This window comes from Streptomyces sp. NPDC048442 (genome assembly GCF_040651475.1).
Lineage (GTDB): Bacteria > Actinomycetota > Actinomycetes > Streptomycetales > Streptomycetaceae > Streptomyces.
In genome coordinates this window covers 57672-115342 of the sequence record NZ_JBEZKB010000021.1, presented here as the reverse complement: position 1 = coordinate 115342, position 57671 = coordinate 57672, and the positions used below count along the sequence as shown (strand labels likewise).

32 protein-coding genes (2 of these 32 cut by a window edge) are annotated in these 57671 nt (G+C 72.3%); 7 read left to right on the top strand and 25 right to left on the bottom strand.

The window, feature by feature from the left end; all coding sequences use genetic code 11:
• On the bottom strand, positions 1–1392 hold the 5' portion of the coding sequence (locus AB0D18_RS27780) for a class I adenylate-forming enzyme family protein (RefSeq protein ID WP_362424132.1). The gene continues 213 nt to the left of window position 1, outside the view; 1392 of the gene's 1605 nt are visible here — the first part of the coding sequence; it begins with the start codon at positions 1390–1392; its stop codon lies off the left edge, out of view.
• A gap of 163 nt (positions 1393–1555) precedes the next feature.
• Here AB0D18_RS27780 and AB0D18_RS27775 point away from each other — a divergent pair, with 163 nt between their 5' ends.
• Positions 1556–2209 (top strand): DUF5701 family protein, encoded by a 654-nt coding sequence (locus AB0D18_RS27775; protein ID WP_362424129.1) that lies wholly within the window; start codon positions 1556–1558, stop codon positions 2207–2209.
• Between the two features lie 27 nt (positions 2210–2236).
• Here AB0D18_RS27775 and AB0D18_RS27770 read toward each other — a convergent pair whose 3' ends face one another.
• From AB0D18_RS27770 to pqqA, 7 genes are all read right to left on the bottom strand, one after another.
• Complete coding sequence (locus AB0D18_RS27770; protein ID WP_362424126.1) at positions 2237–3526, bottom strand: SGNH/GDSL hydrolase family protein; 1290 nt, start codon at positions 3524–3526, stop codon at positions 2237–2239.
• A 259-nt stretch (positions 3527–3785) separates the two neighbouring features.
• A complete protein-coding gene (locus AB0D18_RS27765) occupies positions 3786–4850 on the bottom strand; it encodes a transcriptional regulator (protein ID WP_362424123.1) in 1065 nt (354 codons plus the stop codon).
• Positions 4851–5040: 190 nt separating this feature from the next.
• Positions 5041–5937, bottom strand: a complete 897-nt coding sequence (pqqB, locus tag AB0D18_RS27760; RefSeq protein ID WP_362424121.1) for a pyrroloquinoline quinone biosynthesis protein PqqB — start codon at positions 5935–5937, stop codon at positions 5041–5043.
• Positions 5934–7058 carry a pyrroloquinoline quinone biosynthesis protein PqqE gene (gene pqqE, locus AB0D18_RS27755; protein ID WP_362424118.1) on the bottom strand — a complete coding sequence of 375 codons (1125 nt, stop codon included), beginning with the start codon at positions 7056–7058 and terminating at the stop codon, positions 5934–5936. The genes pqqB and pqqE overlap by 4 nt, the downstream gene beginning before the upstream one ends.
• Positions 7051–7323 (bottom strand): pyrroloquinoline quinone biosynthesis peptide chaperone PqqD, encoded by a 273-nt coding sequence (gene pqqD / locus AB0D18_RS27750; RefSeq protein WP_362424115.1) that lies wholly within the window; start codon positions 7321–7323, stop codon positions 7051–7053. Before pqqD ends, pqqE begins: the two co-directional genes overlap by 8 nt.
• Positions 7320–8042, bottom strand: coding sequence for a pyrroloquinoline-quinone synthase PqqC (gene pqqC, locus AB0D18_RS27745; RefSeq protein WP_362424112.1), 723 nt, complete (start codon positions 8040–8042; stop codon positions 7320–7322). The genes pqqD and pqqC overlap by 4 nt, the downstream gene beginning before the upstream one ends.
• A gap of 32 nt (positions 8043–8074) precedes the next feature.
• The gene (gene pqqA, locus AB0D18_RS27740) at positions 8075–8182 is read right to left on the bottom strand and encodes a pyrroloquinoline quinone precursor peptide PqqA (protein ID WP_362424109.1); all 108 of its coding nucleotides are present in this window, start codon (positions 8180–8182) and stop codon (positions 8075–8077) included.
• Between the two features lie 449 nt (positions 8183–8631).
• Here pqqA and abc-f point away from each other — a divergent pair, with 449 nt between their 5' ends.
• Positions 8632–10269: a ribosomal protection-like ABC-F family protein gene (gene abc-f, locus AB0D18_RS27735; protein WP_362424106.1), complete on the top strand. Its 1638-nt coding sequence runs from the start codon at positions 8632–8634 to the stop codon at positions 10267–10269.
• Positions 10262–11950 carry an ABC-F family ATP-binding cassette domain-containing protein gene (locus AB0D18_RS27730; protein WP_362424103.1) on the top strand — a complete coding sequence of 563 codons (1689 nt, stop codon included), beginning with the start codon at positions 10262–10264 and terminating at the stop codon, positions 11948–11950. The genes abc-f and AB0D18_RS27730 overlap by 8 nt, the downstream gene beginning before the upstream one ends.
• Before the next feature lie 57 nt (positions 11951–12007).
• Here AB0D18_RS27730 and AB0D18_RS27725 read toward each other — a convergent pair whose 3' ends face one another.
• The 8 genes from AB0D18_RS27725 to AB0D18_RS27690 all read right to left on the bottom strand — a co-directional run bounded on the left by AB0D18_RS27725 (position 12008) and on the right by AB0D18_RS27690 (position 36363).
• A complete protein-coding gene (locus AB0D18_RS27725) occupies positions 12008–12562 on the bottom strand; it encodes a hydrolase (RefSeq protein ID WP_362424100.1) in 555 nt (184 codons plus the stop codon).
• 46 nt (positions 12563–12608) lie between these two features.
• Positions 12609–15452, bottom strand: a complete 2844-nt coding sequence (locus tag AB0D18_RS27720) for an alpha/beta fold hydrolase (RefSeq protein ID WP_362424098.1) — start codon at positions 15450–15452, stop codon at positions 12609–12611.
• Between the two features lie 39 nt (positions 15453–15491).
• Positions 15492–22616 carry an SDR family NAD(P)-dependent oxidoreductase gene (locus tag AB0D18_RS27715; protein WP_362424096.1) on the bottom strand — a complete coding sequence of 2375 codons (7125 nt, stop codon included), beginning with the start codon at positions 22614–22616 and terminating at the stop codon, positions 15492–15494.
• A gap of 53 nt (positions 22617–22669) precedes the next feature.
• Complete coding sequence (locus AB0D18_RS27710; RefSeq protein WP_362424093.1) at positions 22670–23986, bottom strand: FAD-dependent oxidoreductase; 1317 nt, start codon at positions 23984–23986, stop codon at positions 22670–22672.
• Positions 23986–24867, bottom strand: a complete 882-nt coding sequence (locus AB0D18_RS27705; protein WP_362424090.1) for an ACP S-malonyltransferase — start codon at positions 24865–24867, stop codon at positions 23986–23988. The genes AB0D18_RS27710 and AB0D18_RS27705 overlap by 1 nt, the downstream gene beginning before the upstream one ends.
• A gap of 11 nt (positions 24868–24878) precedes the next feature.
• Positions 24879–30440, bottom strand: a complete 5562-nt coding sequence (locus AB0D18_RS27700) for a beta-ketoacyl synthase N-terminal-like domain-containing protein (RefSeq protein WP_362424307.1) — start codon at positions 30438–30440, stop codon at positions 24879–24881.
• Positions 30441–30559: 119 nt separating this feature from the next.
• Complete coding sequence (locus AB0D18_RS27695; RefSeq protein ID WP_362424087.1) at positions 30560–31468, bottom strand: polyketide synthase dehydratase domain-containing protein; 909 nt, start codon at positions 31466–31468, stop codon at positions 30560–30562.
• Positions 31465–36363 carry a beta-ketoacyl synthase N-terminal-like domain-containing protein gene (locus tag AB0D18_RS27690; protein ID WP_362424084.1) on the bottom strand — a complete coding sequence of 1633 codons (4899 nt, stop codon included), beginning with the start codon at positions 36361–36363 and terminating at the stop codon, positions 31465–31467. Before AB0D18_RS27690 ends, AB0D18_RS27695 begins: the two co-directional genes overlap by 4 nt.
• 294 nt (positions 36364–36657) lie before the next feature.
• On the opposite strand from AB0D18_RS27690, the gene AB0D18_RS27685 reads away from it, so the two are divergent.
• Complete coding sequence (locus AB0D18_RS27685) at positions 36658–38154, top strand: SDR family NAD(P)-dependent oxidoreductase (protein ID WP_362424081.1); 1497 nt, start codon at positions 36658–36660, stop codon at positions 38152–38154.
• A gap of 42 nt (positions 38155–38196) precedes the next feature.
• On the opposite strand, the gene AB0D18_RS27680 is transcribed toward AB0D18_RS27685, so the two are convergent.
• Positions 38197–39471, bottom strand: coding sequence for an MFS transporter (locus AB0D18_RS27680; RefSeq protein WP_362424078.1), 1275 nt, complete (start codon positions 39469–39471; stop codon positions 38197–38199).
• Between the two features lie 335 nt (positions 39472–39806).
• Here AB0D18_RS27680 and AB0D18_RS27675 point away from each other — a divergent pair, with 335 nt between their 5' ends.
• From AB0D18_RS27675 to AB0D18_RS27665, 3 genes are all read left to right on the top strand, one after another.
• Entirely contained in the window at positions 39807–40106 is a 300-nt protein-coding gene (locus AB0D18_RS27675; RefSeq protein WP_362424075.1) for an acyl carrier protein, read from the top strand.
• Entirely contained in the window at positions 40103–41722 is a 1620-nt protein-coding gene (locus tag AB0D18_RS27670) for an HAD-IIIC family phosphatase (protein ID WP_362424072.1), read from the top strand. Before AB0D18_RS27675 ends, AB0D18_RS27670 begins: the two co-directional genes overlap by 4 nt.
• A 153-nt stretch (positions 41723–41875) precedes the next feature.
• Complete coding sequence (locus AB0D18_RS27665) at positions 41876–43510, top strand: PQQ-binding-like beta-propeller repeat protein (RefSeq protein WP_362424070.1); 1635 nt, start codon at positions 41876–41878, stop codon at positions 43508–43510.
• 65 nt (positions 43511–43575) lie between these two features.
• Here AB0D18_RS27665 and AB0D18_RS27660 read toward each other — a convergent pair whose 3' ends face one another.
• From AB0D18_RS27660 to AB0D18_RS27625, 8 genes are all read right to left on the bottom strand, one after another.
• Positions 43576–44367 carry an alpha/beta fold hydrolase gene (locus AB0D18_RS27660; RefSeq protein ID WP_362424068.1) on the bottom strand — a complete coding sequence of 264 codons (792 nt, stop codon included), beginning with the start codon at positions 44365–44367 and terminating at the stop codon, positions 43576–43578.
• On the bottom strand, positions 44364–45581 hold the full coding sequence (locus AB0D18_RS27655; RefSeq protein ID WP_362424065.1) for a cytochrome P450: 1218 nt from the start codon (positions 45579–45581) through the stop codon (positions 44364–44366). The genes AB0D18_RS27660 and AB0D18_RS27655 overlap by 4 nt, the downstream gene beginning before the upstream one ends.
• A 31-nt stretch (positions 45582–45612) precedes the next feature.
• Positions 45613–46848 carry a class I SAM-dependent methyltransferase gene (locus tag AB0D18_RS27650; protein WP_362424063.1) on the bottom strand — a complete coding sequence of 412 codons (1236 nt, stop codon included), beginning with the start codon at positions 46846–46848 and terminating at the stop codon, positions 45613–45615.
• Positions 46849–46863: 15 nt separating this feature from the next.
• On the bottom strand, positions 46864–47688 hold the full coding sequence (locus AB0D18_RS27645) for a methyltransferase domain-containing protein (protein ID WP_362424060.1): 825 nt from the start codon (positions 47686–47688) through the stop codon (positions 46864–46866).
• 112 nt (positions 47689–47800) lie between these two features.
• Positions 47801–50215: a glycoside hydrolase family 3 C-terminal domain-containing protein gene (locus AB0D18_RS27640; protein ID WP_362424057.1), complete on the bottom strand. Its 2415-nt coding sequence runs from the start codon at positions 50213–50215 to the stop codon at positions 47801–47803.
• A gap of 219 nt (positions 50216–50434) precedes the next feature.
• Positions 50435–51709: an activator-dependent family glycosyltransferase gene (locus tag AB0D18_RS27635; protein ID WP_362424054.1), complete on the bottom strand. Its 1275-nt coding sequence runs from the start codon at positions 51707–51709 to the stop codon at positions 50435–50437.
• Positions 51710–51718: 9 nt separating this feature from the next.
• Positions 51719–52888, bottom strand: coding sequence for a cytochrome P450 (locus tag AB0D18_RS27630; protein WP_362424051.1), 1170 nt, complete (start codon positions 52886–52888; stop codon positions 51719–51721).
• Positions 52885–57671, bottom strand: the final stretch of a protein-coding gene (locus tag AB0D18_RS27625) for an SDR family NAD(P)-dependent oxidoreductase (RefSeq protein WP_362424048.1). Its footprint extends 5908 nt past the window's final position; 4787 of the gene's 10695 nt are visible here — the last part of the coding sequence; the start codon falls outside the window, past its right edge; it ends in the stop codon at positions 52885–52887. Before AB0D18_RS27625 ends, AB0D18_RS27630 begins: the two co-directional genes overlap by 4 nt.

Here is a 57671-nt window from a genome sequence, read left to right as displayed (position 1 = left end):
CTCGCGCAGCACAATGCCGGCCCAGGCGAGGGCGCCGTGCACGTCGTCGGGCCGGTCGGCGACGATGCAGTCGGCGACCCTCGGGTCCTCGCGCAGGACGCCCTCGATCCGGCTCGGCGAGACGATTTCGTTGTCGTACGAGAAGAGGTCGTCGACCCGGTCGACCAGGCACAGCTCTCCCTCCTCGTCGAGGTGGCCGACGTCTCCGGTGGAGAACCAGCCGTCCGCGTCGATCCGTTGCGGCCGCCGGTCGCCGAGGTAGCCCGCCATCAGCTGCGGCCCCCTCACCTGCACTTCCCCGGTGGCGCCCGGCCCGACCGGAAGGCGGGAGGCGAGGTCCACCAGGCGGCACTGGGTGCCGGGCAGTGCCTCGCCGACCGTGCCCGGCCGGTGCCGTCCCGGCCGCTGGCAGTGGGTGAGCGGGGAGAGCTCGGTCATGCCGTAGCCCTGGACGACGGGAACGCCCAGCCGTTCGCGCAGCAGGTGCGCCGCCTGCGGCCGCAGTGCGGAGCCGCCGGAGAGCACGGCCGTCAGCCGGGTGCCGCCGGGCGCGGGGCCCGCGGCCGCGAGCCGCGGGTCGGCGGCCAGCCGGTGCAGCCGGGCGGGCAGCCCGTAGTAGTGGGTGGCGCCCGCCCCGGCGGCCGCGGCGAGCGACGCGAACGGGTCGGGGTCCTGGCACAGCACCTGGCAAGCCCCTGCGTACATCGCGGAGTTGAGGTGCATGACGTGGAAGAAGGGCAGGTGGTTGAGGGTGACGGAGGTGCAGTCCAGGCGGTGCGCGACGGCGGTCTGCTTCGCGTTGGCGACCAGGTTGCGGTGGGTGAGCAGGACGCCCTTCGGGGGGCCCGTGGTGCCGGTGGTGAACTGGACGGCCGCGATCGACGCCGGGTCGGCCGGGTGCCCCTCGGGGGCCTGCGGGGCTGATTCCAGGGCGAGTTCCAGGGGTACGGTTCCATCCCGCACCGGCCCGTGCGGCCCGTCGGTGACCACGACCGTGCGCAGCCGGGGCAGTGCGTCGCGCATCGCGGTCAGCACCTTGGCGGTGGTGGCGGGCACGAACGCCACCTCGACCTCCGCGGTGGCCAGGACGTGCCGCAGGCCCTCCTCCGCGGCCATCGGATGGACCAGGACCGCGGTGGCGCCGCTGCGGACCGTGCCGTAGTAGAGGGCGGCGAAGTCCGGGCCGAGGGCGGGGACGACGCCCGTACGCACCCCGCGCCGCCCCTCGTTCTCCTGCTCCAGCCAGGCGGCGACCCGGTCGGCCCGTGCGTCGAGGGCGGCGAAGTCCACCGCGGTGTCCTCGGTGCGCAGGGCGATGCCTTCGCAGTCGCGGACGGCGGCCTCGCGGAGCAAGGCGTCCAGCGGAAGGTCCGGCACGGTGAAGTGGGGCATGGCTCGTGCTCCTCCGGTCGGTCGGTGCGCTGCTGCAGGCGACCGTTCACACGGTCCGCCGGGCCCCTTGAGAAACCGTTGAGAAGGGGTCGAACCGCGCTGCCGCCGGGGCGGATGCCCGGCGGATTAAAATGACCTTGAGTTCCCAGACCCGGAGGTATGCATGACCGCTTTCGACGCCGGCACCGAGTTCGACCGCCAGGTCCAGACCCTTGTCGACCTGGGCTACCCGGGCCTCGCCGGGCTCTCGGAGAGCGCCTTCCGCGACCTGGCCGCGCCCCTGCGCGCACCCGTGGTGGCACGGGCGGAGCACATGGCGGAGCCGGAGGAGGGCCGGGTGCCCTTCGTCCTGGTGGTGCCACGGGCCGTCGTCTCCCTGGAGGACGCAGTTCCGCTGACCACCCTGGCGAGCCCCCGGCGGACCGAACCGGGTGTCATCGAGCGGTTCTTCGCCCCCGGCGAGCTGGAGCGCTTCGTCTCGCTGGAGGAACTCGCCGTCCCCGAGAAGGAGTTGTACGCCGTCTTCGACATCGACCGCGGCGAGGAGTTCTGCGGGACGGTACCGCTGGAGGCGTTCAAGGTGATCGAGGGCCGGGGGCGCAGCGTCCTCACCATCGAGGAGGGCCTGGCCCTGCTCACCCAGTTCCCCGCGGCCCTCGCGAAGAACAAGTGCTGGTCCGTGGCCGGCAGCCGGATCGGCGACCCGCGGGTTCCCGCGTTCTGGATCAGCAAGAACGCGCCGAAGCTGGGCTGGTGCTGGGAGGGCAATCCGCACACCTGGCTGGGCGTCGCCTCGGCGGGGGCCCGCAACGTCTGACCCCCGCCTCGGCCGGCCGGGGTTGGCTCAGTACAGCAGGGGGAGCGGGAAGGCCCCGGCCATCGCGGCCATGCCCGCGTCGTTGGGGTGCAGACCGTCACCGCTGTTGTACGCGGGGAGCAGCCGGCCCGGCCGGTCGGGGTCGCGTACGGCGGCGTCGAAGTCGACGACTCCGTCGAACGCGCCGCACGTGCGGATCCACGTGTTGACGGCCCTGCGCACCGACTCGCGCTGCGGGGTGTGGTAGCCGAGGGTGTCGCCCTCGAAGGGCAGGATCGTCGCCCCGAGGATCCGCAGGCCCCTCTGGTGGGCGCGCTGGATCAACTGCCGGTGTCCTTCGATGAGTTCGGACGCCGAGACCTCCTCGGACGCGGGCGCGGCGAGGCCCGGAGCGCCCAGGTCGTTGACGCCGAGGAGCACGGTGACGGCGCGGGCCCCCGGCTGGCCCAGTACGTCCCGGTCGAACCTCTTGAGTCCGCTCTCGCCGAAGTACGCGGCGTAGGACTCGGCGGGCGAGCCCGGCACCGGGTTCGGATCCCGGAGCAGTCGGTTGCCGCCGATGCCGGCGTTCGCGACGCCGGTGCCGGCCAACCGGGCGTCCCCGCGCAGCCGTTCGGCGAGCAGGTCGGGCCAGCGGTGGTTGGCGCCGACCGCGGTCTGCGTACCGTCGGTGATGGAGTCGCCGAGCGTCACCAGTGCCGAGGTGGCCCGGCCGCTGCCGCTGTCGACGGCCACACCGGACAGGAAGTGCCATGACGTGGTGGTCGCGGTCGGTGCGAGGTCGCTCTTGCCGGTGACATCGCCCTCGGCCACGAAGTTGCGCTGGTAGGCCGACGAGTGGACGGTGTCGGCCGGGGTGCGCCGCGGCAGGTACAGGCTGATCACGAGGTCGCCGCCGGCGGTCGTGGGCAGTGCGACAGGGTCGCTCCAGCGCTGCGTGCCCGGCGGGAGCGTCGTCGACGCGCTGCCGCCGAAGCGCAGTACGCGGTCGCTGCCGGGGTCGACGGCGGTCTCGGGCCCGCCCGCCGCCGGGCGTGCGGCATGCGCCTCGCCCAGCACCAGCGGCTCCGTACCGAACTCGTTGGTGAACCGCACGCGCAGGGTGCCCCCGGCGACGGAGGTGTGCACCTTCTGCCGCAGCGTCTGGTTCTCGTACACCGTGGTGTCGGAGGCGGGCGCGGCGGTGGGCGAGGCCGCCCAGGTGCCGATCGGCGTGCTGGTCGCGGCGCGGGCGGCGGGCGCCGGGGCGAGCACGGAGACGAGGACCGCGAGGGCCGTGAGGGGCGTGCTCAGCAGTGCGGGTATGCGTCTGCGCATGAGGCGTCGTACCTTTCTCGGGTCGGTGGGTGGGACGGGTGGGACGGCCGGAACCCCGGCCGGGTTCGAGGGCCGCACCATGGGGCGCCGACCGTGGCTGTGGCGGGGCTCCGGCGGCACTCAAGAGGTTTGCCCGCGCACGGATCAGGTGTTCAACTGCCGTCACGCGCAGTTGAACAGCTGCCGTCACGCGCAGTTGAACAGCTGCCGTCGCACGCAGTGGAACAGCTGCCGTCGCACGCAGTGGCACAGCTGTCGGTCACGGCTGCTCGCTCTCCCCGACCTCGCGCGCGAACTCCGCCCACATGCCCGCGTACTTCTTCGCGAGGTCGGCCACCAGGTTCGTGCAGTGCGAGGGCACCATGTCGGCCATCAGCAGTAGTTCACGCCGCTCCACGGCGCTGCGCTGCAGCAGCCGCAGGAGCTGCCGTCCGCTCTCCTTGTGCCGCAGCGACGGGTCGCGCAGCAGCTTGTCCATCGGCGAGACGTCGGGCGGGCGGATCGGGCGGAGCGGACTGACCACGCTCACGGCGTCCTGCGGCTTCGTCGTACTCGTCGCGCCTGTCATGCCCGTCATGCCCGTCATGCCCGTCGCGCCGGTGTGCGCCGACGGCTTCTTCGGAGTGCCGCGCTCCGGTACAGGAGGCAGGCCGGAGGCGAGTCGTTTGCGGACGTCGCCGACCGTCGCCGGTGAGATGCCGACGCACCGGGCCACTTCGCGCAGCGAGGCGTGGGGGCGTTCCCTGAGCAGTTCGACGGCCTTGCGGCGGCCCTCCGCGCCGTCCAGCGGCCGGAGTCTGCCGTCCGTGCCCCTGCGGGCCTGCGGCCACGGGCCGGGTCCGGCCGAGGCGGCCCGCAGCGCCGCCACGGTCTTGGCGCCGACTCCCGCGCTGCGCGCCACCGCCCGGTCCGAGAGGTGCGGCCACTGGGCGAGGATGCGCTGCGCGGCGGCCCTGCGGTCCTCCCGGGAGAGCGGGAGGCCGTGCGCCGTGTTGGACCGGACCGCGAGGAGGAACGCCTCCTCGGCCGCGCCGTCGAAGAACCGCACCCCGATGCTCTCGTGGCCGTTCGCGGACGCGGCCATGATGCGGTGCATGCCGTCGATCACCCGCATCGTGGCCCGCTCCACGAGGATCGGCGGCAGCTCCTCGTCGAGCTCCGCGAGCCTGGCCACGTGCTCGGTGTCCTCCCCCCGCAGGCGGGGCGAATAGCCGGGAACGAGCGACGAGATCGGTACGGATTGAATTTCCTGGTCGAGGGTCCCCGCCAATGCCGCCGTGCTGGTCGCCGCCGTGCAGCTCGGGGCGTCAGAATTCTCTTGCATCGGCTCGAAGACAAGTGCACCGGAATCTGGCATGTGACTCACTCAGCTCCCCTCGGAATTCAGGCTCCTGCACGGTACACACGATCACCCTGCGCGGGCGTCGGATCGCATCCAGGTGGAATCCAGAGTTCCCTGAGAAATACTTGAGGAGCGCTCAAGAAGTACTGGAGGACGACATGCGCCCACCGATTCACAGAATGAGTTCGTGCCCGTCCGGAAGAACTTCCGCACCCGCCTTTCGCACCGTCGCACAGGCGTCGGAGAACGGGTCGAGCAGCGGGTTGGTGTTGTTGAGGTGGGTGTAGATGCGGCGCAGGCCCCGGTGGCGGGCGAGGGCGGCGAGGCTGCCGCCGGGTCCTGCCACCGGGAGATGGCCCATCAGGGGCTGTCCGGCGTCCTTTGAGCGTACGGCCGTACCCAGTTCGCCGGCGCTGAAGAAGGTGCCGTCCAGCAGGGCGCAGGTCGCCGACGCCAGCAGGTCGTCGAAGCCGTCCGGCCAGGCGGCCAGGCAGGGTGCGTAGACCAGTACTCCGCCAGTCGCCCGGTCCTCGATGCGGTAGGCGCTCACCCAGGGGGCGTCCGGGGCCGGACCACTGACGTACTTGGGGGCCTTGGCGCTGACCCGGTGCGTGGTGACGGTGAGCCCGCCGGCCAGTGCGAACCCGCCGGGGGCGGTGCTGTCCTGCCAGTCCCACGGCGCGTACCGGTCCAGCAGGCCGCGCAGCGGCAGGTCCGTGGTGAGCGCGTCGCGCACCGGGGGTGCGGCGTACACGGTCAGGTCCGCGCCGCCCCGCAGGACGGTCAGCCCCAGCGCGTGGTCGACCTCGGCGTCGGTGAGCAGCACCCCGCGTACGGGGGTGTCGCGCGGGCCGGGTCCCGGCGCGAGGGCGGGTACGGCGAGGAGCTGGGTGCGGATGTCGGGCGAGGCGTTGAGCAGCCACCAGTCGCGTCCGTTGCCGCTGACGGCGACGGACTCCTGGGTACGGGCGGGCAGTTCGCCGCTCAGGCAGCGGGCGCACAGCGCGCAGGCGCAGTTCCACTGGGGGAAGCCGCCGCCCGCCGCGGTGCCGAGCAGGATCGCCCTCACGACGCCACCCGCTGTCGCGGTACGAACGCCGGCGGGGCGCCCTCGGGGACCTCCGCCAGGGCCGCGTCGACGAGCTTGCGGTGCGGGGAGAGGCCGCAGGCCGGGTCGGTGGCCGCGGCGTCGCCGGTGAGCTGGAACGCCTGGCAGCGGCAGCCGCCGTGGTCGGTGTGGCGCTCGGGGCAGCTGCGGCACGGGTCGCGCATCCAGCCGGTGCCCCGGTAGGCGTTGAACGCCCTGGATTCGTACCAGATCTCCGACAGCGGGCGGCGCAGCACGTTCTCCACCGGGAGGGTGGTGATGACGGACGCCGCGGGGCACGGCAGCACGTCGCCCGCGGGGGTGACGGTGAGCTGGGTGTTGCCCCAGCCGTCCATGCACGGCTTGGGCCGGTCGCCGTAGTAGTCGGCCGCCACGTAGATCAGGTCGGGGCCGCCCGCGTGTTTCGTACGGGCGCGGCGCACGGCCAGATCGGCGGCGGCGAGCTGGCCGGCGGTGGGCAGCAGCGCGGTGCGGTTGCGCAGTCCCCAGCCGTAGTACTGGGTGTTGGCCAGCTCGATCCGGTCGGCGCCCAGCTCGACGGCGAGGTCCGTGATCTGCTCGACGCGGTCGATGTTCCCGCGGTGCAGTACGACGTTGACGCTGAGCGGGAGTCCGGCGGCGGTGACCGCCTCCGCGGCCCTGAGCTTGGCGGTGTGCACCCTGGCTCCGGCGATCTCGTCGCCGAGGCGGGCGTCGGCGTCCTGGAGGGAGAGCTGGACATGGTCGACGCCCCGCCCGGCCAGGTCCCTGGCGCGCTCGGGGGTCAGGCCGACGCCGCTGGTGACCAGGTTGACGTAGGCGCCGAGCTGCCGGGCGTGGCCGACGAGGTCCGGCAGGTCCGGGCGGGCCAGCGGCTCGCCCCCGGAGAAGTGCATCTGTACGACGCCCAGCTCACGGGCCTGGGTGAGGACGTCCGTCCACTGCTCGCGGGTCAGCTCCTCGGAGCGGCGGACGAGTTCGAGGGGGTTGGAGCAGTACGGGCAGTGCAGCGGGCAGCGGTGGGTCAGCTCGATCAGCATCCCCATCGGGGCGCGGACGGCCTCCTCGGCCGCCGGGACCGGGGCGCGGGCCTCGTCAGCCATCGAGGTCCACCACCCGGCGTTCGGCGAGCCGCCGGAGCAGCTCGCAGACGTCCTCGGTGCTGACGCCCTCGTACTCCTCGGCGAGCCGCCGCACGATGCGGCCGACGTCCCGGGTGCCGTCGCAGTGGGTGAGCACCGCCGCCGCGGTGTCGTTGAGGACCACGACGCGTTCGGGCAGCAGGGCCAGTTCGCCGCGGGCCGGGTCGTGGGTCAGCCGGACGCCGGCCCGCAGGCGCGGCACGGTGGGGTCGGGCAGGAGGGTCATGACCGCGGTGCTCCGTTTCCCGTGTGGTAGTCGAGCGAGTCCAGGACCGCGTTGAGCACGCTGCACTTGAAGGCCAGCGCCCGTACACAGGCTTCCTGCTGTGCACGGGTGACGGCGTGCCGTGCCACCAGGTCGAGCAGCGAACGGCCTTCGGGGCCGACCACCTCGATGCGCGCGGTGAAGTACGAGAAGCCCTCCTCCGTGATCCACGGGTGGTGCTCCCTGAGCCGGCCCAGCCGGTGGGCGAGCAGGCCCGGGGAGAACAGCTCGGTCAGTCCCGACGCGGCCGCCTCCAGCCAGGGGCGGCGGCGCGCGAAGTCCACGTAGGCGTCCACGGCGAAGCGCGTGCCCGGAAGGACGAGGCTCTCGTCGAGCACCTCGTCCCTCCGGAGCCCGACCGCTTCGGCCAGCCGCAGCCATTTCTCCGCCCCGCCCGAGGTGGCGTCCGTGCCGTCGTGGTAGACGATCCTGGAGAGCCACTGCCGCCGTACGTCAGGCACCGGGCAGTTGGCCACGATCGAGGCGTCCTTCTGCGGCAGGCACCGCTGGTAGTACCAGCGGTTGGCCGCCCACAGCCGCAGCTCGCCCTTGTCGAGCAGCCCTTCGTGCATCCGCTGGTGGAACGGGTGCCGGTCCCAGTACGACGGCTCCAGCGCGTACAGCGCCTGCTTGAAATCGGCCTCGCTCCAGGGGGCGTCGACCTCGTGCGTCAGGGGCATCGGTATGCCTGCGTCCTTCCCGGGGCGTCGTGTCAGTCGCGGGTGAAGTAGGCGGTGACTTCCATGCCGATGTCGAAGGAAACGAAATCGGGACAGTGCCAGGTCTTCTTGGCGGGGATTTCCTTTTCGGTGGTTCGCATGCCCTGCTCCTTTTCTCGGTACGGCTTCTCGGAAAGGCTCCTCCGAACGGATTCCCGGAACGGCCCTTCCGAATGAGCGAAAGTGAGACTAACGAGGCGCGGGAAGGGACGGCAATGTTCATCCTCGTGTTCAGCTCAAGGATTTGTCTTCCGGCCGGGGAATGTGAACATCCTTGGCAGCGGGAGCAGTTGGCCAGTTGCCCGGTACAACTGGCGGCGATCTCCTCCTCTGATACGCTGCCGCGCGGATGGTGTACTCGAAGGAGAGGTAGCCGTGGTGATCGCGGGTGACGACGACATCACCGGGTGATACCCGGATGTCGACTGCCGCTGATGTGCACGCACCGGGTGTGTGCGGTCGGGCGGCGGTGCCCCCACGTGTGCGAATCCACCATCCCTCCGGGCGTGCTCCGGCGCGCCCGCATCCTTAAATCTGCGAGGCCGCGTACATGTCCGACGCCAGCATCGTCTGCTCGAATCTCTCCTTCTCCTGGCCCGACGGCACCCCGGTGTTCCAGGACCTGTCCTGGAACGTGGGCGACGGCCGCACCGGCCTCGTCGCGCCGAACGGCGCGGGCAAGTCCACCCTGCTGAAGCTGATCGCGGGCGAACTGAGCCCGAACCGCGGGTCGGTGACCGTTCAGGGCCTGCTCGGCTACCTCCCCCAGAGCCTGCCGCTGACCGGCGACCTGACCGTGGCCGAGGTGCTCGGCATCGCCCCCGTCGTCGCGGCCCTGGACGCCATCACGTCGGGGGACGTGAGCGAGGAGCACTTCGCCACGGTCGGCGACGACTGGGACATCGAGGAGCGCAGCCGGGTCCAGCTCGATCGGCTCGGTCTCGGTGACGTTCCGCTGTCCCAGCGGCTGGACGCCCTCAGCGGCGGCCAGGTCGTCTCCCTCGGTCTGGCGACCCAGCTGATCAGGCAGCCCGACGTGCTGCTCCTGGACGAGCCGACCAACAACCTGGACCTGGACGCCCGCCGCAGGCTCTACCAGGTGCTGGAGAACTGGAACGGCTGCCTGCTCGTGGTCAGCCACGACCGGGTCCTGCTCGACCGGATGGACTCCATCGCCGAACTCGACCCGGGAGAGATGCGGTTGTACGGCGGCAACTACTCCGACTACGAGGAGGCGGTGGCCGCCGAGCAGGAGACCGCCGAGAAGAACATCCGTACCGCCGAGCAGCAGGTCAAGCGGGAGAAGCGGGAGATGCAGCAGGCCCGGGAGCGGGCCGCGCGCCGGGCCGGTGTCGGTGCGAAGGCCGCCGCGAAGGGCAGCATCTCCAAGATGGCCGCGGGCACGCTCAAGCGGCGCGCCCAGGAGTCGGCGGCGAAGTCGAACGACACGCACGGACAGCGTCTCGCCGACGCCAGGGCGCGGCTGGACGAGGCGAGCCGGACGCTGCGCGACGACCGCAGGATCGCGCTGGAGCTGCCCGACACCCATGTGCCGTCCGGGCGCACCGTCTTCCTCGGCGAGGGCATCCAGGTCCGCTACGGGGAGCGGAAGCTCTTCGCGGGCGAGGGGGCAGACCTCAGTGTCCGGGGTCCCGAGCGGATCGCGCTGAGCGGCCGCAACGGCGCCGGGAAGTCCACCCTGTTGCGGGTCGTCAGTGGCGAACTCACCGCGCAGAGCGGGGAGTTCAAGCGGGCGGAGGGGCGCATCGCCTATCTCTCGCAGCGGCTGGACACACTGCCGCTGGACCTCACGGTCGCGCAGTGCATGGCCCGGTACGCGCCGCACAAGCCCGAGGCGGACCGGCTGACCCTGCTGGCCCGCTTCCTCTTCCGGGGGGCGGCGGCGCACCTGCCGGTCGGGGCCCTGTCGGGGGGCGAGCGGCTGCGCGCCACCCTGGCCTGTGTGCTGGGCGCCGAACCGGCGCCGCAGCTGCTGCTGCTCGACGAGCCGACCAACAACCTCGACCTCGACAGCGTCGAGCAGCTGGAAGGGGCCCTCAATTCGTACGAGGGCGCGTTCATCGTGGTCAGTCACGACGAGCGGTTCGTCAAGGAGATCGGGGTGAACCGCTGGCTACGGCTGGCCGAGGGCCGTCTGCAGGAGACGGGAGCGCCGGGCGATGAGTGAGGCGGACCCGCAGCCGGCCGGCGGGCAGGACATCCTCTCCGCCGACCAGCGCTCGGCGCACCTCCTCGCCGAGAACCTGCACTGTGTGCTGGGCGACCGGGTGGTGCTGCACGACGTGTCGCTCACGGTCTCCCGGGGCGAACGGGTGGGCCTGATCGGTGAGAACGGCCGGGGGAAGTCCACCCTGCTGCGCATCCTCGCCGGTGACCTCGTGCCGCAGCGCGGCGAGGTGGTGCGCGCGGTGACGGGCCGGGTGGGATTCCTGCCGCAGCAGCCCGGCTTCCCGGCCGGTTCCCGCATCGAGGACGTACTCACCCGGGCGACCGCCCTGATCGGAGAACTGTCCGCACGGATGCGGGCCGCGGAGGAGCGGATGTCGTCGGGCGAGGGTCCGCTCGACGCGGTGCTGGAGGAGTACGGCACTCTCCAGGAGGAGTTCGACCGCCGGGGCGGCTGGGAGCTGGGCGCCCGGATCGGCGAGGTCCTGAACGTCTTCGGCCTGGAGCGTCTCGACCGGGCCCGGCGCACCGACACCCTCTCGGGAGGCGAGCGGGCCCGCCTCGCGCTGGCCGCGCTGGTCCTCGACGAGCCGGCCGCGCTGCTGCTCGACGAGCCCACCAACCACCTCGACGACCGGGCGGTGGACTGGCTCGTCCAGTGGCTCGCCTCGTACCAGGGGCCGTGTCTGATCGCCTCGCACGACCGGGCTCTCCTTGAGGCGGCGGTCACCGCCGTCGTCGACCTGGACGGCCCCCGGGGCGCCGTCATGCGCTACGGCGGCGGCTACCGGGAGTACCTCGCCGAGCAGGCCGCGGCCCGGGAGCGCTGGTGGCAGCAGTACCGGGAGTGGGACAAGGAGCTCGCCGAGGCCGCGCGGCAGGTCCAGAAGGCCCGTACCAGAGGGCGGGTCTTCAGCGGCCGGGCCGACAACGACAAGCTGTCCTACGACGCGGCCGGGAGCGGCGCCGAGCGAGCCGTCGCCCGTACGGGCCGGGCCGCCCAGCTGCATCTGCGAAGGCTCCTCGAAGAGGAGGTGCCACGCCCGCCGGAACCCCTCGACTTCGCGCCCCCGCAGCCGGCGGAGGCGGCCGACGGGGTGCTGTTGCGGGCCACCGGCCTCGCCGTCGGGGAGGTGCTGCGCGGCGCGGACCTGGTGCTGGCCGCCGGCAGCCGGTACGTGATCAGCGCCCCGAACGGCGCGGGCAAGTCGACGCTGCTGGCCGTACTGGTGGGTGAGCGGGAACCGGACTCCGGGACGGTGGAGCGCGCACCGGGTCTGCGCATCGGGCATCTGCCGCAGGACAGCGACTTCGGGGCGGAGCGGCGCACGCTCCTCGACGCGTTCGCCGCGCGCCGCGCGGCCCATGTCGAGGACGCGGCGGCCGAGTTGACCAGGTTCGGCCTGTTCGGCCCGGAGGACTTCGCCACCCCCACGAACCGGCTGTCGGTGGGCCAGTGGCGGCGCCTCGAACTGGCCCTGCTCTTCGCCCGGCGCCCACATCTCCTGCTGCTCGACGAACCCACCAACCACCTCAGCCTGCTGCTGGTCGAACAGCTGCTGGCGGCGGTGGAACGCTTCCCGGGCCCCGTCGTACTGGTCACCCACGACCGCGCCCTGCGCGCACACCACCACGACGCCCTCGTAGAACTCTCCGACGGCCGCCTGATCCGGCCGGCCTGAGTCCTGCGGGCCGCAGGGGGGGCGGAGTTCACGCCCCCTGCGGCCCGCGGGCCCTGCTCAGCGGATGTAGCGGCCGTCCAGGTATTTCTTGGCCAGGCCCAGGTAGCGGGTGTCCTCGGAGTCGCGGATCAGCTCGAAGAAGAGCATCTCCCGGGTGATCAGGTGCACTCCGAGCTGCTGCAGGCGGGCGAGGCCCAGTTCGTGGTCGGCCTTGTTGCGGGCCGAGACGGTGTCCGCGAGTACGAACACCGTCTTGCCCCGCTCCAGCAGGCTCAGCGCCGACTGGAGCACGACCACGTGGGTCTCCGCGCCGGCCAGTACGTACTGCTCCCGGCCGGTGGCCGCCACGTGGTCCGCGACGGACGGCTCGCGCAGGAAGTCGAAGTGCTGCTTCTCCAGCCGGGGTGCGCCCTTGGCCGCCTCGTCGAGCGACACCGAGGGGCTGCCCAGCTTCTTGTGCTCGGTCAGCAGCAGCGGGACGTCGAAGTCCCGTGCCACCTCTGCCACCCAGCAGGTGTTGTGCAGCAGTTGGGTTCCCTCCAGCAGCAGCGGGATCAGCTCCAACTGCATGTCGAAGAGGACGACCGCCGCCTTGTCCTTGCTTACCAGCATCTTCTGCAACCAATCCGTTCGAGTGGGGAGTTTCGCGTGGAGGAGGTCAGTGCCGGGTGGTCCAGAACTCCGTCAGCGTGTCGTTGAAGTCGCGCGCCGCGGTGAGCGGCACGTAGTGCCCGTGCTCCTCGAACTCGCGCACCCGCGCCCCGGGGATCCGGGAGTACTGCGCGACCGCTTCCGCGTCGAGTACGCAGTCCCCGACCCCGCGGACCACCAGGCAGTCCGCGGTGATCTCCGGGAGCCGGTCGACGACGTCGAAGGCCGTCAGGGCCGTGTAGTAGCAGCGCAGGATGTCCATGGAGGACTGTGCGCCGAACTTCTCGGCCAGGTTGCCGCCCCCTCCGAACACCGCTTCCAGCAGGCTCCCGTGGAGGCGCAGTTCCTCGCGCAGGTCGAGGGTGCGCTCGAAGGCGTCCTCGCCGTAGCGGGGTGCGCAGCTGACGAGGGTCAGAGAGCCGACCTGCTCCGGGTGGCGCAGCGCGGTGAGCGTCGAGACGCAGCCGCCCAGGGACCAGCCGACCAGGTCCGCGGGCCCGTCGACGGTGTCCCGCAGGAAGCCGGCCACCTCGTCGGCGAGCGCCTCGAAGGAGAAGCGCTCCTCGTCGAAGGGGACGCCCTGGTGCCCCGGGTACTCGGGCACGTAGACCTTGCGTCCCGCCCGGACCAGGGCCGGGATCTGCTGGTTCCACGCCCGCCGGTCGCAGTTGAGCGGGGGCAGCAGCAGGGTGGGCCGCCCCTCGTCGCCGTACGAGGACCACTGCGTCTGCGGGAGCTGCGGCTGCGGAAGCTGTGTCTGCGGTAGCTGTGTCTGTGGGAGTGCGCGGCGCAGTGGGCCGGGCGCCGGGGGCTCCTCCTTCGGCGTCAGGGGCCGGCCGCCGACGGCGGCGGCGAGGTCTGCCACCGTCTCGTGGCGGAAGAGGTCGTGCGCCTTGATGGGGCTTCCGGCCTTCTGGTACGGGCTCAGCAGCTGGACGGCCGAGAGCGAGTCCAGACCCAGCGAGACGATCTTGGTGTCGGGCACCACCCGGTCCTTCACCCCGTCAAAGCCCAGCAGGTCCGCCAGTTGGGCGCACAGCTGCTCGACGAGAGCGTCGTCCACCACGGGTTCGGGTTCGGGTTCCGGCTGCGGTGGTGGGGCCGGGGCCGCCTGGGTCCGCTGCGGGGCCGGTGTTCCCGCGGGGGCTTCGTCGATCACCCAGTGCCGCCGTTTCTCGAAGGGATAGGAGGGCAGCGCGATCGGTGCCAGGTCGGCGGGTGCGTCGAGCCGCCGGCCGAGGGCGGGGGTGTCCTGGTTGCGCCACAGGACGACCAGCTCGCGCAGGGAGTCCTCGAGCCTGTCGATGTCCGCGCTGCGCGGCGGCGGGCCGCTCTCCTCGTCCGGCGCCGACGCCAACGCGCCCAGCGCGGTGCGGAGTTCGTCCCGGGTGCGGGCCACGACCACCTGCTCGTACGTACGGTGGGAACGGCGCAGCAGCAGTTGGGAGAGGTCCCAGAGCCGGTCCTCGGGCAGCTCGGCGGCCAGCGCCAGGCAGCGCCCGGCCAGCGCCGTGAGGCTGCTGTGCGACTCGGCCGACAGGCAGAACGGCAGTGCCCGCCCCGGGTGGCGGTCCACGTCCGCGGACGGCGGCACGTCCGGGAGCCTGCGCAGGACCACATGGCCGTTGGAGCCGGTGAACCCGAAGGCGCTGACGGCGCACAGCGGCTTGTCCTGCGGCCACGAAAGCGGTTCCTGGCTGACCCTGAACGGCTCGACGTCGAGGTACGAGGCCGTCTCCTCGGTGGCGGCCACCGGGGGGATCGTCGCGTGCCGGAAGGCGAGCAGCGCCTTGATGACGCTCGCCAGGCCCGAGGCGACCAGGGTGTGCCCGATGAGCGGCTTCACGGCGCCGAGGTGGCAGCCGTCGCCGCCGGCCCGGCGGAAGGCTGCCCGCAGGCCCTCCAGTTCGATGGGGTCGCCCAGCGGCGTCCCGGTGCCGTGCGTCTCCAGGTAGGCGATCTGCGAGGCGTCGATGTTCTCGCGCTCGTACAGCCCGGCGATCAGCCGTGCCTGTGCCTGGGAGCTGGGCGCCATCAGACCGTTGGTGGTGCCGTTGTGGTTGGTGCCACTCGCCTGGACTGCCCCGTAGATCCGCAGTCCCCTGGAGCGGGCCTCGTCGTAACGCATGAGGACGAGCGAGGCGGAGCCCTCGGCGGGCACGAATCCGTCGGCGGCGTCGGTGAAGGGCAGCGAGGTGCCCTCGGGGGAGCTCATCCGCGAACGCTGGGCGAAGCGCAGCACCTCCGGGGTGCTGAAGACCGACACGGCGCCGACGATCGCGGCTCGGCACTGGCCGGCCCGGAGGTTGAGCACCGCCTCGTGCAGCGCCGCCAGCGACGAGGAGCAGGCACCGTCCAGGGTGATCGACGGGCCGTTGACGTCGTAGAAGTAGGAGATGCGGCCCGACAGCGTCGAGGGCGCGTTGCCCAGGAAGCTGTGGGTGCTGTAGACGACGTCGCCGCGCTGCGCCACCAGGGAGCGGTAGTCGCCCGGCAGGGCGGCGGCGAACACACCGCAGTCCAGGTCGTGCAGGTCGGCGGCCGTCAGATAGCTGTCGTCGACGGCGTGCTGGACCGTCTGCAACAGGATCCGCTGCTGCGGGTCCATGCACGGCGCCTCGTTCGGCGAGATGCGGAAGAACCGCGCGTCGAAGTCCTGGTGTCCGTCCAGGAAGCCGCCGACGAAGCCGGCGCCGTCCTCCTCCCCCGCCCAGCGGTCGGTGGTGCCCACGGCGCTGCGGCCGAGCCGCAGGCGTTCCCAGTACTCCTCCAGGCCGTCGCTGCCGGCGAACCGGCACGCCATGCCGACCACGACGGGGGTGTCGTCCTCAAGCCGCTCGTCCATGCCCATTCCCGTTTCCCTGGCGCGCCGTTGCCCTGCCGATGCCGGTCACTTGAACCAGAACCGGTTCTGTTCGAACGCGTAGCCCGGCAGATGAAGCCGGCCGTACCGCCCGTCGTCGAACATCGTTTTCCATGCGAATTCCTTCCCCTCCAGATAGCGGGCCCGCAGCTCCTCCAGCGCCGCACGGTGTCCCGGGTCCGACGCGTCCGGCAGCGTCACCGGGTGCGTGGTCAGCTCCTGGGAGCGGCACTTGACCACCTCGCCCGGCCGGGCCTCCCGCAGGCACCGGACCAGCTCCGAGGAGCTGGAGACGATCCAGGCCATGCGGTACTCGAAGTGGTCGCGGCCGGCCGTGAGGGTGTGGGCGAGGTCCGCGAGGTCCGCGTGCTGCCCCTCGGGGCCGCGCAGCCACTCCAGCAGGCTGTCCCTCATCCGCGTGAGCGAGGCGGCGGAGCGGGCGCTGAGCGTGAGGGGCCAGTACGGCCGCGAGGTCCTGGCGGCCGGTGGCGGGGCGGGTGCCTCGGAGAGGACCGCGTGCGCGTTGGACCCGCCGAACCCGAAGGAGCTGACGCCCGCCACCAGCGGGGTGCCCCGCTCCCACCCCTCGTTCTCCAGCAGCAGCCGGAAGGGCGAACCTTCGAGCTCGACGAGCGGGTTGCGCTCCTTGAAGTTGATGTTCGCCGGGAGGCGGCGGTGGCGCAGGCACAGCAGCAGCTTCAGCAGCCCCGCCATTCCCGCGGCCGGCTCCAGGTGGCCCACGTTGCTCTTCACCGCGCCCAGCGTGATGCTGCCCGGCTCGCGGTGCGGGGCCAGCCGCTCGAACGCGGTCCGCAGCGCGCCGATCTCGATGGGGTCGCCCAGGTTCGTACCGGTGCCGTGGGCCTCGATGTGGGAGACCCGGGCGGCCAGTTCCGGTGTGTAGGCCCGGCCCAGCAGGGCGGCCTGGGCCTCGGGGTTGGGGGCGGTCAGGGAGTTCGAGCGGCCGTCGTGGTTCTCGGCCACCGACTCGATCACGGCGAGCACGGCGTCGCCGTCCCGGCGGGCGTCGGCGAGCCGTTTGACCGCCACGCAGCCCACGCCCTCCGCCCGTACGTAACCGTTGGCGTCCTTGTCGAAGGTGGCGCACCGGAAGTCGGGGGAGAGCACCCCCAATTTGCTCGCCGCGTCGCTGGCGGCCGGGTCGACGAGCACGCTCACGGCGCCGACGAGCGCCATCTCGCACTCCCCCGCCGCGAGCGAGAGCACGCCCCGGTTCAGCGCCACGAGGGCGCTGGAGCAGGCGGTGTCGAGGGTCTGGCTCGGGCCGGTGAAGTCGAGCAGGTGGGACACCCGGTTGGCGAGCATGGCGTGCGCGTTGCCCGTCACGCTGTACGGGTGGTCCCGGTCCTCGCTGTCGCGCAGCGCCGTCTGGTACTCGCTGAACTGCACCCCGGCGAAGACGCCCACCTCCCGCAGCGTGCCGGGCGCGTAACCGGCGTCGAGCAGGGCGTTGTAGGCGCTCTGCAGGAAGAGCCGGTGCTGCGGGTCCATCAGCTTCGCCTCGCGGGCGGAGAGCCCGAAGAAGGAGTGGTCGAACGCGTCGAAGGCGTCGATGGTGCCCGCGAAGTACTCCTTGTCGCCGCCCTTCCAGCGGTCGACCGGGCGGATGGCGCTGCCGTTCTCGACGAGCAGCTGCCAGAAGTCCGCCAGGTCGGCGCCGCCGGGCATGATGCCGCTCATCCCGACCACGGCGTACCGGCCGCGGTCGTCGGTGCCGGGCTCTCCGGCGGTGGCCGGCTGCGGCGCCGGTGCCGACGCGAGCGGTGGCTGCGGCTGCGGGTGTGGCTGTGGGTGTGGCTGTGGTGCTCCGGCGGACGGGAGCGGCGGCGCTGCGGCGGCCGGCCGGCCCGCGTCCGTTTCTGCGTCCGCGTCGGGTGCGCCCGCCGCTCCCTGGTCGTGCAGATAGGCGCTCAGCGAACTGATGCTGCTGTACTTGAACAGGGCGTTGGGCGGTGTCTCCACACCGAAGCGGGGGCCCAGTTCGCGGGCCATGTTCTGGAGCATGACCGAGTCGTAGCCGAGGTCGCCCCACCTCCTGTCGAAGGCGACGTCCTGCGCCCGCAGACCGGTCTGGGCGCACACCAGCTCCAGGAGCCTCTCGCCGATGTCCTCCCGCGTCGCGCCGGGGCGGGCGGCCGGGCTTCCGGTGGCGGGCGCGGCGCCCGGCAGCAGCCGCTGCCGCATCTTCGGTACGTCGCCGACGCACGGGACGACCTGGTGGCACGTCTGCGGCAGGCCGTCGATCAGGTCGGCGAACAGCTCCGCGCCGCGCCGCGAGGTGAGCGGCTCCATCCCGAACTGGCCGTGCAGGAAGGCGGCGAGCGCCTGGTACTGCTCGAGCCGCTCGTCCTCGGCGTCCAGCCACAGCGGCCAGTTGACCGACAGGCTGAGGCCGCTGCGCTCGCCGTCCGCCACCCGCCGGGCGCGCTCGGCGGCGAACTCGTCGAGGAAGCGGTTGGCGGCGATGTAGTCGCTCTGCCCGGTGTTGCCCATGACGCTGGAGATGGAGGAGAAGACGCAGAAGAAGTCCAGGGGCAGCCGGGCGGTGTACCGGTCCAGGTTCAGGGTGCCCTGCACCTTCGGGGCGAGCACCGCGTCCGCGTCCCGGACCGATTTGTTCTGCACCAGGGCGTCCTTGACGACGCCCGCGCAGTGGATGACTCCGTCGAGGCCGCCGAAGCGCTCTTGGACCGTGTCGATCAGTTCCCGGGTGTGGGCCGCCGAGGCGATGTCGGCCTGCTCGTAGTGCAGGCCGGGCGACGCGGCGATCCACTGCCGCGCTCCTGCGTCCGGTGCGGAGCGGCCGACGGCGATCACCGTGGCGCCGTACCGCTCGGTGAGGAGTTCGGCGACGGCCCGGCCGACCTTGCCGAGGCCGCCCGTGAGGAGGTACCTCCCCCCGGTGCGCAGCCGGACGCCGTCGCCCCGCTGGACGGGTGCCAGCTCGCGCGTCTGGCGGGCGCCGTCCGACCACCTGACCTCGGTGAGCGGGCGGCGGGCGGCGGCCAGTTCGTCCAGCAGGGGGCCCCAGCCGTCGACGAACACGTCGGCGCCGCAGCGGACCTGGACGGTGCGGACGTGCGGGTTCTCCTCGGCCAGACCGTGCAGGAAGCCGGCCCCCGAGTGCACTGCGGCCGGGTCGTTCTCGTGGGTCACGCCGAGGACGGTGGAGGGGGTGCGGCAGCTCTGGAGAGCCTTGGCGAAGGACAGGTGCGAGGCCACCGTCCCCGCGCGCCTGAGGTCCACCCAGTACAGGTGGTCCAGGCCCAGCCCGTTGGTGAGGTGCTCCACGGCACGCCGTGCGGCGGTGTCGTCGCCCTCGGGCAGTTCGATCCGGTCCGCCGTCACGACCGGCCTGTCACCGGGGCACACCCGGATCAGCCGGGTGTCCTGCGGCGGTTCGGGGACCAGGTGCTCCTGGCCGCGGTCGGTGAGGACCAGGACGTACGGCAGCACAGGGCGCGCCGGGTGTGGTGCCGGGTGCGGCCGCCACGCCGGGGCGAGCAGCAGTTCGGCGGTGTCGGCGGCGTCGGCCGCCTCGCTCGGGGCCGGTGCGGTGCGGGTCGCGGGGGCGGGGGGCCGGTGCGCGTGGTCGAGCGTGTCGGCCACGTACCGCTCGGCGGCGAACGGGTAGAGCGGTGCGTCCACCAGCATGCGGACCGGGAACAGTGCGGTGAAGTCGGGGTTGTCGCCGTCGAGGTAGGCGGACGCTGCTCCGGCCCAGGGGTCACCGGCGGGCGGGGCCGACGGGGCCGCCTGCGTCGCCCGGGAGGTGCTGTCCGCGCGAAGCAGGTCGGCCAACTGCTGGACGCTCTCCACCCAGTAGCCGCGCCTGACCCGGAAGTGCTGCCTGGCGCAGCACAGGGTGTAGCTCAGCCCGTACAGGTACGACGCCGTGTCGGGTGCGTCGCGCAGCGCGTCGATGAGCTGGTCCGCGCGCCGTTGCACGGCTGCCTCGTCGCGCCCGGAGAGCGGGATGAAGCAGCGCGCGAACCCGGGTGCGGGGCGGGCCGGGCGCGGGGCCACGAACTCCTGGATGATCGCGTGCCCGTTGGCGCCGCCTGCGCCGAACGCGCTCAGTCCGGCGAACCGCGTGGGGCCGCTGCCCCTGGGCCACGGACGGGCCTCCTTGACCAGGGCGAACCGTGAGTCGTCGAGGTGCAGGTCGGGGTTTTCGAGTGCGCAGTGGAGGGTGGGGGCCAGGGTCCTGGCGCCGAGCTGTTTGACGACCTTGACGAGCCCGGCCAGTGCCGCTGCGGACTCCAGGTGCCCGATGTTGCTCTTCACGGAGCCCAGGTAGGCGCGGCCCTGCTCGGGCCCTCCGTAGGCGCCGCGCAGTGCGCGCGCCTCGATCGGGTCGCCGAGCCGGGTGCCGGTGCCGTGCGCCTCGACGTAGGTCACCGCGGCCGGTTCGATGTCGGCGCGGGCCAGGGCGGAGGCGATCACCCGTTGCTGGCCCCGTTCGGACGGCACGGTGAAGCCGGCCGTCCGGCCACCCGCGTTCACCGCGGTCGCCCGGATCACGGCGTGCACCCGGTCTCCGTCCCGCAGCGCGTCGGACAGCCGCTTGAGGACCACGGCGGCGGTTCCCTCGCCGGGGACGTAGCCGTCCGCCTCCACGCCGAAGGCCTGGCAGTGGCCGGTGGGGCTGAGGAACTTGCCCTCGGACAGAAGCCGGTACTTCCCCGGGTGCGTCATGAGGTTCACGCCGCCCGCCACGGCGAGCGTGCAGTCCCCGTCCCGGATGCCGCGCACGGCGAGGTGCAGGGCGGTGAGTCCGCCGGAGCACATGGTGTCCAGGGCGATGCTGGGGCCGTGCAGGTCGAAGGCGTAGGAGACCCGGTTGGCGATGGCGGCGAACGAACTGCCGATCACCCGGTCGGGAGCGGTGAGGTCCTGGTAGTGGCCGAACATGGCGGCCACGAAGACGCCCACGTCGCCGGTCGGCCGGGCGAAGTACCCGGAGTCCTCCAGCGCGTGGTAGACGGACTGCAGGAAGCGGCGCTCCTGCGGGTCCATGTACCGCGCCTCGACGGGGGCGATGTGGAAGAAGACGGGGTCGAAGTCCAGGGCCCGGTCGAGGAATCCGCCGTGCCGGCCGTAGGAGGCGCCGGGCTCGTCCGGTGCGAAGGAGTGGTCCTCGCGCCAGTCCCAGCGGTCGCCGGGTATGACCCGTACCGCGTCGTCGCCCCGCAGCAGCGCCTGCCAGAACGCCTCGGTGTCGGCGCCGCCGGGGAACTCCCCGGCCATCCCGACGATGGCGATGTCGTCGGGGCGGTAGGCGTCCTCGGCGGGTGCTTCCTCGGCGGGTGCTTCCTCGGCAGGGGCCTCTTCGGCAACTGCGTGCGCGGTGGTGAACTCCCTTGCTGTGTACGGAGGTTGAGGCCGGGGTTCGGCCGTACGGGCCTTGGGGGGCGGCGCGGCGGGTTCCGGCGCGGCGGGTTCCGGCACAGGTGCCTGACGCTCGCCCGCGAGGAAGGTTTCCAGCTCTGCGGGAAGGTTCTCGACGAGGTGCGCGCCGAGCTCCGCGACCGTCGGGTACTCGAAGAGGACGGCGCGGCTCAGCCGGGACGACCCGGCGATGCCCAGACGGGTCTCGATGTCCCTGCTGACACGGATGCTGCCGACGCTGTCGAGCCCCGCGTCCAGCAGGTTGTCGTCCTCGCGCAGCTGCCGCAGACCGGAGTGCCGGACGATGAGATCCCGCAGCCACTGCCGGGTGCGGGCGAGCAGATCGGCAGCGGGTTCGGCGCCGTGCACGACGGCAGGCGGTTCGGTGTCCCGCACGGCTGAAGGCAGTTCGGCGCCGTCGCCGGAGAGCTTCAACTCACCTTCGTACAGGGCGAGTTGCCGCACACCGCCCGCGAGGGCCGACATCAGTGCGTCGCAGGCCCGCTCGGGGGACATCGCGCGCAGCCCGGAGCCGTCGTCCGGCATCTGCATGCCGTCGGTCTCCCACAGGCCCCAGTTGATGCTGTACCAGCCGGGCCGCTGCCCGGACAGCCGGTCGAGGAACGCGTTGGCCGCTCCGTACGCGCTCTGGCCGACGTTTCCCGTGATGCTCGTCAGCGAGCTGAAGTGCACCACCGTGGCGGGCCGGTGCGGCCCGGTGAGGGCGGCCAGGTTGAGGGCGGTGGCCACCTTCGGCCGCAGTACGTTCTCCAGCCGGTCGGGGGTCAGGTGGTACAGCAGGCAGTCGTCCAGCACTCCGGCGAGGTGGAACACCGCCTTGAGCGGCCCGACCCTGTCGTGGAGGTGGCGCAGCGCGCCGTCGAGCGCCTCGAAGTCGTGGGCCGGGGCGCCGAGGTAGCTGCGCACGCCCGCTTCCTTCAGCGCCGCCTGCGTCCGCGCGTCGGGGGTGCCGCGGCCCAGGACGAACACCTGGGCGCCGCGGCTGCTCAGATACCGGCACAGATGTCGGCCGACGCCGCCGGTGCCGCCGATGACCACCACCGGGTCGCCCTCGCCGAACACCTCGCCCGGCGTGACCTGTTCCAGTGGCTGCGGCACGTGGTCGAGGCGGGCGATCCGGTCGCCGTCGGCCCGCAGCCGGGCTCCCGGGTGGCGGGTGCCGGCCTCGATCCACGTACGCAGCCGCTCCGCGGTGACGCGGTCGCGGCCGTCACCGCCGTTACCGCCGTCACCGCCGCCGTCACCGCCGTTGTCACCGCCGCCCTCGCCGCACTCGATCGCCGTGTGGACGAGCGGGTGCTCCTGGGCGGCCGTCCTGGCCATGCCGTCGAGCAGCGAGGAGAGCACGTCCGTCGTACGGGACAGCGTGACGAGGTGGACACGGCACCCCGACTCGCGCACGGCCTGCAGCAGGGCGAGTCCCGCGCGGGCGAACCGCAGCGCCGTCCCGTACCCGGGGACGCCGCCAAAGGGCCCGTCGCCCCACGCCACCACCAGGGTGGTGCCGTGGGCGACGCGCCCGCGCAGCTCCTGCCCGATCCGCTGCGCACCGTCCGTGGCGGGGTCGGCGTACCAGCACTCGGCGCCGAGGGAACGGGCCGCCGCCGCGATGTCCTCCCGGTCGGTGACCACCACTGTGGTGCCGGGAGCGGCGCCGGCCTGCCCGCCGGACCCGTCCGGTGCGGCGAGCTGTGTGTACCGAGGTGCTAGCGATTCCATGGGTCCATCCCCGTAGAGAAAAGTGAAGACGTCACAGGCCGGAAGGCGGTCGCTCAGACACCCATGAATTCCTTGATGCCGCGGAACTGGGCGAGGGCCGGCGCGTCGTCGGGGAAGGGGTGCGGCACGCCCAGCCGGTCGGCGACGACCATGCCGGAGACGATCGCCCCCTCGTGCCCGGTGACGCTGGTGTCGGTGCCGCAGAACCAGAGATTGTTCACGCCCTGGATCTCGCTGAGCCGCCTCTTGTGGCGCACGTCCGCCGGGCGGAGCTGAGGCAGCTTCCACTTGCGGCGGACGATGACCTGCTCGGGGTCGACGTCCTCCTGCGGGTCGAAGGTGATCAGGAGGGGCGCCTCGACGTCGCGGTAGGGGTACAACACGTTGCAGTTGCGGGTGAGGCTGCCCATCTGTTCCTCGGCGAGAGCGAGTTCGAAGCCCTCGGGCATCCGGAACTGGCAGTAGGCGTCGCGGCCCGCCTCGCTCAGCCAGCTCTCGTCCTGGTGCAGCACGCTCTCGACCGGTACGTAGGCGAAGTCGCCGAGCCGCTCCTGGTAACGGGGGTCGGAGGTGCGCAGCAGTCCGAGCGTCACGTCCGCGTGCGTGGCGAACACGACCTGGTCGAAGTGGTGCTCCTGCCCGCCGACCACCACCGTCGCGCCGGCGTCCGTCGGGACGACGGCCTCGACGGGTGCGTTCAGGTGGACGCGGTCGCCCAGCTCGCTCTCGATCCTGGCCAGGTAGCCGTGGATGCCGCCCTGGGCCTTGCGCCAGTATCCGGGGGCGAAGAAGGAGAGCAGGTTCATGCTGAAGGACAGCGCGACGTACATCAGGTTGTAGTCGAGGGACGGTGCGTGACAGCCCGAGTAGATGCTCAGGATCGGGTTCATCGCCTTGTACTTGAAGCTCCGGGAGTACCCGTTCTTGTCCAGGTACTCGCCGATGCTCATGTCCTTGTACGAGGCGTCGCCCGAGGTCGGCAGCTGGTTCATCTCCTGGTGGAACCGGTCGAACTCCTCGTGCAGTTCCTCGCGGAGCTCTCCGAGGAAGTTGAGGTTGTTCCACGACTGCCGCTCGCCGGGGAAGTCCACGTGCACCGAGGACGGGGCGACGTAGGTGCCGATGCCGAAGTCGGTCAGCAGCCGGAACAGGTTGGGCGAGAGCTTCTCGTTGAAGTGCTCCACGCCCATGTCCATGTGGACGGTGCCCCGGTCGGTGTCGACCGGGTGGCTGTAGGCGTGCCCGCCCAGGTACGCGCCCGCCTCGTAGAGCGTGACGTCGTGCTGCCGGGACAGCTGCCAGGCGGCTACGGTTCCGGCTCCGCCACCGCCGATCACGGCGATCCTGCTGCGTTCTGTTACCACGGTCATCACTTCCTGGACTCGGGCTGCGGCGAGTTGGCGTCGCCGAGGATCTTTGTGCTCAATTTGGTCAGCACCGTGCCGGGACCGATCTCCTGGAAGGTCCGGTGTCCCGTACGGGCCAGATGGGTCACGGTCTGCCGCCACCGCACCGGCTTGACCAGCTGGAAGACCATTTCCTCCAGCAGGTGCTCGGCGCCCAGGGTCCGGCCGCTCGTCGTGGAGACGACGGTCCTGGTGGGCGGCGCGAACTCCCGGTCGCGCAGGAAGCGGGCGAACTCGCGCCTGGCCGGTTCCATCCGCCGGGAGTGGAAGGCCCCGCTGACCGGCAGCCACGCACAGCGGTGGCCGATCTCTTCGAGGCGCGGCACCAGCTCCTCCAGGCTCGACTGCGCCGCGCTGAGGACGACCTGCTCCGGGCTGTTGTAGTTGGCCACCTCGACGTCGAAGCACTCCAGTTCGGCGAGGTGCTGGTCGATGTCGTCCGCCTGCGGTCCCAGGACCGCCACCATCGCTCCGTCCCGCGCCTCCTGCATGAGGGCGCCGCGCCTGGCGACGATCCGCAGCCCTTCGAAGAGGTCGAAGACGCCGGCGGCGAACAGCGCCGGGTACAGCCCCAGGCTGTGGCCCGTCAGGCAGCGCGACGGCTCGTGCCCGTGCTCCTCGGTGTGCGCCAGGTACATCAGGCAGCTGACGAAGTAGATCGCCTGCTGGGTGTAGGCGGTCTGGTTGAGCAGCGCCTGCGGGTCCTTCAGGCACAGCTCGCGCAGCGGGTGGCCGACGGTCTCCTCGGCCCTGTCGCACAGTTGGGGGTAGGCGTCGAACACCTCGTGGCCCATGCCCAGGCGCTGGGAGCCCTGCCCGGGGAACATCACGACGTCGATGGCCATTGCCGCCCCCGTCAGTTCAGTTCGAGGACGGTGAAGGGCGCGGCGGCGGACCCGGTGGCGGCCGACCCGGCGGCGGCCGGCCCGGTGGCCGGGGCGTGCCGGCGGGACGCCGGGACGCTGCCGTCGAGGGCCACGGACACCACTTCCTCCAGGGCCACCAGGACGTCGCCGTGCTCGTCGGTGAAGAAGAAGTCGTAGCTGCGGGTCCGCCGGGAGCTGCCGCCAGGCCGGGCCACGCAGTGGCAGAACACCGCCTCGTCGCGCGGCGCCCGGACCACGGTCAGCCGGCCCAGGTGGTAGGGGACGAACACGGGCCCGCCCGGCTCCTCCTCGGCCGCCAGCAGGATGGACAGCTGCATTCCGCAGTCCAGGAGCGCGGGCGACACGGCGTGGCCCCAGTCGTGGTCCACGTGCAGGAAGGCCCGTACCGCGCCCTGTCCGACCTCGGCCCAGCGCACGCCGCGCAGCGGTGCGCCGTAGTCGTAGCCGGAGCGCCGGAAGGTGTCGTAGATGTCGGGCCCGTACTGCCTGCGCCCGGTGGGGATCTCCGGCGGGCCGGTGACCGCCGTCGGCGCGCACACCTCGGCCGTGCAGTGGACGTCGCCGGTGGCCTTGTCGACGAGCGAGAGTTCGCTGCCGCGCTCGCGGACCTCGACGGCCCCGGGGTCGGTGATCCTCTTCTGCCAGAGCACGTTGCCCAGCGCCCTGCCCCGGGCCCGGTCGGCGAGGAGCGCGAGTGTCCAGGCGGCCGGTGCCATGGTCTCGCCGTCGATCCGGTGGGCGGACACCAGCGAGGAGAGCGAGTGGAAGCCGGACTCCGCGGAGTCGACCCAGTGGCGGTGCCGCAGGAACGGGTAGGCGGGCAGCTCCAGCGGGGTGGTCCTGGGGTAGTAGCTGTCCCAGTCCGGGGAGCCGCCGGACTCGAACAGGTCCGCGACGTCCCTGGCTGTACGGGCGTTCAGCTCCTGCGCCGCCCGCGGCGGCGGCGCCGCCGCGGGTCCGGGGCGGCGCCCCAGGTCCTGGTCGAGGGCGCGGATCAGTTCGTCCTGGTCGCGGCAGACGAGGGCCACCCGGTGCGGGAAGCTGTCGCGGCAGCAGGCGAGCGTGTAGGCGAGGGCGTCCATGTCCACCCGGCGCCCGCCCAGCCACCGGCGCAGCTCGTCCATGGCCGACTGGAGTCCGGCGCCGCTGTGGTGGGAGAGCGGGATGACGTAGCAGTCCCGTGCCCCGGTGGTCCCCGCCCCGGTCTCCGCGTGCTCGGGCACTCCGCGCAGCACCACGTGGGCGTTGGCGCCGCCCGCGCCGAACGAGCTGACGGCGGACACCAGGGGAAGGTCCGCGGGCCAGCTCTCCACCGCGGTGTTGAGCTTGAACGGGGTGGCCGTGAAGTCCAGGTGCGGGTTGGTCCGCTCGGCGTGCAGCGAGGGCACCAGGGTGGTGTGCCGCATCTGGAGCACCGCCTTGAGCACTCCGCTCAGCCCGGCCGCCGACTCCAGGTGGCCGATGTTGGACTTCACCGAGCCGAGCCGGATCCGCTGGATGCCGGCCGCGGCGTACGCCTTGGTGAGGGCCCGCAGTTCGATGGGGTCGCCCAGGGCGGTGCCGGTGCCGTGCGCCTCCAGGTAGCCGACCGCCTCGGGGGAGGTGCCCGCCGCCGCGAGGGCCTTGGTGGCGACCGCGTACTGGGCCTCGGGGTTGGGCGCGGTGTAACCGTTCGCACGGCCACCGGCGTTGACCGCGGAACCGCTGATGACGGCGAGGACGCGGTCCCCGTCGCGCAGGGCCTCCTCGGCGGGCCTGAGCACCAGGCTGATGACGCCCTCGCCGTCCACGAAGCCGTCGGCTCCGGCGCCGAAGGGCCGGCACTCCCCGGTCCGCGACAGCATCTCCAGACCGCACAGCAGCTCGTACTGCCGGGGGTGCGTGATGAGGTTGACGCCGCTGACGACGGCGCGGTCGCACTCCCCCGTACGCAGCGACTGGCAGGCGAGGTGCAGCGCGGTCAGGGAGGCGGAGCAGGCGGTGTCGACGGCCATGCTGGGGCCGTGCCAGTCGAAGTGGTACGAGGCGCGGTTGGCCATCGACCAGAACGTCGAGGTGGGCGGCTGCGCGCCGGGTGAGGTGGGGGTGTGCCAGGCGTACCCGCCGTTCATGACGCCGACGAACACGCCGGTCTCGCTGCCGGCGAGCCTGGAGCGGCTGTAACCGGCGTCCAGGATCGCCAGGTAGGTCTGTTCCAGGACGAGGCGCTCCTGGGGGTCCATGCGTGCCGCGTCGTGCGGGGTGATGCCGAAGAAGGTGTGGTCGAAGGCGTCGATGTCGTCGACGAAGGCGCCGCGTTCGGTGTACGAGAGGGGCTCGGAGCCCTCCGTCAGGCGTACGCCGAAGCGTTCGGCGGGCACGGTGGACGTGCAGTCCAGGCCGGCGAGAAGGTTGTCCCAGAACTCCTTCGCACTGGCTGCCTTGGGCAACCGTGCGGCAATGCCGACGACGGCTATGTCGCCGGGCTCCGGCACAAATTCGCTCGCGGGCGGGGTGACTCGGCGAGAGCGTTCCTGCGGCACGCGCACCTCGGGGACTTCGGCGGCCGGGGCTACGGCGGCAGGAGCGGCAGTGGTGGTGGGGAATGCCTCCGCCACCGTGTCCGCGTACTCCGTGACGAGGAACTCCACCAGCCGCTCCACCGTCGGATACTCGAACCACACCGTCGCAGGCACATAACCCACCCGCTCACGCAACGGCTTCAACAACTCCATGGAAATCAGCGAATCGATCCCCATGTCCCGGAACGGACGGTCGACCTCGACCTCCGACACCTCCAGCCGCATCGTCCCCGCGATCACCTCACGCACGAACTGCTCCACCCGCACCCGTACCTCGGGCACCTCGGGCACCTCGGGCACCTCGGTGGCAGGGGCGGTCTCGGCCACCGGAGCAGCAGCGGCCAAGAACGCCTCCGCCACCGTGTCCGCGTACTCCGTGACGAGGAACTCCACCAACCGCTCCACCGTCGGATACTCGAACCACACCGTCGCAGGCACATAACCCACCCGCTCACGCAACGGCTTCAACAACTCCATCGAGATCAGCGAATCGATCCCCATGTCCCGGAACGGACGGTCGACCTCGACCTCCGACACCTCCAACCGCATCGTCCCCGCGATCACCTCACGCACGAACTGCTCCACCCGCACCCGCACTTCGGGCGCCTCGGGCACTTCCGCGGCTTCGACGGCCGGAGCGGCCAAGGCGGCCGGGGCGGCCTCGTCCGCCGCGCCCGCCAGCGCGACCAGGACCTGCTGCCCGTCGCCGCCGTGGGTGCGCACCGTGCCGAAGCCCGCCTCGTACATGAGGCGCTGCCACTGGTCACTGGCGAGCAGCGGGCTGTGCTCGATGCGGTACGGGTCGTTGCTGAGCCACCAGCCGTCGGTGAGGCCGAAGGTGAGCGTGGCGTAGTCCTGGCGTGCGGTGATCTCGTTGAGGACGAGGATGCCGCCCTCCCGCAGCACCTTGCGCACGTTGCGGAGCGTGCCGGGGACGTTCGACGTCGCGTGCAGGACGTTGGTGGCCACGACGATGTCGAAGGACCCGGTGTACTCCTCGGGCGGGTCCTCGATGTTGCAGATCTCGTACGAGAGGTAGGGGTGGTCGCCGCCGAAGGCGTCGCGGGCCTTGTGCAGGAACGCGTACGACAGGTCGGTGAAGTGGTAGCTCACCTCCCGCGGATCCAGCATCGGCAGCACGAACTTGGTGGTGGAGCCGGTGCCGGCCCCGATCTCCAGGATGCGCAGCGGGCGGCCCGCGGAGCGGCGCTGGTAGTTGGTCACCACCTGTGCGCAGATCCGGTTGAAGTAGTCGGCGATGGGGTTGCTCTGGTAGACGGGCGCGACGAGGTCGAAGGAGCCGTCGGGGAAGAGCACCTCCACCGCGTCGGTGGCGCCGCTCAGGACGTCGGGCAGGTGGTCGAGGCACCGGTCGAGCAGTGCGAGGTGGCCGGTCAACTCCGGGTAGTCACGCAGGAGTTCGGCCCGCGGCAGGGACTGTGCGGACGGCATCGCGGCGATGGCGTCCGTCAGCAGCGTGTACTTGTCGATCGCCGTCGCCGGCAGCGGCACCTGCCGCAGCCGCCACCGGGTGTACGCCTCCAGCCGCTCGGAGAGGTCCCGGTTGCGGGCGACGTCGGCGTCGTCGTTCCGCAGGAGCGGCACCACGTCGTCGAGGACTCCCGGCAGGCCGGCGGGCGATGCCGCGGGGGCGGCGGACTTGTGCGGTGTGATGCCCATGCGCTCCAACGCCTCTTCCGTTCCTTTGACACACGTGATCCGCAGGTCGTCGGCTGCGAGGAACCGCTCGATGACCGCCAGCCCTTCGGCCGGTTCGATCGAGCCGATCCCGAGCCCTTGCATCCGCTCCCGGTACTCCGGCTTCGCGACGACCCCGATCTCGCCCCAGTAGCCCCAGTTGACGACCTTGGCGTCGATCAGCAGGGCCTGGTGGAGGAGGTCCGCGTAGGCGTCCTTGGCCACGCACGCGGCGGCGTAGTTGCCCTGTCCCGCGCTGGCGATGTGGGCCTGGACGGAGGAGAAGAACAGACAGAAGTCGAGGTTGCGGCCGCGCAGCGCGTCCACCAGGTGGTGGGTGCCGTGCAGCTTCGGTCGCAGTACGTCGGCGAGCACCTGCCCGCTCATGGTGGCGAGGGTGGCGTCCTGGAGCACGAGTGCCGAGTGCACGACGCCGTGGATGACCTCATGGGCGTCGAGCGCGCGCCGCAGCGCGGGTCCTTCGGCCAGGTCCACCTGGTGGTAGTGGACGGCGCGGGCGCCCAACTCCCTGAGAGTGTCGGCCTGTGGGGTGAAGTCCTCGGGTGGGCGGCGGCCGATGACGACCACCTCGGCCCCGTACTCGGCGGCCAGGTACTCGGCGAGCAGGCCGCCGAGTCCGCCGGTGCCGCCGAGGACGACATAGGTGCCCCCGGCCCTGAACGCGGAACGGTCCGGCCAGGCCGCGAGGGCCGCCGGTTCCATCGACGCGACGGCGTACTCGTCGCCGCGTACGCAGACGGGCGCGCCCGGCACGGTCGGCAGGGGCCGTTCCAGGGCCTGGTCCAGCGTCGCCGCGGTGAGGTCCGCGAGGCAGAAGCAGCGCACCGTCCAGTCGGGCCGCTCCTTGGCGAGGGCCTGCGCCAGGCCGACGTACACCCCGTCCACGGGATGGGTCGCCGCGGTGAACAGCGGGCTGTGCACCGCCTTGTCGGTGAACACGTCGAGGCGGACGTGCGGCCACCGGTCGAGGGCGTGGACGAGGTCGAGGAAGGCCGTGAGGTCCGCGTCGCGGATCCCGTCGGCCCACGAGGTGCGGCTGACGAACACCAGATGCTCGCCGGGGGCCGGGGCGGCGGCGAGCGAGGCTACCGCCGCGCTGTCGAGGAGTACGACCCTGCTGTGCGGGAAACGCTCCGTCAGTTCCTGGTGGAGGCGGGCCTGTCCGGGTGGCACCAGGAAGGTCCGCGGGCCGCCCCCGGTGGTTCCCACCGCGTCGAGCCGGCCGTGCGTCCACCGGGGTGCGAACACCATCTCGTCCACGGCGGCACGGCGGACCAGCGAGGCATCGGGGCGCGCTGCATCGGACGCGGAATTTCCGCTTCGCCATTCGTTGCGACTCAACAAAATCCCCTATGTCTTGTGACGCGGGTTCAAAGAGCGGGTTTCACACCGAGGTCGACTACCGAGAGAAGCGGTTCGTAATCCTCGTCGTACACCGTGAAATTGGTCCGGAAAGGAGAGAGCTTCTCCGTGAGGACGAATGCGGAATCGGCGGGAAATCGCGCCGGAGCGTGAAAAATCATATGCCCCATGGAGAAAGGCATCAAGCTGTCCCGGTGTTCTCCGATGGATATCGCCATGCCTGACTGGAAGGAGCAGTCGAGGAGGTTCACCATCCCCATCGCAATGCCGTCGTTGTGCGAGAGCCAGGCCAGCGACCGCTGTCCGTACCGCTGCACATACGTGTTGCGGCGGAAGTACGGGCCGTAGTCGATGCCCATGTGCGAGAACGCTTCGTAGAGTTCCCGCCGGGTGAGGTGGGAGGTGGTGTGCGCGCAGATCTCGTCGCGCACCTCCAGGCCCACCGCGGGGGCGCGGTCCTGCTTCTCGAACAGGAGCGTGCCCATGGCGCAGAGCGCGCCGCGGTGGGTGACGGTGTAGTCCGCCTCCTTCGCCCCGGGGGCGGAGCGGAAGGCCACGACGAGGTCGTCCGGCGGTCCCTCGCCGGAGACGGGCCGCAGCCAGGCGGCGTCCCGAATCGCGAACACCGTCGCGCCGCAGTGGAGTTGGGCGGCGCCGCGCACCGCCATCTCCAGGCAGGCGACGCCCGGCAGCACGCGGCGGCCGCCGACCAGGTGCTCCCTCAGATACGTGTGACCGGGGTCGATGTGCGCCCGGAAGGTGCCGGGCTCGCCCGTCGCGAGCAGCCGGAGGGGCTCCACCGCAGCGGCGCGGCCCCTGTCGGTTTCGGCTGTCGTACGGTCCCTGTCGGTTTCGGTCGTCGTACGGTCCCTGTCGGTTTCGGTCGTCGTACGGGCCCTGTCGGTTTCGGTCGTCATGCGGTCCGCCCCTCGTCCGTGAACCAGAGATCCGTCTCGTCGAACGGATAGCCGGGCAGCCGCAGCCGGTGCGGTGTGTGCGGCGCGAACAGCGCCTGCCAGTCGACCGGCTGACCGGCCAGGTACGCCTCGCGGGCCGACTCGGGGGTCGGCGCAGGGGCGTCGCCCGCCCGCTCCCGCGCCGGCGCCCTGACAGGTTCGCCCGCCGTGCGCAGCGCGCGCACCAGCTCCTCGCCGGACGACGGGCACCACGCCAGGCGGTACTCCAGGTGCTCGCGCCGGCACAGGGTGTAAGAGAGGTCGCGCAGGTCCTCGTCCGACAGCGGCCCGCCGCGCTCGACGTGCTCCAGCAGCCGGCCCGTCAGACGGCGCAGCGCCTGCGGGGTACGCGCCGACAGCGGTACGAGGCGGGGGCGGGCGGTGGTGGCACGCCGGGCGGGCGGGGCCGGCGGCGCGGAGAGCACGACGTGCGCGTTGCTGCCGCCGAACCCGAAGGAGCTGATCCCGGCGACGGGTTCGACGTCGTCCCAGGCCACCGTCTTGCCCACCACCTCGAAGGGGGTGTCCTCCAGGGCCAGGCCCGGGTTGGGCTGCTGGAAGTGCAGGTTGGCCGGCAGGGTCCGGTGCTCGAAGGCCTTGATCACCTTGGTCAGCGAGGCGACTCCCGCGGCGGGCTCCAGGTGCCCGATGTGGGACTTCACCGCGCCGAGCCGGACCCGGCGCCCCGCGGGCTCCGGCACCAGCTGCTGCCAGGCCCGCTTCAGTGCGTCGATCTCGATCGCGTCGCCCAGCACCGTTCCGGTCCCGTGGGTCTCGATGTACCCGGTGCGGGCGGCGAGTTCGGGGGTGTAGGCGTCCAGGAGGAGGCGGTACTGGGCGTTGGGGTTCGGGGCGGTGAGCGAGTTGGCGCGGCCGCCGTGGTTCTCCGCCACGCTCTCGATCACCGCGCGGATGTCGTCGCCGTCGGCGAGGGCGTCCGCGAGTCGCTTGACCAGGAAGCTTCCGTACCCCTCGCCGCGTACATAGCCGTTGGCCGAGGCGTCGAAGGCGGCGCACCGGTGGTCGGGCGAGAGGAACCGTGCCGCGTGCAGCCCCTCGTTGATCTGGGAGTCCAGGATCAGGTTCACGCCGCCGACCACGGCCGCGTCGCAGACCCCGGCGCGCAGGTCGCGGCACGCCTTGACGAGCGCCACCAGGGAGCCGGAGCAGGCGGTGTCGAGGACCGTGGAGGGTCCGTGCCAGTCGAACCAGGAGGAGATCCGGTTGGCGACGAGGCTCAGGGAGTGCCCCACCAGGGAGTACGGGATCTGCCCCGCGTCCGCCCTGGCCTGCAGCAGCGCGTAGTCGTTGCCGGTGGCCGCCATGTAGCAGCCGGTGCGCGAGCCGTGCAGGTCGGAGGCGGCGTACCCGGCGTCCTCAAGGGTGTGCCAGACGGACTGCAGCAGCAGCCGCTGGCGCGGGTCCATCCAGCTCGCCTCCCTCGGCGAGATGGAGAAGAACCTGGCGTCGAAGCCCTTGACCCCGGGGAGGAATCCGGCGAACTCGCCGGGCAGCCGGCGCTCGGCACCGGCCGGGCCGACGCAGTCCCTGCCGTCCAGCAGGGTCTGCCAGAACGCGTCGGGGTCCACTCCGCCGGGCAGCACCGCCGAGTGGCCGACGATGGCGAGCCGGCCGTCGGCGGCGGACGGGGCCGCCGCCGGGGGGCGCGGTGCGCCCTCCGGCCGGGCGTCGTGCTGCTTCGCGGGTCCGCCGGTGCGGCCCCCGGCGAGCTGGGCCACGGTCTCGGCGACGGCGCGCAGGGTGTTCATGCGGTAGAAGTCGTGCGCGTGGACGACGACCCCGTACCGGTCGCTGATCCGTGCGGCGAGGACGTTGTAGCCGAGCGAGGTGACGCCCTGGTAGCCCAGCGGCCGGTCGATGTCCGGTTCCGGCAGGCCCAGTTCACCGGCGACGAGCCGCCGCAGCTCGGCGAGCAGGCCGGGCCCGTGGGCCCCGCCGGTGTCCGCGGGGGGCTGCTGCACGCCGGCCGCCGGTGCGGGCGTCTCGTCCTGCGGGTACAGGTCGAGCGCGGACAGCGGCGCCTCGCTGAGCTTCTTGACGTCGGTCTTGCCGTTGGCCGTCAGCGGTATCGCGGTCAGCCGGTGCACGGCCTGCGGCACCATGTAGTACGGCAGGGTCTCCCGGCACCGCGCGAGCACCGCGGCGGCGTCGAAGGGCTCGGTGGCGGGCAGTCGTACGAAGCAGCGCAGGTGCGGCTCGGGCTCGGCCCGTACCACGGCGACCACCGTCGCGTCCGGGGCCTGCGCCGTCACCGCGGCGGCCACCTCGCCGAGTTCGATCCGGTGACCGTTGACCTTGCGCTGGCCGTCCATGCGGGAGACGTACGTGAGGTGCGCCGGGCCGTCGTGGCGGACCAGGTCGCCGGTCCGGTAGGAGGGCGTGCCGTCGGGCAGCGCGCCGAAGGCCGTCGCCGGGGCGTTCAGGTACCCCAGGGCCACGCAGTCACCGGCGATCATCAACTCGCCGCACATGCCGGGGGCCACGGACCGCCCTTCGGCGTCCACCACGTAGTACCGGGTGCCCAGCGCGGGCTCGCCCAGGTGGATGCGGTCGGCGTCGGTGACGCGCTGCCAGCTCGCCCAGATGGTCGCCTCGGTCGGGCCGTACATGTTGTATACGGCGGCGCTCTGGCTCAGCAGGTACTGCGCGAGGTCCCGGTCCAGGGCCTCCCCGCCGCACAGCAGCGTCATGGGCCGGCGGGCCCGCCAGCCGGCGGACTTCAGGATGCGCCAGGTGGAGGGCGTGGCCTGGACGACGCTCGCCCCGCCGGCGTCGATGCGTTCGGCCAGCAGGGTCGCGCTGGTCCTGGCCTCCTCGGGCAGCACGTGGACGGTGCCGCCGCACAGCAGCGGCAGCAGGATCTCCAGGAGCGAGATGTCGAAGCCGATCGGGGTCAGGGCCACGAGGCGGTCGTCCGGGCCCATCCCGGGGTCCTGGCGCACCGAGTCCAGGAAGTTGGCGAGGTTGCCCTCGCTCACCGCGACGCCCTTGGGGGTGCCGGTGGATCCCGAGGTGAACAGCACGTACGCGGTGCGGCCTGCGTCGGCCGGGGCCACCGGCGGGGCGTCCTGCGGTCGCGGAGACGGGGATACGGAGGTGGACGGCGCCCCGTCCACCTCCCGGGCGGGCGCGCCGCCCACCTCCCGGAGGGGTGTGCCGTCCACCTCCTGGAGGGGTGTGCCGGGGAACAGCACGGCCGCCCGGTCCCGGGTCGCCGCGTCCACCAGGACGACGCCGAGAGCGGCGGTCTCGGCCATGTAGGTGAGCCGCCCGTCCGGCAGGTGGGGGTCGAGCGGTACGAACGTACGGCGCAGGGACAGCGCGGTCAGGTACGCGACGGGGATGGCGGCCGACCGCTCCAGGAAGACGCCGACGGGCCGCGCGCCGCCGTCGGCGCCGGCTCCATCGTCGGTGGGCAGTGCGTCACCCAGCCGCTGTGCGGCGCCCAGCAGTTCGCCGTAGGTGAGCGAGCGGTGGTCGTCCACGACGGCCACCCGGTCCGGGTCCGCCGCCGCGGCCTCCCTCAGCGCCTCGCCCAGGCTCCGGTGGTCCGTGGCGGTGCGCACGGCGCCCTCGGCAGCCGGTTCCAGCGGGCGCGAGAGGTCGCACTGCGCGAGCGGGCGGTGCGGGTCGGCGATCACGAACTCGGCCATCCGCCCGAAGTTGGTGGCCAGCGCCGACAGGGCCTCGGGCGAGAGCACCCGGGTGGAGGAGTCGAAGGAGAGGTGGATGCCCTGCTCGTCGGAGCTGAAGTTGACGCTCAGTTCGCTCGAACTGCCGGTGTCGGGCTTGCGGATCCAGGAGGTGTCCACGCCCGCCAGCTCCGGCAGCGCGGTCGGCAGCATCGCGGCGGAGGAGTTCACCACCAGGTTGAGCGCGCTGCCGCCGCGGCCCGCCGCGAGGCCCTGTTCGGCCGCGGCGAGGGCGAGCAGGTCGGACGTACCGAAGCCCTGGTGGTCGCGGAGTTCCTCGCGCTGGGTGCGCACCTGCTCCAGCACCGACAGCGCGGAGGGGTCCGCCGAGAGGTCCAGCCACAGAGGCAGCAGGTTGGTGTGGCAGCCGTAGGGGGCCCCGTACTCCCGGGTGTCCACGGTGTGCGCGACCACGACGGCGGGGTCGTCGTCGCCGTAGGCGTGTACGAGGCAGCCGGTGACGCCGACCACGAACTGCAGCAGGCTCAGCTCGTGGTGGCGCAGGAACCGGTGCAGGGACTCGGCCGGTGCGCCGGTGATCGTCTCAGCGACCTTGATGCGGCGGCCGGCCCTGCCGGACGGCGCGGTGGCGAAGGGCAGCGGCTGGTGCAGCCGGCGGCCCGCGAGCATCGACCGCCAGTGGGCCGCGTCCGCGTCCGCGTCGGGGCGCCTCGGCGGGCCGAACGGCTTTTCCCGTACGGGCGCCACGCCCTGCCAGCAGGCGCTGAGGGCGGCGCAGAACGGTGTGTAGCAGCCGCCGTCGAAGACCACGTGGCTGAAGTCCAGGCGCAGCAGCAGCCGTCCCTCCGGCTCCCGCCAGTACCGGAAGCGGAAGAGCTCCTGGCCAGTGGGGTCGATGCCGCCGGAATCGAGGAGGTCGTCGGGCCGTTCGCAGCCGTGCAGCACCCGCCGGGGCGCCGGGCGGCTCCTGGCCACCAGTTGGCCGCCGATGTCCGTGAAGTAGCACAGGAGGCGCGGGAAAGCGGTGGAGACCACTTCCCGCAGGGCGTCGTTGAGCCGGTCGGTGTCGACGTCGCCGGTCAGCGCGTACACATAGCTGATCGTGAGTCCCGGATCGTCGGGATTTTGGAGATAGCGAAACCACTGGAAGCGTTCGTAGACGCTTGCTTGCCGCTCCTTCATGCGCACACAGACCTTTCCACCGCCCAGGACACCGAACAATTGGTACAGGGCTGTGTGGCCTGTGCACTCGAATGTCGGTCGACCGGGTGTGCAACTGCTTCCGGACCGCGATTGAACGCCCGTGGCCTGCAGGGTTCTTGAAGCGGATCTCAAGTACGCGGCCTTGTGGAAAGGGGTCCTGAGTGCTTTTGCGCCGCCCGCGTTACGGTGACGGATCCGCCCGCGCCCCGAGGCCCCGGCGTCTTTCCCCGCCCGCCCTACGGCGTCTTTCGACGCGCTCATCGGAGGTATCCCGTGCTGCTCTCGGAAGACGACGTGGCGCTGTTCGCGCGGGCCGGCGGTGACCGCAACGCACTGCACTGCTCGCCCGGCCACGCCCGCCGCACCCCCTTCGGGCGGACCGTCGCCCACGGTGTCCTCGCGGCCCTGGCGACGCTGGACGAACTGGCGCCGGACGGGGCGGGGGTGACGGCCGTCGAGGCGGACTTCGGCAACCCCGTGTTCCCCGGGGTGAGTTACCGCCCGGAGGCGGTGGAAGGTGCCCCTGGCCGCTCCGGCTACCGGCTGCGCGACGGGGACCGCACCTGTCTGACACTGCGGATCACCCCCGGCACTCCACCGGACCTGGATCCGCTGCCGGTGCCTTTGGCCCGGTCGGCGCTGCCGCACACGATCGAGGACCTGCCGGCGGGCACCGAGGTGTCCGGCACGTACGGCCCGGAGGAACTCGACGCGCTGAGCCGGCGGTTCCCGGCCGCCGCCCGGCTGCTCGGGCGTACGCCGCTGGCCTGTCTGCTGTGGTCGAGCTATCTGGCCGGGATGCGTCTGCCGGGCGAGAACTGCCTGCTCGGGCGGGTGGCGCTGCGCTTCCCCGCGACAGCCGTACGCGGCCGGGCCCGGCTGTCGTACACCGCGCGGGTGGTCCACAGCGACCCCCGCTTCGGGCTGGTGTCGATCGTCGGGGAGGTCACCGCGGACGGCGCGGTCGTCGCCGAGGCCGAGATCGAGGCGATGGTCCGCACACCCGCCCCGCCGGCCACGGCGGCCGGACTGGCCGCGCACCTGAGCCCGTCCACCCTGCTGCGGGGCACCGCGGCCGTCGTCGTCGGCGGCAGCCGCGGACTGGGGGCGGCCCTGTCACTGGCGCTGGTGTCGCAGGGGTGCGAGGTCCATGCCGGGCACCGGGGCACCCTGCCGGAGCACCTGGTGGCCGAGGCCGAAGGGCTGCCGGGGCGGCTGCACTCCGCGCCGGGCGACGCCGCCGACCCGCGCTGGAGCGAAGACTTGCGCTCCCGCGTCGAACGCCGGCACGGGCGGCTCGACTTCCTGGTGTGCAGCGCGTCCCCGCCGCTGCGCACGCTGGGCCTGGCCGCCACCGACCTGGAGCGGATGGACACGTTCCTGACCGGTGCGCTGCGGCTGGTCAGCGCGCCGATGGCGGGGCTGCTGCCGCTCCTGGAACCGGGCGGCGGCAGCTGCCTGGTGATCTCCTCGGCCGCCCTGGACGCACCGCCCCGCGACTGGCCGCACTACGTCGCCGCCAAGTCCGCCGTCGAGGGCCTGGTCGGCTGGGCCGCCCGGCACCGTCCCGGCGTGGGGTTCCTCCTCGCGCGGCCGGGGATGCTGCGGACCGAGCAGACGAACTCGCCCGGCGCCCGGGAGGCCGCAGGTCCTGTGGAGCCGGTGGCGGCGCACCTGGTGCGCCAGTTGCTCGCGCCCGCGCCCGCCGACGGGGTTCCCCGGCTGATCGGCGCGCAGAGCGCCGCCCCGGCCCCGGCCGGGCGGGCATGAACGGGGGCCCGGCGCCGAGGACGGCCGCCGGGCCCCGGATTCTCAGACCGCGGGCGTCCGGTCCGCGGTCTGCGGCTGCGCCTCGCGGGAGCCGGCGTTGCCGCTGCCCTTCTTCAGCACGGCGGACAGCAGGAAGGCGAGGAGGACGAAGACCGCCGCGGAGAAGATCGGCAGCGAACTGGAGCCGTCGATGGCACCGAAGACGACCCCGGACAGCCCCGCGGAGAGGGCCGCGACGGCGCCCGCCGTCCCCATGACGGAACCCTGGTGGTTGTCGTCGACGGCCGCCGACATCATGCCCACCAGGCCGCTGTAGGAGATTCCGTAGGTGGCCGCGCCCACCAGGCACAGGCCGTAGAGCACGGCCGTGGAGCCGGTCAGCGCGGTACCGGCGATGCACACGGTCATCCCCGCCAGCGCCCCCGTGACCGCGACCTGCGGCTTGAGGTACTTCATCGAGAGCGGTACCAGGGAGAGGAAGGCCGCCGCGAGGCCGATGCCGACCACCGAGATGAGGTTGGTGACCGCGCGCTGGCCGAAGCCCTCGTTCGCCGTCAGATACAGGCCGATGAACTGGAAGAAGGCCGTCCAGCCCAGGGACATGAGGAGCAGCGCGGTGGCGAGCAGCCTGACCCCGGGGAAGGTGAAGGACCGCATGAGGTGCTTGACCGGGTTCGGGAAGGCCATGCGTCCGGCCGGCCGGGGGGCCGGTTCCTCGCGGAAGGTGACGAGCAGGACCAGCAGGTTCAGCACCGTGATGGCGGCCACGAAACCGAACGGGGTCACCAGGTTGAACCAGGACACCAGGGTGGAGTCGCTGAGGTAGCCGCCGATGAGCGGGCCCACCACGTACCCGGTGGAGACGCAGAACATGATCAGGCCGATGGAGTTCACGCGGCGTTCCTTCGGCGTGACGTCCAGGATCGCCGCCTGGGCGACCGGCAGGCTGCCCGAGAACAGGCCGCCGATCACCCGCGCGACGACGAACAGGGCGACGTCCCGGCGCAGCAGCGCCCAGATGGTCAGCGCGTAGCCCAGGACGAGGCCCAGCAGACACAGCGTCAGCGTCTTCTTGCGGCGGAAGTGGTCGGACAGCGAGCCGAGCAGCGGGGCGCCGAGGAACATCGCCAGGGAATAGCTCCCGATGGCGACTCCGTAGAACACGTCCCGGGTACTGGACGCACCGCTGCTCATGATGCCGATGTCGGCGTCGTACGTGATGGGAATCAGCACGGGGATGATGAGGCTGACACTTAAGTTGTCGATCAGAACGATGAAGTAAAGCGGGATGAGACTGGCCAACCCGTTTTTACGCATGGGGTTGTTTCTCCTTGTCCGGCTCGGGTGGCACGCCAGCGAATCGACAGCTCCTGGCAGATCGGTGGTCGACACAACGACCGCGGCAGAAATCGTAACGCACCTGCGTAGGGCGGGAGTTGACGGCAGCGAAGGGCGTGCGCACTGCGCGCGGGAGCCTGAACAGGTACGCTCCCAAATCCATCGTGCGGCGCCCGAGAGAGACGGTCCCCGGGACCGATATCCGGCCGCCAGGTGACGGCCATTGGCCTGTTTCACCTTTTCCGTCCTATGCGTTGGCCGGTCACGGCCGAAACGAGGGTTTTCTCAAGATGGAATCGAACAAACTTGGGGCCGTGTCCACCCCGCAGGCAGAAAGCGCCGGGCAGGTGGAAAGCGCCCCGCAGGTGGAAAGCGCCCAGCAGGTGGAAAGCACTGTGCTGGAGGCGTTCCGCACGGTGCTGGGCCAGGACGTGGTCGCCCCCGACGCCCCCTTCGCCGCGCTGGGCGGGGACTCGATGCGGGCCGTGCGCGTGCTGTCGCGGCTGTGGCGCGAACTGGGCGTGGAGCTGCCCGTGCACGCGCTCGGCAACGACACGACGGCCGCCGAACTCGCCGCGGCCGTGCACGCCCACAGGAACGGCCGGGCCGCATGAGCGGCGCGACGCAGCCGGGGGTCGCCCTCGCCGCGACCTTCACCTCGGACGGCCTCGCGGACGCCATGGCCCGGCGGCTGCGGGAGACCGGGCGCGAGCTCCGGGCCGCGCCGTACGGGCAGTTGGTGGAGCCGCTGCTCGACCCGGGCGGCGTGCTGCTGAGCCATGCCGGGGTGAACGTCCTGCTGGTGCGGCCCGAGGACCTCTACCGGGGCGCCCAGGACCCGACGGCCGGTGACCGGCTCCTGGACGAGCTGCTGTCGGTGCTGTCCACCGCGCCCACCCGCAGCGCGGCCACCTATCTGGTGGCCCTGGCCCCGGCGTCCCCCAAAGCCCTCGCCGACCCCGCCGCGGCGCACTGGACCGAGGCCGCCGCGCGGCGGATCACCGAGGCCGTCGACCGGCTGCCCGGTATGTGCCTGGCCCCCCTCGACGACCTCACGGACCACTACGACGTACCGGACACGCACGACGAGTACGCCGACCGCATCGCCCATCTCCCGTACACCGAGGCGTACTTCGAGGCGCTGGCCGACCGGCTGGTGCGGCTGGCCGCCACGACGTGGACCAGGCCCCGCAAGGTCGTGGTGCTCGACTGCGACAACACCCTGTGGAGCGGGGTGTGCGGCGAGGACGGGCCGCTCGGGGTGGAGATCGGCCCCGGGCGCCGCGCCGTCCAGGAGTTCATGCTGGACCAGCGCGCGCGGGGCAGGCTGCTGTGCCTGTGCAGCCGCAACGAGGAGGCGGACGTACGGGCCGTGTTCGCCGAGAACCCCGCCATGGCCCTCACCCTGCGGGACATCACCGCCCACCGGATCGGCTGGAGCCCCAAGGCCCAGTACCTGGCCGAGCTGTCCCAGGAGCTGGGGCTCGCACTGAACTCGTTCGTCTTCGTCGACGACGACGCCGTGGAATGCGCGTCGGTGCGCGCGCAGCTGCCCGAGGTCGCCGTGGTGGAACTGACCCGCGACTCGGCGGCCGCGCCGCGCCAACTGGCCCACGAGACGGCCTTCGACCAGCTCACGGTGACCGACGAGGACCGGCTGCGGGCCGACTGGTACGGGGCCGAGCCGGACCGCCGGGCGCTGGAGCACTCCGCCGCGGACTACGAGGAGTTCCTGGCCCGCTGCGCCATCGACGTCACGATGGCGGAGCTGTCGGACTCCGCCCTGGACCGCGCGGCCCAACTGACCACCCGTACCACGCAGTTCACCCTCGCGGGCACCGCCTTCACGGTGCCGGCGCTGCGCCGGCTGCTGGACGGCGGCGGCCGGGGCTGGACGGTGCGGGTCAGCGACGTCTTCGGCGACTACGGCACCGTCGGGCTCGTCCTCGCCCGGCCCGAAGGCGACGTCCTGGACGTTCCGGTCTTCCTGCTCAGCTGCCGGGTCCTCAACCGCCGGGTGGAGACGCGGATGCTGCGGATGCTGTGCGACCGGGCCAGGGAGGCCGGCTGCACCACCCTGCGGCTGCCCTATCTGCCCACCCGGCGCAACGCCCCCGCGCGCCAGTTCCTGGAGCAGCTCTCCGGCAGCGCGGTCGGCGCCGACGACCCCGCCGGTGTCCTGGACGTACGGGTCGCCGACTGGGCCGACGCCCCGGCGCTCGCACCGTAACCCCACAGACCACACCACACCCGGCCGGCCACTTCGGCCGGCCTTCCGCCCAGGCGCCGGCGCCGCGTGTCCGGGGCCGGGAAGCCGTCCCGCGGCTCCCGGCCGCCGCCCGCCCCGCCGGCGCCGGTACAGAGGGAACGAGGGAATCACTCCATGAATCCCAGTACGAGACGAGCGCCCGCACGCAACCCGGGGCAATGGCGGCGGCTGACCACAGCGCTGGCCGGCTGCGCAGCCCTCATGCTGGCCACCGTCGCGGCCGCCGACACCTCCGCCGGCCGCGCGGGCAACGCCGCGTCCGCCGCGGACCGCAGCGTCCCCGTGAAGCCCGAGTGGGTCAGCGCGGGGCAGAACAACCACAACACCCGCCATGCCGCCACCGAGCGCACCGTCGGGCCGGGGAACGTGGGCAGGCTGGCGCCGAAGTGGACCTTCACCACCGCCGGTGACGTCTCCGCCACCCCCACCGTGGTCGACGGCACGGTGTACGTGCCCGACTGGGGCGGCAAGCTGTGGGCCATCGACGCCGACAGCGGCAAGGAGATCTGGTCGAACAGCATCACCTCGTACGACGGGGTCGAGGGGCACATGTCCCGGACCAGCCCGGCGTACTGGAAGGGCAGCCTCTACCTCGGCACCGGCACGCTGACGACGAAGTCGCTGAAGAGCGCGTACCTCATCTCCGTCGACGCCAGGACCGGCAAGAAGCGGTGGCTGACCAAGGTCGACGAGGACCCGACGACGGTCATCACCTCCTCCCCGACCGTGGACAACGGGATCGTCTACGTGGGGACGTCCTCCAAGGCGTCGACCCTGCACGAGAAGCCGGAGTTCCGCGGCGCGGTCCTGGCGATCGACGCCCGCACCGGCAAGATCCTGTGGAAGACGCACACCATCCCCGAGGGCTACACCGGCGCCTCCGTCTGGGGCAGCCAGCCCGTGGTCGACCACAAGAGGGGCCTGGTGTTCGTGGGCACGGGCAACAACTACACCTCGCCGCCCGGCGTCTGCCTGAACCCGAAGCAGACGAACTGCACCCCGCCGGACAAGGACAACCACTTCGACAGCGTGCTCGCCCTCGATCTGAAGACCGGAAAGATCAGGTGGGCCCATCACACCCTGACGGCCGACACCTGGATGATGTACATGCAGAACCAGGCGCCGGACTTCGACTTCGGCTCGGCCCCCAACCTCTACACCACCCAGGTCGGCGGCAAGCCGAAGGACCTGCTCGGCATAGGCCAGAAGAGCGGGGTCTACTACGCGCTCGAACCGGCCACCGGCAAGGTCGTGTGGCAGACGCAGGTCGGTCCCGGCGGTCCGCTGGGCGGCATCCAGTGGGGTTCGGCCACCGACGGCAGGCGCATCTACGTCGGCATCGGCAACGGCGATCACCTGCCCTGGGAGATCACCGCGGCCGACGGCACCAAGTCCACGGTGAACAGCGGCTTCTTCGCCGCGGTCAACGCGGCGACCGGCAAGATCGAGTGGCAGACCGCCGACCCGCAGGGCAAGGAGGGCAAGTGGCTTGACGACTCCTTCGTCACCAGTGCCAACGGCGTGATGTACGCCGGTTCCTCGGCGCCCGCCGGCACCAACATGTACGCGCTGGACGGCAGGTCGGGGAAGATCCTGTGGGACTTCGCCAGCGGTGGTTCCGTCTTCGGCGGGGCAGCCGTGGTCGACGGCAGCGTGTACTGGGGCTCGGGCTACTACATCTCCAACGTGGGCGAGGGGCTGAGCGGTCACAACAACAAGCTCTACCGCTTCACCCTCGACGGCCGCTGACACACCGTCCGCCACGCACCACGGCCCGGACAGATTCTGTCCGGGCCGTGGTGCGTCACTGGCTCTCAAGCAGCGGTCGTACCTGCCGCGGCGGCCTGCTGCGTACGCAGTCCGAGGTCCATGAGGAGGGCCTGGGCCACGTCGGTGACGCGGTCCTGGAGGTAGAAGTGGCCGCCCCTGAAGGTCCGCGCGCGGCCGGGGACGACGGACAGGCGCAGCCAGTCGTTCGCCTGCGCGGGGGTGCACAGCCGGTCCTGGGTGCCGGTCATCGCGGTGACCGGGCAGCGCAGGGCGGGCCCGTCCTGCCAGGTGTACGACCTCAGGGCTTGGTAGTCGGCGCGCAGCGCGGGCAGTGCCATGGCCCGCACCTCGGGGTCGTCGAGCGCGTCGCCGCCGCCCAGGGCGCGGACCTCGGCCAGCAGCGCGTCGTCGTCCGCGAGGTGGTCGGTCGGCCCCGCCGCCACCGTGGGTGCGCAGCGGGCCGACACGAACAGCCGGTGCGGGGTGGCGCCCGAGCGGTCGAGGCGGCGGGCCGTCTCGTAGGCGACGAGGGCCCCCAGACTGTGGCCGAGGAGTGCGTACGGTGTCCCGTCGCGCACGACGGACGCCTCCAGCACCCCGGCGATGGCGTCGGCCAGTTCGCTCAGCCGGGTCAGCGGCGGTTCGTGCCGCCGGTCCTGGCGTCCCGGGTACTGCACCGCCATGACGTCGGCCCCCGGTTCGAGGGCGCGTGCCAGGGAGTGGAAGCTGCTCGCGCCGCCCCCGGCGTGCGGGAAGCAGACGAGTCGCACCGGCCCGTCGGCCGGCGGGCCGAACCGGCGCAGCCAGGTCTCCGGCGGGGAGGCCGCGGCGGTCACCGGGCCAGCTCCACGGGGAGGCTGTCGATGCCGCGCAGGAAGGACCGGCGCCAGCTCACCTCTTGCGGCGCGATCGCCAGGGCGAGGCCGGGGAAGCGCCGCAGGAGGGCGCGCAACGCGATTTCGCCCTCCAGTCGTGCCAGCGGGCCGCCCACGCAGAAGTGGATGCCGTGGCCGAAGGAGAGATGTCCGCTCGCGTCACGCGTCACGTCGAACCGTTCGGGGTCGGGGAACCGGCGGGGGTCCCGGTTGGCCGCGGCGCCCGCGATGAGCACGGTGCTGTGCGCCGGGATGGTCACGTCGCCGATCGTCACGTCCTCCAGGGCTCCGCGGGTGGTGATCTCGGCGGGGCCGAGGAAGCGCAGGATCTCCTCCACCGCGTTCGGGAGGACCGACGGGTCCTGGCGGATCGTGGCCAGTTCCGCCGGGTGGGTGAGGAGCAGGTAGGCGCCCATGGAGATGAGGCTCACCGAGGTCTCGAAGCCGGCGATCAGCAGGATCAGGACCACGGAGGCGAGTTCGTCGTTGCCGAGCCGGTCCTCGTCCTCCTCGTGGACGCCGATGAGCGCCGAGAGGAGGTCGGGGCCTGGGTCGGCGCGCCGGCGGTCGATCAGGTCGAGGATGAAGCCGACCAGGGCGCGGGCGGCCTGCCCGCGCTGTTCGGCGTGTTCGGCGTCGATCACCAGGAACTCGTTGCTCCACCTGCCGAAGTCGCTCTGGTAGCGCTCCTCGACGCCGAGCAGTTCGCTGATCACGGTGATCGGCAGCGGGTAGGCGTAGCTCTCGACCAGGTCGGCCTGGGCACGGCCGGTGAGAGTGTCGAGCAGCCGGTCGGCGAGCTCCTCGATCCGGGGGCGCATGGACTCCACCCGCCGGGCGGTGAACTCCCGGGCGACGAGGGCGCGCAGGCGGGTGTGGGCGGGCGGGTCGTTGCTGCCCATGTTGTGGGCGAAGTAGGGCCGGACGTCCTCGGGGATGCCGTGGTACGTCGGCAGCTCCACCTCGGGGGGCTGCTTCTTGAAGTCATTGCTCAGCCGCAGGTCGCCGAGGGCGGCCCTGGCCTCGGCATGACGGGTGATCAGATACGCCTCGCGGCCGATGAAGCTGACCCGGCTCACCGGCCCCTGCTCCCGCAGTGCGGCGTAGGCCGCGTACTGGTCGAGGTGGAAGAGGTCACTGTCCAGGCTGGGCGGAGCGGCTCGGGTGTCGGTCACCGCCGGGTCTCCTTCCGTCGGGGTTTCCGGGTCAGGCGGTCACCGTGGTGAGGGCCGGCATCGGGAAGACGAGCTTGCCGCCGCCCGACAAGTACGCCTGCTCGCGTGCGACGAAGCCGTCGCGGTGGATCCAGGGCAGGACGAGCAGCTGGTCGGGGCGGCGGGACCTGGCCTCTTCCTCGGACACGATCGGGATCCGGGAGCCGGGGGTGAAGCAGCCGGCCTTCTCCTCGCTGACCTCGCCGATGCAGGGCAGGTCCTCGGGGCCGATGCCGCAGTACTGCAGGGTCACGTTGCCCTTGGTCGACGCGCCGTACCCCAGGGTGAGGAGGCCGGCCGCGCGGGACTCGTCGAGGAACCCCCGCAGGTCGTCGCGCTGTTGGCGGACCCGGCGGGCGAACGCCTCGTAGGGGGCCATGGTGTCGAGGCGGGCGGCGGCCTCACGGGCGCGCAGCGCGATCAGGGAGCCCTCGTCGCGGGGGTGGCGGCCGGGGTTCTTGGCGAGGGTGACGTAGAGGCTGCCGCCGTAGACGTCGGTGGTCTCGGCCCGCAGGACGGTGAAGCCGACCTTCTCGGCCATCCACTCGATCTGCTGGAAGCCGTAGTACTCCAGGTGCTCGTGGCACACGACGTCGTACGCGTTGGCCTCCAGCATGGCCGGCATGTAGCTCTGCTCGGTCATCCAGATGCCGTCGTCGTCGAGGATCTCGTGGATGTCCTGCATGAACCGGAGCGGGTCCGGGAGGTCGTAGAACATGCCGGTCGTCGTGACGACCTTGGCGCGCTGCTTGCCGCAGTGCGCGGTGTAGGCCTCGCTGGTGAAGAAGTCGGGGATCAGCTCGGCGGGCGGGTAGTGCTCGCGGAACTTCTCGCCGGAGGGGTCGATGCCGACCAGGCGCAGGCCCTCGACGGGGTACTGGTGCAGCAGGGTGCCGTCGTTGCTGCCGATGTCGACGACCACGTCCCCCGCCTCCAGGCGGGCCAGTTCGGCGGCGGCGACGGCTTTGCCCCGCAGGTGCTCGACCATGAAGGGCCGGATGCCCGGACGGTATCCGTAGCCCTCGCCGTACATCAGGCCGAGGTCGGGGGTGTGCCGCAGTTGCAGGAGGCCGCAGCCGGCGGGCGAGCACTTGACCAGCTCCAGCGGGACCTTCGGCACCTCCTCGTCGAGGCTCTTGGGGAAGACGCAGGTCAGGGCCTGGTCTCCCAGGTCGAGTACCGCAATCAGTTCGTGGTTGCCGCAGACGCGGCACTGGGTGATGACCATGCTGGGACCCGTTTCTCAGTCGGTGGTGGCCGTGGCGAGGAGGTATCCGTAGGAGTTCGGGACCCGGATTCCGTCCACCATCCGGGCGAACTCCTCGGGCCCTGTCATGGCGATGACGTCGTCCTTGCGCGCCAGCAGACCGGCGATGATGGTCTCCCGCACGGCCTGGGGGGCCAGGGTGTTGGCGGTGATGTCGGTGAACTCGCGGACGGTGAATCCGGCCTTCTCGATGACGGCGCGGTAGTCGCCCATCTCCGGGCTGCTGATGATGTCCTGGAACGTCAGCTCCGTGTCGGGCTGGCTGAACATGTCGGCGAGTACGAGGACCGAGCCGGGCCGCAGCACGCGCTTGATCTCGCGCAGCACCTTCTCCTTGTCCGGCATGTGGATCAGCGACTCGAAGGCCCAGGCGCCGTCGAACGAGGCGTCGGGGAAGGGCAGTTCGGCGGCGTCGGCGTACTCGAAGCTCACCCGTCCGGCCAGCGAGAGCTCGGCCGCGCGCTCGTTGGCGCGGCCGACCTGGTACTTGCTGATGGAGACGCCCACGACCTCGACGTCGGCGGCGCCGGCGAGCCGGAAGGCCGGCTGTCCGATGCCGCAGCCCACGTCCAGGATGCGCCGGCCGGGCTGCGGGGCGAGCCGCTCGATGAGCTGGTCGGTGAGCTGGTCGGTGGCCTTCTCGACGGGGGCCTGGTCGTCGGCGTCGTGCCAGTAGCCGACGTGCAGGTTGTCGCCCCAGATCTCCCGGAACACCTCGGTGAAGTTGTCGTAGAAGTCGACCACCTTGTCCTCGGTGGTGCCTTCGGCCGTGTCGTCGTTGGTCTGCGCTCCGGAAGTCATGCGGTGGGTCCCTTCGTTGCGTGCTCGCGGTGGCCGGCTCTGGGTGACGATCCGTCAGGAGGCGTTTCCCGGTGCCGTGTTGGGGGTCTGACGGCGTGTGTCCGGGAGCGGTTCAGCCCGTGCGGCCCGGCCGGTCGGCCGCGACGGCGGCGGTGAGCCGGATGTCGCCCGACGAGGCTCCGACGAGGACGCTGCGCCGGCCGCCGGCGAGTTTCCAGGCGTCGGCGGTGGTGTCCCAGTACTGGAGGGCGCGCTCGGCGACGTGGATGCGGACGCGGCGGGACTCGCCGGGTGCCAGGCGCACCTTCTGGTAGCCGGCCAGGGCCTTCTCCGCCTGGTCGAGGCGGAGTTGCGGGCTGGGGCCGAGGTAGACCTGGACCACGTCGCTGCCCGCCCGCGCGCCGGTGTTGCGTACCGTCACGTCGACGTCGAAGCCGTCCGCGGTGCGCTTGACGGCGTGGTTCTCGTAACCGAAGGACGTGTAGGACAGGCCGTAGCCGAACGGGAAGAGCGGCTTCACGTCCTTGTGGTCGTACCACCGGTAGCCGGTGTGGATGCCCTCGGACTGCCGTACGACGCCGTTGACGCCGGGGTAGCGCTCGGGGTCGCCGGCGACGGGGGTGGCCTGCTCGGATGCGGGGAAGGTCTGGGAGAGCCGGCCGCCCGGTTCGGCGTCGCCGAACAGCAGGTCGGCGGTCGCCTCCGCCCCGGCCTGCCCGGGGTACCACATGTCGAGGACCGCCCGGGTCCCCTCGAGCCAGGGCATGGTGATCGAGGAGCCGGTGTTCAGGACGACGACCGTGCGGGGGTTCACGGCCGTGACGGCCCTGATCAGTTCGTCCTGGCGGCCGGGCAGGGACAGCGAGGTCCGGTCGCTGCCCTCGGCGCCGTCGTCGTAGGCGAAGACCACCGCGGTGGAGGCCTTGCGTGCGGCGGCGACGGCGCTGTCGATCGCCTCCTGTGCCTTGGCCGGGGTCACCCAGCGCAGGTCGAGGGTCATCGGCTGGTCGACGACCGCTCCGGCGCTGATCTTGACGGTGTGCGTGCCCGCGGTCAGGTTCAGCGGGACGCTGGTGAGCTTGCCGAAGACCTCGCCGATGCTGATGGGTTCGCCGCCGTCGATCTGGATGGCGCCGTTGCCGCCGGTGACGCGGGCCGCGATGCGGTAGAGACCGGCCTTGTCCACGGTGAGCGTGCCGTCGTAGACGACGCCGCTCTCGGCGGGGTCGAGGACCTTGCCGCCGGTGAAGGCGGGTTTCAGGGCGGCCGCCGGGATGGTCTCGCCGGCGAGGTCCTCGCCCTCGGCGTACGAGAGCTGTGCGCCGGGGCGCAGCTTCTTGGCGATGGCGTCCAGCGGGGCGGTGGCCGCGTCGGGGATGACGTACGAGCTGCCGAGGCCCGTCACCTTGGGGGTCTTGGCCGTCGGGCCGATGACGGCGAGGCGGTCGGTGGCGGCGGCGTCGAGCGGCAGCGTCCGGTCCTGGTTGCGCAGCAGCACCGCGCCGGACTCGGCCACTTCCTCGGCCACCTTCGTGCCGCCGGCGACGTCGCGCGCGGGCCGCGGGGGCTGCTTCTCGTCCAGCAGGCCGAAGCGGCCCATCTGTCCGACGATCCGGCTCACCGCCCGGTCGAGGGCGGCCACCGGAACGGCGCCGTCCGTGACGGCCTTCTTGAGCGTGTCGCCGAAGTACTTGCCGCCGGGAACCTGGCCGCCCGGCGGGATGGCGACGGCCACGTCGATGCCCAGCTCCTGGTCGAGGCCCTTGGTGAGGGCGTCCGTGCTCTGCGTGGCCATCCAGTCGGAGGTGACCCAGCCCTGGAATCCCAGCTGTTCCCTGAGGATGTCGGTCAGCAGGTTCCCGTTGCCGCAGGCCGGTTCGCCGTTGACCTTGGGGTAGGCGCACATCACCGAGGCGGAGCCGGCCTTCACGGCGGCTTCGAAGCCGGGCAGTTCGATCTCCTGGAGGGTGCGCTCGTCCACCTTGACGTCCACACCCATGCGGTTGTTCTCCTGGGTGTTGGCGGCGTAGTGCTTGACCGTCGCCATCAGGCCCTGGCCCTGGATGCCCTTGATCTGGGCGGCCGCCGTGCGCCCGGTGAGGAGCGGGTCCTCGCTGAACGTCTCGAAGTTCCGCCCGGCCTGCGGCACCCGGATGTTGTTCACCATCGGGGCGAAGAGCACGTCCTGGCCGAACGCGCGGCCCTCACGGCCGAGCACCTGGCCGTACTTCTCGGCGAGGGACGCGTCGAAGGAGGAGGCGAGGCCGACCGGGGCGGGCAGTGCCACCGACGGGCGGTGGATCGTCACACCCGCGGGTCCGTCGGTGGCGCGCACCTTCGGAATGCCGAGGCGGGGCACACCCGGCAGGAAGATCTTGGCCGTCGCGTCCTTCGTGTCGTAGTCCCAGTGCACGAACGAGAGCTTCTCGTCCAGCGTCATCTGCGCGACGAGACGGTCCGCACGGCTCTCCCCGCGGTTCGGGGCTGCGGGGGCCGCGCCCAGATTGACGAGCGCGAGAACGGTCATGAATACAGAGGGCACCCATATTCGTCGTTTCATTTTCCTCTTCCCCGCATTCCCCGCATGTGTGTCTCCAGATATCCGCGGCGACCCTAGCAAGATCATCAATTCGCCGACAAGGGCATTCGAGCCCAACTCGACCTGCGCACAAGGCAGTTGCGAGAATCGCCGAGCAGAGGGGCGGCCCGCTCAATTCCCGCGGGCCGTCCCGGTCATGGCCGTCTGTCAGTTCTTCCTGCGGTGCTCGGCGGTCATCTTCTCCAGTACGCGGACGATTTCCGTCGGCGCCGGTTCGGAGAGGATCTCCTTCTGCACTCTCGCCGCGCCCTCGCGGAGCGCGGGGTCCTCCAGTACGCGCAGGACGGCCTCGCGGAACCGGGCCGCCGTCAGCTCCTCCAGCGGCACCGACACGGCCATGCCGGCCTCCTCGGAGAGCCGGGCCCGCTCGTGCGTGTCCCAGCCGACCGGCAGCACGATCTGCGGCACGCCGTGGATGGCCGCGGTGTGCCAGGTGCCGGGGCCGCCGTGGTGGGCGACCGCGTCGCAGGTGGGCAGCAGGGCGTGCATCGGGACGAAGCCGACCGTACGGACGTTGTCGGGGACGTACGGAATGGACTCCAGCTGCTGGTCGTCGAGGGTGGCGATGAACTCGGCGTCGATGTCGGCGACGGCCGCCAGGAGCTCTTCGGCGGTGACCACCTCGACGCCGTTGTCGCGGCCCGAGACGCCCAGCGTGAGGCAGACCCGGCGTCTGGTGGGCGGCTCGTGCAGCCAGTCCGGTACGACGGCGGGGCCGTTGTAGTCGACGTAGCGCATGCCCACGGTGGGCACGCCCAGGTCGAGGCGCATGCCGGGCGGTACGGGATCGATGCTCCACTGGCCGCGGGCCATCTCCTCCTCGAAGCCCGGCTCAGGCTTCACCCCGTGGCGCTCCAGGGTCCATTGGACCCACTCCGCGAAGGGGTCCTCCCGGTGCTCGGGCTCCTGCTCCTCCCGCAGGTCCAGGAAGGCGCGGCGGGCCTTCGTGGTGATGTCGGGGCCCCAGAGCAGCCGGGCGTGGGCCGCTCCCGTCACCTTGGCCGCGATCGGGGCGGCGAACGTCAGCGGTTCCCATATCAGCAGGTCCGGCTGCCAGGACCGGCAGAAGTCGACCATCCCGTCGATCAGCGAGTCGGGGGTCATCAGCGCGAAGAGGTTGGGGGTGAGGGCGGTCTGCATGCCCAGCAGGTCTTCCCAGGTCGCGTCCGCCAGGGACGCGTCGTCGAAGTCCAGCGACCGCACGTACTTGATCATGTCCTCGCCGACCGCGCTCATGTGCGTGGCGAGGTCGGCGTCCTCGCCGACCGGCACCGCCGTCAGACCGGCGGCGGTGGTGAACTCGGTCATTCCCGGTGTCCCGACGACGCGGACCTCGTGGCCGGCCGCCCGGCAGGCCCAGGCGAGCGGGACGAGGGGGTAGAAGTGGGTCTTGCTGGCCATGGAGGAGAAGACGATGCGCATCGTGAGTCCTTAGATCTCGACCGGGCATCGGCTGATGCTCCGCAGTACGGGCGAACGGCGGCGGTGGACGACGGGGCCCGCCAGGGCCGTGCCGGGCAGCACCCCGGCGAGGGCGCGCAGTGCCGCGACGGCGTGCCGGGCGGCGAACTCCGCCACGCCGCCCTGGTGTCCGCCTTGGGGTCCGCCCTGGTGTCCGCCCTGGTGTCCGCCCTGGTGTCCGCCTTGAGGTCCGCCTTGAGGTCCGCCTTGGTGTCCGCGGCTCGCCGTCAGGGCCGGCGGCTCGCCCGTACGGTCCACGTCGAAGCGGTCGGGTGCGGCGAACACCTCCGGGTCGCGGTGGGCCGCCCCGACGGCCACCACCACCTCGTCGCCCTCGGCGAGTTCGGCGCCGTGGAACGTCCGTCCCTCGGTGGCCCGGCGGCTCTCCAGGTGGACGGGGGGCGCGGTGCGCAGGGTCTCCGCCACGATCCGCTCCGCCAGGTCCGCCTCGACGGCCAGGCGGGCGGCCAGGCCCGGGGTGTGCAGGACGGCGAGCACGGCGTGGCACACCGTGTTGGCCGCCGCCTCGCAGGCGGCCGCCGACAGGGCGCCGTCGGCGCCCGCCTGTGCGCGCAGCGCCTCCAGCGCGGCCAGGGTCTCCTCGGTCACGGCCAGCGACTGCGGGGTCAGCCGGGCGTCCACCGCGACGGCGCCCGTACGCAGCAGGGCGGCGCAGCGGCGCGCGTCCTCGCCGGTCAGCCCCAGGCGTGCGGTCACGCCCCGGGCCGGGACCTCGTGCGCGAGGTCCCGCGCCAGGTCGAAGCGCGTCCCCCTGTCCGGCAGCAACGCCCGGTATTCCTCGACCAGTTGGTCCAGGGGGGCGGGCTCGGGTCCGGCGGCCGTACGTACGTCGGGGAACGGCCGGGCCCAGTCCTCGGCGGCCTCCCCCGCCGCCGGGGTGAAGCCCGTGCCGTCCAGCACCTGCGCGGCGGCGGCGTACCCGGTCACCACCCAGGCCCCGGTGCGGCTGCGGAAGGGGCCCGGGGAGGCCGCGCGTATCTGCTCGTACCAGCGGGCGGGTGTGTCGTCCTGCCCGCACAGCAGCCTCGCGTACGGGTCGCCGTTCACGCCGAAGGCCCAGTACCAGCCCTGGGCCATCTGGAGCCGGCTGCCGAGCCGGCTGCGGTCTGTTGTTCTCATGCCAGGTTTCCTGTCCATGTATGGATGCGGTCGGCGACGGCTTCTGCGTGCTCATGCACCATCGAGAAGTGGTTGCCCGGCACGTCCGCGCAGTCGTGCGGGAACGGCCAGGTGGACTGCCAGGAATCGCCGTCCGGCCACTGCCCCAGGGCCTCCGTGGCCCGGACGAGCAGGGTCGGTACGGCAAGCTCCCGCGGCTGCCACGCCCGGGTGAAGCGGTGGTAGGCGCCCAGTGCGGTGAGCCGGGTGTCGTCCATCCGCACCCCGTCGCGGGCGGTCATCGTGTCGGTGAGTTCGGTGAGCCAGCCCTGCACCGCCTGCTGTTGTCCCGGCGGGTAGACGTCGATCAGGACGATGCCGAGCGGCGGGCGGCCGCGGTCGGCGAGTTCGGCGCCCAGGGCGTACGCCATCAGGGCGCCCGCCGAGTGTCCGACGAGTACGAACGGCCCGTCCGCCGCCTTCAGGACGGCGTCCGCCTGGACGCCGAGGGCCGCGGCGTGCGTCGCGGGCAGCTGCTCGCCCGGCTCGTAGCCCGGCTGCGGCAGCGCGGACACCGGCAGCCGGCCCCTGAGTGCGGCGGCGATACGGAGGAACTCGTGCGGCCCGGACACCGGCGCCGTACCGGCACAGCCGATGAGACGGATCTCGCCGGGTCCTTCCGCCAGGTCCACGAGTGCGACCGGGCCGCTCAGGTCCTCCGCGCTCTCGAAGTGCTCGCGCAGGTCGGAGAGTTCGCCGAGCAGCTCCAGGTACGAGTCGAACCGCCCCTGCCGCACGGAACTGCGGTACAGGGTGCGGAGCATGCCGCCGTCCGGGGCGGCCGGGGCGTGCGGTGTGCCGGCCGCGAGCAGGCGCCGCAGATGGGCCGCGACACCGGCGACGGAGGGGTGGTCGAACACCAGGGTGGTGGGCAGGGACAGGCCGGTGGCCTCCTGCAGCAGATTGCGCAGCCCCACCGCCGTCAGGGAGTCGAAACCCAGCTCCGTGAAGGGCTGGTGGACTCCCACGGCGTCCGGACCGGGGTGCCCGAGCAGCGCCGCCACCTGCGCGCGGACCCAGGTGGTGAGCCTCTCCCCGGCCTCCTCGTCGGAGAGCCCTGCCAGCTTTTCCCGCCAGGCGGGGCCGTGCCCCGGCCCGCCCTGGGCGCTCACCGCGCTCGCGGAAGGCTCCTGACCGACGGGGTCGGGGAGGTCCTCGATGAGGGGGCGCGGGCGGGCGGCGGTGAAGCCGACGGCGAACCGGTTCCAGTCGACGTCGGCGACCGAGACGCAGATGTCCCGCTGGTCCAGGGCCTGTTGGAGGGCCCGCACCGCCTTGTCGGGGGCCATCGGGCGCAGTCCGCGCCGGATCAGCCCCGGCAGGTCGGCATCGGCCATGCCGCCGTCCGCCCAGGCTCCCCAGGCGATGCTGGTGGCGGCCTGCCCCCGCGCCCGGCGCCGGTGCGCCAGTGCGTCGAGGTGCGCGTTGCCCGCGGCGTAGGCGCCGAGCCGGCCGCTTCCCCAGACGCCCGCGTTGGAGGAGAAGAGTACGAACGTCTCCGCGTCGGGGCAGAGTTCGTCGAGGAGCCGGGCGCCGACCGTCTTCACCCGGGTCACGCGCGCCAGGTCGGCCGGGGAGAGGTCGGCGACGGGCCGCCCGTCGGGGACGCCCGCCAGGTGCATGACCGTACGGACCGGCTCGCCCTGCCGCATCAGTGTGCCGACCAGTTCCGTCAGCCCGGCGCGGTCGGTGACGTCGCAGGCCGCGAAGGTCACCCTGGCGCCCAGGGCGGCCAGTTCGGCCGCCAGGCCGGCGTCCTGCGGTGTCTGTCCGGCCGACCTGGCGACCAGGACCAGGTGCTCCGCCCCGGAGCGGGCGAGGTGACGGGCGACGTGGCCGCCGAGGGTGCCGGTACCGCCCGTGATCAGGGCCGTGCCGGCCGGCTGCCAGGGGGCCTGGGCCTCGGCCGGCCGCTGCGGGGCCTTGACGAGACGCCGGGCGTAACAGCCGGCCCCACGCAGCGCGAGCTGATCCTCGTCACCCGCGCCTGCCAGACAGGCGCTGAACAGGTCCGGTACGGGCCCGCTGAAATCTCCGGGCAGGTCGGACGGAACGGACGGACTGGGCGGGCCGGACAGGCTGGGCAGGCCGGTCAGGCCGGTCAGGTCGGACAGGCCAGGCAGGTCGGACAGGCCAGGCAGGTCGGTCAGGTCGGACAGGCCAGGCAGGTCGGTCAGGTCGGACAGGCCAGGCAGGCCGGGCAGGTCGAGCAGACCGCCCCAGCGCTCGGGGGCCTCCAGGCCCATCACGCGTCCGAGGCCCCAGACCATGGCCTGCGCGGGATCGGCATCGTCACCCTCGCCGACCGCCACGGCCCCGCTCGTCACGAGCCAGAGCGGCGCGTCGATGCCGGCGTCGCCGAGGGCCTGATGGAGGAGGAGGCTGGCGGTGACGGGCCGCAGGTCGCGGTCCGGGACGCCGGGGTGCGTGAACTCGGCGTCCGGGGTGCGACGCGGCAGGCCGCCGCCCGGCAGCACGCCATCCGGAGCGCGGCGAGGCAGGTCGCCGTCCGGAGCGCGGCGCGGCAGCTCGCCGTCCGGGACACCCGCCTGCGCGAACCCGCCGTTCCGGATGCCGCCCGGCAGCGCGCCGTCCGGAGCACGGCGCGGCAGGCCGCCGTCCGGGACACCCGCCTGCACGGACTCGCCGCCCGGGACACCCGCCTGCGCGAACCCGCCGTTCGGGATACCGCCCGGCAGCACGCCATCCGAAGCACCGCGCGGCAGCTCGCCGCCCGGGACACCCGCCTGCACGGACTCGCCGTTCCGGATACCGCCCGGCAGCGCGCCATCCGAAGCACCGCGCGGCAGCTCGCCGCCCGGGACACCCGCCTGCACGGACTCGCCGTCCGGGACACCCGCCTGCGCGAACCCGCCGTTCGGGATACCGCCCGGCGGCACGCCGTCCGGCGCGCCCGCCTGTGTGAACTCGGTGGTCGGGGTGGGGCCCGGAGCACCCGTCTGCGCGAACTCACCGCCCTGGGCGTCCGCCTGTGTGTCCAGGGCCAGGAGGGAGAGCACCGCCGTGATGCCCGGGGTGTGCTCCCTCAGCGCCCTCAGGTCCTTCGCGAGGTCGGTGCGGCCCGTCGTGATGGCGTCCGTCGTGAGGCGGAGCACCGTGCCGCCTGCTTTCTCGACGGCGTGGGCCACGGCGGCCTCCCGGGGGCCCGTGCCCGAACCGACCACCAGGAAGTTCCCGGACAGCGGGCCCGACGTCGGGGTGATCGGCCGCCACGCGATGCGGTGGCGCCAGTCGCCCACCCGGTCCGGGACCTCGGGCGTCAGCCAGTAACGCCGGTGTTCGAAGGGGTAGTTGGGGAGTTGTGCGAGCGGCAGGTCGGGGAAGGCGGCCCGCCAGTCGACGGGTACGCCGACCACGTGGGCGCGGGCGAGTTCGCGGACGAAGTGCCCGGCGCCGCCGTCCCGGTGCAGGCTGCCCAGGACCAGTGCCTCACTCCCGGCCCGTTCCGCGGTCTCCTGGACGCCGGCCGTGAGCACGGGGTGCGGGCTCACCTCGACGAAGGTGTCGTGGCCGTCCGCGAGGGCCGCGCCGATCGCCTCGTCGAAGCGGACCTGGGAGCGAAGGTTTTCGTACCAGTACCTGGCGTCCATGGCGGTGGTGTCGCAGAGTTCGCCACGCAGCGTGGAGTAGAGCGGGGTAGTCGACGGCCTCGGGGTGACGTCCGCGAGGTCGGTGAGGACGCGGCGGCGGACCTGCTCCATGTGGGGCGAGTGCGAGGCGTAGTCGACGGGGATGCGCCGGGTCCGGATTCCGTCTGCGGTGCAGCGCTCCTCGAACGCGGACAGGGCCTCCAGGTCACCGGCCACCACGACCGACACCGGGGAGTTGACCGCGGCGACGCTGATGCGCTCCGCCCGGTCGGCGATCAGTTCCCGTACGCGCTCCACGGGCAGCGATACGTGGGTCATCGAGCCGTCGCCGGTGAGGCCGGCCAGTGCGCGGGCCCGCAGGGCCACCACCCGGGCGGCGTCCTGCAACGACAGGGCCCCCGCGACGTACGCCGCCGCGATCTCGCCCTGGGAGTGCCCGACCACCGCGTCCGGCTCCACACCGCACGCCCGCCACAGCCGTGCCAGCGACACCATCACCGCGAACAGCACCGGCTGCACGACCTCCACCCGGTCCAGCGACGGAGCGCCCTCCGCGCCACGGACCACGTCCACGACCGAGAAGCCCGCCACTTCGGCAAGTGCCGCGTCGCATTCCGCCAACGCCTCGGCGAACACCGGGACTTCGAGGAGACCGCGACCCATCCCCACCCACTGCGAACCCTGGCCGGGGAACACCCACACCACGCGACGGCCCGCGCTGCCCGTGCCGGTCAGGAGGCCGGGGGCGGGCAAGCCTTCCTCAAGCCGCCGCAGGAGGTCCTGGGCCGTCCCGTGGTCCTCGGCCAGGACGACGGCCCGCTGCCGGTGGTGGGTGCGTCCGGTGGCGAGGGTGCGTCCGACGCCTTCCAGCGTGCCGGTTCCCGCCAACGCCGTTGCCAGGAGGCGGGATTGGGCGGCCAGGGCGGTCTCCGTACGGGCGGACAGTACGAGCGGTACGAGACCCGCAGCCTCCAGGACGCCCACCGAGGCCGCCGCCGGGCGGTCCGCTGCGGGCGGCTCCTCGACAATCACATGCGCGTTCGTCCCGCTCACACCGAACGCCGACACCCCCGCCCGGCGCGGACGGCCCGCCGCCACCGGCCACTCGCGCGCCTCGCGCAGCACCTCCACCG

Bases quoted from the DNA above. Each gene is read 5' to 3' on its own strand.
- pqqE (WP_362424118.1), bottom strand. From the start codon at position 7,058: ATGGCTGACGAGGCCCGCGCCCCGGTCCCGGCGGCCGAGGAGGCCGTC.
- abc-f (WP_362424106.1), top strand. From the start codon at position 8,632: ATGTCCGACGCCAGCATCGTCTGCTCGAATCTCTCCTTCTCCTGGCCC.
- AB0D18_RS27765 (WP_362424123.1), bottom strand. From the start codon at position 4,850: ATGCAAGAGAATTCTGACGCCCCGAGCTGCACGGCGGCGACCAGCACG.
- AB0D18_RS27640 (WP_362424057.1), bottom strand. From the start codon at position 50,215: ATGACCGTTCTCGCGCTCGTCAATCTGGGCGCGGCCCCCGCAGCCCCG.
- AB0D18_RS27630 (WP_362424051.1), bottom strand. From the start codon at position 52,888: ATGAGAACAACAGACCGCAGCCGGCTCGGCAGCCGGCTCCAGATGGCC.
- pqqA (WP_362424109.1), bottom strand. From the start codon at position 8,182: ATGCGAACCACCGAAAAGGAAATCCCCGCCAAGAAGACCTGGCACTGT.
- AB0D18_RS27670 (WP_362424072.1), top strand. From the start codon at position 40,103: ATGAGCGGCGCGACGCAGCCGGGGGTCGCCCTCGCCGCGACCTTCACC.
- AB0D18_RS27720 (WP_362424098.1), bottom strand. From the start codon at position 15,452: ATGGGCATGGACGAGCGGCTTGAGGACGACACCCCCGTCGTGGTCGGC.
- AB0D18_RS27730 (WP_362424103.1), top strand. From the start codon at position 10,262: ATGAGTGAGGCGGACCCGCAGCCGGCCGGCGGGCAGGACATCCTCTCC.
- AB0D18_RS27700 (WP_362424307.1), bottom strand. From the start codon at position 30,440: ATGGTGTTCGCACCCCGGTGGACGCACGGCCGGCTCGACGCGGTGGGA.
- AB0D18_RS27775 (WP_362424129.1), top strand. From the start codon at position 1,556: ATGACCGCTTTCGACGCCGGCACCGAGTTCGACCGCCAGGTCCAGACC.
- AB0D18_RS27710 (WP_362424093.1), bottom strand. From the start codon at position 23,986: ATGACCGTGGTAACAGAACGCAGCAGGATCGCCGTGATCGGCGGTGGC.
- AB0D18_RS27650 (WP_362424063.1), bottom strand. From the start codon at position 46,848: ATGGTCATCACCCAGTGCCGCGTCTGCGGCAACCACGAACTGATTGCG.
- AB0D18_RS27705 (WP_362424090.1), bottom strand. From the start codon at position 24,867: ATGGCCATCGACGTCGTGATGTTCCCCGGGCAGGGCTCCCAGCGCCTG.
- pqqD (WP_362424115.1), bottom strand. From the start codon at position 7,323: ATGACCCTCCTGCCCGACCCCACCGTGCCGCGCCTGCGGGCCGGCGTC.
- AB0D18_RS27770 (WP_362424126.1), bottom strand. From the start codon at position 3,526: ATGCGCAGACGCATACCCGCACTGCTGAGCACGCCCCTCACGGCCCTC.
- AB0D18_RS27690 (WP_362424084.1), bottom strand. From the start codon at position 36,363: ATGAAGGAGCGGCAAGCAAGCGTCTACGAACGCTTCCAGTGGTTTCGC.
- AB0D18_RS27695 (WP_362424087.1), bottom strand. From the start codon at position 31,468: ATGACGACCGAAACCGACAGGGCCCGTACGACGACCGAAACCGACAGG.
- AB0D18_RS27645 (WP_362424060.1), bottom strand. From the start codon at position 47,688: ATGACTTCCGGAGCGCAGACCAACGACGACACGGCCGAAGGCACCACC.
- AB0D18_RS27635 (WP_362424054.1), bottom strand. From the start codon at position 51,709: ATGCGCATCGTCTTCTCCTCCATGGCCAGCAAGACCCACTTCTACCCC.
- AB0D18_RS27680 (WP_362424078.1), bottom strand. From the start codon at position 39,471: ATGCGTAAAAACGGGTTGGCCAGTCTCATCCCGCTTTACTTCATCGTT.
- AB0D18_RS27665 (WP_362424070.1), top strand. From the start codon at position 41,876: ATGAATCCCAGTACGAGACGAGCGCCCGCACGCAACCCGGGGCAATGG.
- AB0D18_RS27715 (WP_362424096.1), bottom strand. From the start codon at position 22,616: ATGGAATCGCTAGCACCTCGGTACACACAGCTCGCCGCACCGGACGGG.
- AB0D18_RS27725 (WP_362424100.1), bottom strand. From the start codon at position 12,562: ATGCTGGTAAGCAAGGACAAGGCGGCGGTCGTCCTCTTCGACATGCAG.
- pqqC (WP_362424112.1), bottom strand. From the start codon at position 8,042: ATGCCCCTGACGCACGAGGTCGACGCCCCCTGGAGCGAGGCCGATTTC.